54 protein-coding genes and 1 other RNA gene (2 of these 55 cut by a window edge) are annotated in these 57,671 nt (G+C 32.5%); 35 read left to right on the top strand and 20 right to left on the bottom strand.

Features of this window, described 5'->3' with window-relative positions; all coding sequences use genetic code 11:
* The 10 genes from D1818_RS24335 to D1818_RS24290 all read left to right on the top strand — a co-directional run.
* Nucleotides 1-482: the end of a type VI secretion system Vgr family protein gene (locus D1818_RS24335; RefSeq protein WP_118462888.1), read on the top strand. 1,306 nt of this gene lie to the left of the window's left edge; the window shows 482 of its 1,788 coding nt (coding positions 1,307-1,788); the start codon falls outside the window, past its left edge; the stop codon is at nt 480-482.
* A gap of 6 nt (nt 483-488) precedes the next feature.
* Nucleotides 489-1,850, top strand: a complete 1,362-nt coding sequence (locus D1818_RS24330) for a hypothetical protein (protein WP_118462885.1) — start codon at nt 489-491, stop codon at nt 1,848-1,850.
* 2 nt (nt 1,851-1,852) lie between these two features.
* Complete coding sequence (locus D1818_RS24325; RefSeq protein ID WP_118462880.1) at nt 1,853-6,013, top strand: DUF6531 domain-containing protein; 4,161 nt, start codon at nt 1,853-1,855, stop codon at nt 6,011-6,013.
* Between the two features lie 5 nt (nt 6,014-6,018).
* Nucleotides 6,019-6,480: an Imm26 family immunity protein gene (locus tag D1818_RS24320; protein WP_118462877.1), complete on the top strand. Its 462-nt coding sequence runs from the start codon at nt 6,019-6,021 to the stop codon at nt 6,478-6,480.
* Nucleotides 6,481-6,700: 220 nt separating this feature from the next.
* On the top strand, nt 6,701-6,832 hold the full coding sequence (locus tag D1818_RS25835; RefSeq protein ID WP_255424794.1) for a hypothetical protein: 132 nt from the start codon (nt 6,701-6,703) through the stop codon (nt 6,830-6,832).
* Between the two features lie 414 nt (nt 6,833-7,246).
* Nucleotides 7,247-7,927: a hypothetical protein gene (locus tag D1818_RS24310; RefSeq protein WP_118462871.1), complete on the top strand. Its 681-nt coding sequence runs from the start codon at nt 7,247-7,249 to the stop codon at nt 7,925-7,927.
* Nucleotides 7,928-8,084: 157 nt separating this feature from the next.
* Nucleotides 8,085-8,504, top strand: coding sequence for an Imm12 family immunity protein (locus D1818_RS24305; RefSeq protein ID WP_118462868.1), 420 nt, complete (start codon nt 8,085-8,087; stop codon nt 8,502-8,504).
* A gap of 146 nt (nt 8,505-8,650) precedes the next feature.
* Nucleotides 8,651-9,049, top strand: coding sequence for a DUF3592 domain-containing protein (locus tag D1818_RS24300; RefSeq protein WP_118462865.1), 399 nt, complete (start codon nt 8,651-8,653; stop codon nt 9,047-9,049).
* Between the two features lie 134 nt (nt 9,050-9,183).
* Entirely contained in the window at nt 9,184-11,388 is a 2,205-nt protein-coding gene (locus tag D1818_RS24295; protein ID WP_118462862.1) for a PAS domain S-box protein, read from the top strand.
* Nucleotides 11,385-11,750: a response regulator gene (locus tag D1818_RS24290; RefSeq protein ID WP_118462859.1), complete on the top strand. Its 366-nt coding sequence runs from the start codon at nt 11,385-11,387 to the stop codon at nt 11,748-11,750. Before D1818_RS24295 ends, D1818_RS24290 begins: the two co-directional genes overlap by 4 nt.
* Nucleotides 11,751-11,820: 70 nt before the next feature.
* On the opposite strand, the gene D1818_RS24285 is transcribed toward D1818_RS24290, so the two are convergent.
* From D1818_RS24285 to D1818_RS24260, 6 genes are all read right to left on the bottom strand, one after another.
* Nucleotides 11,821-13,173 carry a DUF5458 family protein gene (locus D1818_RS24285; protein ID WP_118462856.1) on the bottom strand — a complete coding sequence of 451 codons (1,353 nt, stop codon included), beginning with the start codon at nt 13,171-13,173 and terminating at the stop codon, nt 11,821-11,823.
* 20 nt (nt 13,174-13,193) lie between these two features.
* Nucleotides 13,194-13,643: a hypothetical protein gene (locus tag D1818_RS24280; RefSeq protein ID WP_118462853.1), complete on the bottom strand. Its 450-nt coding sequence runs from the start codon at nt 13,641-13,643 to the stop codon at nt 13,194-13,196.
* 64 nt (nt 13,644-13,707) lie between these two features.
* Entirely contained in the window at nt 13,708-16,188 is a 2,481-nt protein-coding gene (locus D1818_RS24275) for an ATP-dependent Clp protease ATP-binding subunit (protein ID WP_162897306.1), read from the bottom strand.
* A gap of 313 nt (nt 16,189-16,501) precedes the next feature.
* A complete protein-coding gene (locus D1818_RS24270) occupies nt 16,502-17,611 on the bottom strand; it encodes a DEAD/DEAH box helicase (RefSeq protein WP_118462850.1) in 1,110 nt (369 codons plus the stop codon).
* 87 nt (nt 17,612-17,698) lie between these two features.
* Nucleotides 17,699-18,112 (bottom strand): hypothetical protein, encoded by a 414-nt coding sequence (locus tag D1818_RS24265; protein WP_118462847.1) that lies wholly within the window; start codon nt 18,110-18,112, stop codon nt 17,699-17,701.
* Nucleotides 18,113-18,318: 206 nt separating this feature from the next.
* Nucleotides 18,319-19,209 (bottom strand): DUF72 domain-containing protein, encoded by an 891-nt coding sequence (locus tag D1818_RS24260; RefSeq protein WP_118462843.1) that lies wholly within the window; start codon nt 19,207-19,209, stop codon nt 18,319-18,321.
* A gap of 91 nt (nt 19,210-19,300) precedes the next feature.
* On the opposite strand from D1818_RS24260, the gene D1818_RS24255 reads away from it, so the two are divergent.
* From D1818_RS24255 to D1818_RS24245, 3 genes are all read left to right on the top strand, one after another.
* Nucleotides 19,301-20,038 (top strand): outer membrane lipoprotein-sorting protein, encoded by a 738-nt coding sequence (locus D1818_RS24255; RefSeq protein WP_118464096.1) that lies wholly within the window; start codon nt 19,301-19,303, stop codon nt 20,036-20,038.
* 77 nt (nt 20,039-20,115) lie between these two features.
* On the top strand, nt 20,116-23,184 hold the full coding sequence (locus D1818_RS24250; RefSeq protein WP_118462840.1) for a sialidase family protein: 3,069 nt from the start codon (nt 20,116-20,118) through the stop codon (nt 23,182-23,184).
* A gap of 207 nt (nt 23,185-23,391) precedes the next feature.
* The gene (locus D1818_RS24245) at nt 23,392-23,802 is read left to right on the top strand and encodes a glyoxalase (RefSeq protein ID WP_118462837.1); all 411 of its coding nucleotides are present in this window, start codon (nt 23,392-23,394) and stop codon (nt 23,800-23,802) included.
* An 83-nt stretch (nt 23,803-23,885) separates the two neighbouring features.
* Here D1818_RS24245 and D1818_RS24240 read toward each other — a convergent pair whose 3' ends face one another.
* A complete protein-coding gene (locus D1818_RS24240; RefSeq protein WP_118462834.1) occupies nt 23,886-25,160 on the bottom strand; it encodes a tetratricopeptide repeat protein in 1,275 nt (424 codons plus the stop codon).
* Nucleotides 25,161-25,187: 27 nt separating this feature from the next.
* Nucleotides 25,188-27,731 (bottom strand): DNA gyrase subunit A, encoded by a 2,544-nt coding sequence (gene gyrA / locus D1818_RS24235; RefSeq protein ID WP_118462831.1) that lies wholly within the window; start codon nt 27,729-27,731, stop codon nt 25,188-25,190.
* Nucleotides 27,732-28,111: 380 nt separating this feature from the next.
* Here gyrA and D1818_RS24230 point away from each other — a divergent pair, with 380 nt between their 5' ends.
* The 4 genes from D1818_RS24230 to D1818_RS24215 all read left to right on the top strand — a co-directional run bounded on the left by D1818_RS24230 (nt 28,112) and on the right by D1818_RS24215 (nt 32,522).
* Complete coding sequence (locus D1818_RS24230; RefSeq protein WP_118462828.1) at nt 28,112-30,667, top strand: ATP-dependent Clp protease ATP-binding subunit; 2,556 nt, start codon at nt 28,112-28,114, stop codon at nt 30,665-30,667.
* A gap of 478 nt (nt 30,668-31,145) precedes the next feature.
* Nucleotides 31,146-31,523: a hypothetical protein gene (locus tag D1818_RS24225; RefSeq protein WP_118462825.1), complete on the top strand. Its 378-nt coding sequence runs from the start codon at nt 31,146-31,148 to the stop codon at nt 31,521-31,523.
* Nucleotides 31,524-31,641: 118 nt separating this feature from the next.
* Nucleotides 31,642-32,022, top strand: coding sequence for an STAS/SEC14 domain-containing protein (locus D1818_RS24220; protein WP_118462822.1), 381 nt, complete (start codon nt 31,642-31,644; stop codon nt 32,020-32,022).
* An 83-nt stretch (nt 32,023-32,105) separates the two neighbouring features.
* On the top strand, nt 32,106-32,522 hold the full coding sequence (locus D1818_RS24215; protein ID WP_118462819.1) for a hypothetical protein: 417 nt from the start codon (nt 32,106-32,108) through the stop codon (nt 32,520-32,522).
* 39 nt (nt 32,523-32,561) lie between these two features.
* On the opposite strand, the gene rny is transcribed toward D1818_RS24215, so the two are convergent.
* The 4 genes from rny to D1818_RS24195 form a co-directional block, all read right to left on the bottom strand.
* The gene (rny, locus tag D1818_RS24210) at nt 32,562-34,127 is read right to left on the bottom strand and encodes a ribonuclease Y (RefSeq protein ID WP_118462816.1); all 1,566 of its coding nucleotides are present in this window, start codon (nt 34,125-34,127) and stop codon (nt 32,562-32,564) included.
* A 55-nt stretch (nt 34,128-34,182) separates the two neighbouring features.
* Nucleotides 34,183-34,303: non-coding RNA, 6S RNA (gene ssrS / locus D1818_RS24205), on the bottom strand.
* Between the two features lie 55 nt (nt 34,304-34,358).
* Nucleotides 34,359-34,649: a cell division protein ZapA gene (locus D1818_RS24200; RefSeq protein ID WP_118462813.1), complete on the bottom strand. Its 291-nt coding sequence runs from the start codon at nt 34,647-34,649 to the stop codon at nt 34,359-34,361.
* An 8-nt stretch (nt 34,650-34,657) separates the two neighbouring features.
* Nucleotides 34,658-34,948 carry a hypothetical protein gene (locus D1818_RS24195; RefSeq protein WP_118464093.1) on the bottom strand — a complete coding sequence of 97 codons (291 nt, stop codon included), beginning with the start codon at nt 34,946-34,948 and terminating at the stop codon, nt 34,658-34,660.
* A gap of 180 nt (nt 34,949-35,128) precedes the next feature.
* On the opposite strand from D1818_RS24195, the gene D1818_RS24190 reads away from it, so the two are divergent.
* Together D1818_RS24190 and D1818_RS24185 are read left to right on the top strand one after the other, a co-directional pair.
* Complete coding sequence (locus D1818_RS24190) at nt 35,129-36,817, top strand: M23 family metallopeptidase (RefSeq protein ID WP_118462808.1); 1,689 nt, start codon at nt 35,129-35,131, stop codon at nt 36,815-36,817.
* Nucleotides 36,818-36,830: 13 nt separating this feature from the next.
* Nucleotides 36,831-39,293: a TonB-dependent receptor gene (locus D1818_RS24185; protein WP_118462805.1), complete on the top strand. Its 2,463-nt coding sequence runs from the start codon at nt 36,831-36,833 to the stop codon at nt 39,291-39,293.
* Here the strand turns inward: D1818_RS24185 and D1818_RS24180 are convergent.
* Nucleotides 39,290-40,438: a cysteine desulfurase family protein gene (locus tag D1818_RS24180; RefSeq protein WP_118462802.1), complete on the bottom strand. Its 1,149-nt coding sequence runs from the start codon at nt 40,436-40,438 to the stop codon at nt 39,290-39,292. The two genes, D1818_RS24185 and D1818_RS24180, sit on opposite strands and share 4 nt — an antisense overlap.
* 308 nt (nt 40,439-40,746) lie before the next feature.
* Here D1818_RS24180 and D1818_RS24175 point away from each other — a divergent pair, with 308 nt between their 5' ends.
* Together D1818_RS24175 and D1818_RS24170 are read left to right on the top strand one after the other, a co-directional pair.
* Nucleotides 40,747-41,880, top strand: coding sequence for a hypothetical protein (locus D1818_RS24175; RefSeq protein ID WP_118462799.1), 1,134 nt, complete (start codon nt 40,747-40,749; stop codon nt 41,878-41,880).
* Entirely contained in the window at nt 41,870-42,436 is a 567-nt protein-coding gene (locus D1818_RS24170; protein ID WP_118462796.1) for a hypothetical protein, read from the top strand. The genes D1818_RS24175 and D1818_RS24170 overlap by 11 nt, the downstream gene beginning before the upstream one ends.
* On the opposite strand, the gene D1818_RS24165 is transcribed toward D1818_RS24170, so the two are convergent.
* Together D1818_RS24165 and D1818_RS24160 are read right to left on the bottom strand one after the other, a co-directional pair.
* Entirely contained in the window at nt 42,437-42,991 is a 555-nt protein-coding gene (locus D1818_RS24165; protein WP_118462793.1) for a DNA mismatch repair protein MutS, read from the bottom strand.
* 5 nt (nt 42,992-42,996) lie between these two features.
* A complete protein-coding gene (locus D1818_RS24160; RefSeq protein WP_147406158.1) occupies nt 42,997-43,203 on the bottom strand; it encodes a hypothetical protein in 207 nt (68 codons plus the stop codon).
* Nucleotides 43,204-43,308: 105 nt separating this feature from the next.
* Here D1818_RS24160 and D1818_RS24155 point away from each other — a divergent pair, with 105 nt between their 5' ends.
* From D1818_RS24155 to D1818_RS24130, 6 genes are all read left to right on the top strand, one after another.
* The gene (locus D1818_RS24155; protein ID WP_371682591.1) at nt 43,309-43,599 is read left to right on the top strand and encodes a DUF2752 domain-containing protein; all 291 of its coding nucleotides are present in this window, start codon (nt 43,309-43,311) and stop codon (nt 43,597-43,599) included.
* A gap of 10 nt (nt 43,600-43,609) precedes the next feature.
* The gene (locus D1818_RS24150; protein WP_118462785.1) at nt 43,610-43,888 is read left to right on the top strand and encodes a CD225/dispanin family protein; all 279 of its coding nucleotides are present in this window, start codon (nt 43,610-43,612) and stop codon (nt 43,886-43,888) included.
* A complete protein-coding gene (locus tag D1818_RS24145; protein ID WP_118462782.1) occupies nt 43,889-44,284 on the top strand; it encodes a DUF2752 domain-containing protein in 396 nt (131 codons plus the stop codon). It abuts the gene before it with no gap.
* A gap of 377 nt (nt 44,285-44,661) precedes the next feature.
* Complete coding sequence (locus tag D1818_RS24140; protein ID WP_118462779.1) at nt 44,662-44,979, top strand: CCC motif membrane protein; 318 nt, start codon at nt 44,662-44,664, stop codon at nt 44,977-44,979.
* A gap of 77 nt (nt 44,980-45,056) precedes the next feature.
* On the top strand, nt 45,057-45,359 hold the full coding sequence (locus D1818_RS25975) for a DUF2752 domain-containing protein (protein ID WP_118462775.1): 303 nt from the start codon (nt 45,057-45,059) through the stop codon (nt 45,357-45,359).
* Nucleotides 45,360-45,668 carry a CCC motif membrane protein gene (locus tag D1818_RS24130; RefSeq protein WP_118462771.1) on the top strand — a complete coding sequence of 103 codons (309 nt, stop codon included), beginning with the start codon at nt 45,360-45,362 and terminating at the stop codon, nt 45,666-45,668.
* 155 nt (nt 45,669-45,823) lie between these two features.
* Here the strand turns inward: D1818_RS24130 and rocD are convergent, their stop codons facing one another.
* The 3 genes from rocD to D1818_RS24115 form a co-directional block, all read right to left on the bottom strand.
* Nucleotides 45,824-47,101, bottom strand: a complete 1,278-nt coding sequence (gene rocD / locus D1818_RS24125; protein WP_118462768.1) for an ornithine--oxo-acid transaminase — start codon at nt 47,099-47,101, stop codon at nt 45,824-45,826.
* Nucleotides 47,102-47,330: 229 nt separating this feature from the next.
* Nucleotides 47,331-47,717, bottom strand: a complete 387-nt coding sequence (locus D1818_RS24120) for a DUF6768 family protein (protein ID WP_118462765.1) — start codon at nt 47,715-47,717, stop codon at nt 47,331-47,333.
* Entirely contained in the window at nt 47,707-48,264 is a 558-nt protein-coding gene (locus D1818_RS24115) for an RNA polymerase sigma factor (protein ID WP_118462762.1), read from the bottom strand. The genes D1818_RS24120 and D1818_RS24115 overlap by 11 nt, the downstream gene beginning before the upstream one ends.
* Nucleotides 48,265-48,379: 115 nt before the next feature.
* Between D1818_RS24115 and rlmD the strand changes: the two genes are divergently transcribed.
* From rlmD to D1818_RS24100, 3 genes are read left to right on the top strand one after another with little or no spacing between them, the layout of a single operon-like run.
* Entirely contained in the window at nt 48,380-49,789 is a 1,410-nt protein-coding gene (rlmD, locus tag D1818_RS24110; protein ID WP_118462759.1) for a 23S rRNA (uracil(1939)-C(5))-methyltransferase RlmD, read from the top strand.
* A gap of 3 nt (nt 49,790-49,792) precedes the next feature.
* On the top strand, nt 49,793-50,317 hold the full coding sequence (locus D1818_RS24105) for a DUF6452 family protein (RefSeq protein ID WP_118462756.1): 525 nt from the start codon (nt 49,793-49,795) through the stop codon (nt 50,315-50,317).
* Entirely contained in the window at nt 50,283-51,017 is a 735-nt protein-coding gene (locus D1818_RS24100) for a DUF6048 family protein (RefSeq protein WP_118462753.1), read from the top strand. Before D1818_RS24105 ends, D1818_RS24100 begins: the two co-directional genes overlap by 35 nt.
* Before the next feature lie 26 nt (nt 51,018-51,043).
* On the opposite strand, the gene D1818_RS24095 is transcribed toward D1818_RS24100, so the two are convergent.
* Nucleotides 51,044-52,189 carry a class I SAM-dependent RNA methyltransferase gene (locus D1818_RS24095; RefSeq protein ID WP_118462750.1) on the bottom strand — a complete coding sequence of 382 codons (1,146 nt, stop codon included), beginning with the start codon at nt 52,187-52,189 and terminating at the stop codon, nt 51,044-51,046.
* Nucleotides 52,190-52,354: 165 nt separating this feature from the next.
* Between D1818_RS24095 and D1818_RS24090 the strand changes: the two genes are divergently transcribed.
* The 4 genes from D1818_RS24090 to D1818_RS24075 all read left to right on the top strand — a co-directional run bounded on the left by D1818_RS24090 (nt 52,355) and on the right by D1818_RS24075 (nt 55,087).
* Nucleotides 52,355-53,086 (top strand): cyclopropane-fatty-acyl-phospholipid synthase family protein, encoded by a 732-nt coding sequence (locus D1818_RS24090; RefSeq protein ID WP_118462747.1) that lies wholly within the window; start codon nt 52,355-52,357, stop codon nt 53,084-53,086.
* Complete coding sequence (locus D1818_RS24085) at nt 53,086-53,763, top strand: ZIP family metal transporter (protein WP_367183278.1); 678 nt, start codon at nt 53,086-53,088, stop codon at nt 53,761-53,763. The genes D1818_RS24090 and D1818_RS24085 overlap by 1 nt, the downstream gene beginning before the upstream one ends.
* A 1-nt stretch (nt 53,764) precedes the next feature.
* Complete coding sequence (locus tag D1818_RS24080; RefSeq protein WP_118464087.1) at nt 53,765-54,193, top strand: DUF4268 domain-containing protein; 429 nt, start codon at nt 53,765-53,767, stop codon at nt 54,191-54,193.
* A 93-nt stretch (nt 54,194-54,286) separates the two neighbouring features.
* Complete coding sequence (locus tag D1818_RS24075; RefSeq protein ID WP_118462741.1) at nt 54,287-55,087, top strand: hypothetical protein; 801 nt, start codon at nt 54,287-54,289, stop codon at nt 55,085-55,087.
* A gap of 60 nt (nt 55,088-55,147) precedes the next feature.
* Here the strand turns inward: D1818_RS24075 and D1818_RS24070 are convergent, their stop codons facing one another.
* The gene (locus D1818_RS24070; protein ID WP_118462737.1) at nt 55,148-55,774 is read right to left on the bottom strand and encodes a hemolysin III family protein; all 627 of its coding nucleotides are present in this window, start codon (nt 55,772-55,774) and stop codon (nt 55,148-55,150) included.
* A 341-nt stretch (nt 55,775-56,115) separates the two neighbouring features.
* On the opposite strand from D1818_RS24070, the gene D1818_RS24065 reads away from it, so the two are divergent.
* Nucleotides 56,116-57,671 carry the 5' portion of an ATP-binding protein gene (locus D1818_RS24065; RefSeq protein ID WP_162897305.1) on the top strand. 568 nt of this gene lie beyond the right edge of the window, so only the first 1,556 of its 2,124 coding nucleotides appear in the window; the start codon lies at nt 56,116-56,118; its stop codon lies off the right edge, out of view.

Here is a 57,671-nt window from a genome sequence, read left to right as displayed (position 1 = left end):
TAATGGGTGCTCTCTTTACAGGTGGTAGTAATGCAGGTGACTGGAAAACCGAGAAGAATGATATCAAAGCAATTAAAACCAGAGGTGGTCATACACTATCATTCTCAGATGAAGATGGAAAAGAGACCATAACTATAACTGATAAAAACGGTAACTCAATTATTTTGGATACTTCAAAAAAGGAAATAAATATAAGTGCGCCGGAGAAAATTAATTTTTCATCCAAAGAAATTAATATCAACGCCACAGAAACTGTAAACATAGATGGTACCAATAATGTAAATGTTACTTCTAAAGAAATCCTAAACGACGGAAGTGCAAAGGTCACTGTAAACAGCAAGGCTAAAGTAGAAATTGGTGCGCCAAGTACATTGGTAGAAGGGAAAGCTGAATTAAAGCTTACTAGTAAAGGTATGACTGATATTGATGGTACGGCAATGACAAATGTAAAAGGAGGATTACTAAACCTTAATTGCGGTTAATACACAATGAATAACGAGCATAATCCCATAGCACAACTAATTACTACAATTCAGCAAAAATGGATTGATGAAGTAAGTCCACATAATCATATACAATTGGTTCGATGGTTAATAAAACCTGATCAAGCGAGATTGTATGAAGGCTTCTTACGTTTAGAATCTACTCCTAATGGGGGATTGCCAGATGTTCCGATCGTACTGCTTACTGCATTTGAAAATAAAGAAACACATAGCAAAAAATTAGTTCAAGATTGGATTGATACATTTAAAAAAGATGAAAAACTACAACAAAATTTAGAAGCTAGAAATCTGAAATTTGATTGGGATGTTTTAGAATTTGAAACAAAATTCGAAAATGAAAACACCGATTGTGATGTATTATTATTAGAAATGCTAAGTACGTTTCAGAAAGCGATGCCAAACTCGCAACTTCCATTAGCATTATCGCTGTATCCATATTCCGTTGCAGAAACTAAAGAATACGGAAAGTGGATTGACGCTATTTTACAATTAGGATTACCTGATAAAGTACGGATCATGTTTTTTGACTATGTAGAGGAACGATATTTTGATCAACTTGTAAAAAAACATAGTGATGTATCAACCTCACTTGCTGTTCCTTTAGATTTACAAGGAGCTATTAATAAAATAGCCTCTGCCGGAGATCCGAATGATCCAGAAGTACAATTCAGACAATGTATGATCGAAATGTCTAAAAGCGTAACCAAAAAGAATGTACAAAGACTTCATACTTGGGGAAAAAAAGGATTGTCGGTTACTCAGAAATCTGGCAGCAAATCTGCTTTTGCTACAGCACACGTAATTTATGCTGGAATGCTTTTTAATTTTAAAGAACATAAAACTATAGAAGAACTACTGCAAAAAGGGTTAGCTATTGCCAAGCAAGGATTATCTGGAGGAGATGAAACCTGTAAACCTATTATTGTACAGAATTATGGATATCAAGCCAGTTGTAAACAATTACAAAAACAAAAAGATACAGCAGCAGATCTATTTTGCAAACAAGCAGATATTTCTATTGAATACGGTTTTGGACCACAAGCATTAACTGCGTGGTGGTTAGGATATAATGTAATAAAGAAAAGAGATAAAAAAAGATATATAGATATTGTTACAAAAGGGTATCAATATGGTGTTTCATTAACACCAGAAATGATAAAATCCACCTGTATGGCGTATATCGCTGCGGATTATTACAATATCGCTGAAAATAATAGAGATACAAACGAATGTGAAGCTATAGACATCTTTATGAAAGAAATTGAAGGAGACGAATGGCGATCAACTGTAGAAGCACATCGTAAAGAAATGGAAAAAAAGAGTCTTTCAATTTTAAACTGGTTCTAGATATGTTATTAGCAAGTAAACATTTTACCCCTGTTATCGGAATTGATATTCATATCGTGATCATTCCACCTGGAATTCCTGTTCCAATTCCGCATCCATATATTGGTATGGTAGTGGATCCTATGGACTATGTCCCAATAATAGGTTCTACAGTGAATGTAAACTGTGTCCCCAAAGGGAATAGTGGTACCGCCGGTATGATAGGTACTGTGATTCATATTCCTATGGGTGGACCTTTTGCAATGGCACCAATGATAGGGCATGATTCTATGAACTTTTTTGGAAGTACAAAAGTAAGTGCGGAAGACGCCTACTTTACTCCTGCCGGATATATGACGATGACATGTAACGATATCGGTATGCCATTATCATTAACTCCTGGCAAAAAAATGAAACCCATACCAAGCTTATACCTACCCTCATCAATGAGTGTACCTCTACCCATGGGAAAACCGGTAAATGTAGGAGGACCATATGCACCCGATTTAATGGGTATGTTAATGGCTTTGGTTATGTCCTACGGTTTTGGGGCATTGATGAAAGGCGCTGGAAAAGGATTAACAAAGTTAAATCATAAAGTATTAAAAAAATTCCCAGCTACAGAAGGCCTGAGTAAAAAAATGTGTAAAATGGGATTTGAACCTGTAGACCTGATTACAGGCCGTATGGTTTATGAAGGAGAAGACTTTAGTATTGCCGGACAAATACCTATACGTTGGGAACGTAATTGGTATTCAGATTCTGCATATGAAGGAATGATGGGTCACGGAATGCATTGTAACTACGATCTTGCATTACATATAGATTATGATGAAGACGCAATAGTTATGAGATTACCTGACGGAAGAATAACTTCTTTTCCTCTATTAGTTGCAGAAAATAAATCGTCCTATAATAGAACAGAAAAACTTACGCTTACGTGTATCGACGGCACTACTTATGAAGTCATAGATCACCAATCTCGAGAAACCTATACGTATACTAAATATACAGATACACTATACAAACCAACAAGCCTAAGAAACTCTGAAGGTTTCAAAATACAATTCATATACAATGCCGTATATAAATTAGAACAAATCATTGATACTGCAGGAAGAAAAATTGATTTAGAGTTAGATGAGGAAAATAGGGTTACCAAAGTTACAGCCACACATCAGGGAGAAACTAGAACGCTAGTTCGGTATGCATATAATGAAGATGGAGATCTCATAAAAATAATAGATGCACTGGATCAGGCAACGGTTATGGAATATGAAAACCACCTGATGATCAAAAAAACGGATCGTAACGGACAGGCTTTCTACTGGAAATATGATGGGAAAGCTACAGGTGCTAAGTGTATTGAGACTTGGGGAGATGAAGGAATTCTTTCCGGAACCATAGAATATAACAAAGGATATAACATAATCACCAATTCACTTGACCAAGAGAGTATTTATTATTTTAATAATCTAAATCTATGTACTCAGGTCACAGACCCTATGGGTGACAGTATATTCCATGAATATACTCCTTATATGGAACCTTATCGAGATATTGATGAAGAAGGTAATATCACTGGATATAGTTATGACGAACGCGGAAATTTGACAGGTTTACACCAACCGGATGGTTCTGTTATTGGATTTGTTTATGATGAAAAAGATAGGTTAGTTCTTACTAAAGATCCATCAGGAGGTTCCGTAGTAAAAACCTTTGATCATGATCGTCTACATGCAGTAATTGGATTAGACGGAGGCGTTACTTCTTTCGAGTATAATGAATCGGGACTAATTAATGAAGTCAGAGATAATGCGGGAAACAGAACAAAACTCGAGTATGACGAAGATCATAACCTACATAAACTTACTCTACCTAATGGAGCAGCATCTAGCTGGAAATACGACCCATGGGGAAGATGTTTACATACTAGAAACTCCGAAGACCATCAACAACAATTCTTCTATGATGAGTTAGATCGTATTTATCAAATAAGACAAGCAGACACCAATATCATTAAGCTAAAGTACAATGCATATGATGAGGTCATCCAAACGGTGGATCAAAAGAAACGTGAAGTTAATTTTGATTACACTCCAATGGGAAGCCTTAAAATGAGAGAAGAAAATAGTAGAAAAGTCTACTTTAAATACGATACGGAAGAACAACTAAACACCATTACCAACGAGCATAATGAATCTTACCGTTTCTCCAGGAATGAAAAAGGAGAAATTGTAAGAGAAATTGGTTTTGATGGATTGACCAGAAAATATGATCGTGATCGCGCAGGAAAAGTTTTAAAAGTAAATCGTCCTGACGATAAATTCACAGAATATGAATACGATCTAAACGGAAGAATTACTCGTACAGAACATAGTGATGGCACTTGGGAAACCTATAGTTACGATCTTAATGGCAATCTGATTGAAGCCATTAATGAAAACAGTCGTGTACAACTCATAAGAGATACAGCAGGACGCATTATTGCAGAAAATCAGGATGGACATCTTGTAGAAAGTGAGTATGATAATCTAAGTAACAGAACTAATATCACCAGTAGCTTAGGTGCTAACATTGCCCTTACGAGAAACAAACTTGGTCTTATCCAGGAGGTTACAGCAAATAGCGTTCCCACTTCCGAAGGGGAGATATCAGACAAGGTCGGATCGAGGGGTTGGAACGCTCAATTCTCACATAACAGTCTTGGTATGGAAGTAGAAAGAATACTTCCTGGTGGGATCACTAATCATATCGAATATGATCATGCAGGTAGGCCCACACAACATAAAGTAACGGCGGGCAGCAGAGAAATGCGCCATCGTACATACACCTGGAATGTAAATGATCGATTGACCAAAATGGTAGATCGATTAACGAATGGTACCGTTGCATATAACTATGACGAGTTTAATAATTTAGCAGGAGCGCGTTATGAGAATAAGCAGTTTGACTATAAGCTGCCTGATGAAGTAGGTAATTTATACAGAACCGAAGGCAAGGGAGATCGAAAATATGGAACAGGAGGACAATTATTAGAAGCCGATGGTAATAAGTTTAAATACGATGCCGAAGGAAATCTAATCACAAAAATCAGTGCCACTGGCACATTTGAATATTCTTGGTACGGCAACGGAATGCTACGATCAGTTACTGATCCAAAAAATTGCACTACTGAATTTGAATACGACGCACTTGGTCGTCGTACCGCTAAGATCACAGATGTCAGCCTGAGCCTGTCGAAGGCCAATAAGCAAATAACAAGATTTGTGTGGGACGGCAATGTACCTCTCCATGAATGGAAATACGATCTCAAACAACGACCAGAATTGGTAGTAGATGAGTTTGGTATATTAAAAGAAAGTAAACCTGAACCAGTAGAAAATCTAATTACTTGGGTGTTTGATGAAGGTACTTTTAAACCGGCTGCCAAGATTACAGAAGACGACTCCTACTCTATCATCACAGACTATCTCGGTACTCCTGTAGAAATGTATAATAGCCAAGGAGAAAAAACCTGGCAGGTAGAATATGATATTTACGGAAAAGTACGTAAGTTAGCTAAAGGTTCTTTGGGAGATTGTCCGTTTAGATATCAGGGACAGTATGAAGATGTAGAAACTGGATTGTATTACAATAGGTTTCGATATTACTCACCGAATGAAGGGGTGTATATAACTAAAGATCCTTTAGGTCTTAAATCAGGTCAACATAACCTTTATTCTTATGTCTCGGATACTAATAGGCTATTAGATGTATTAGGTCTATTTCATCATAATGATACAGGTCATAACGTTTATGGTTTATATGATGTTGTTGGAGTTGATGATATGGGGGAAGATATCCTAGCAGACAAACCTTATTATGTTGGAATCACTAACGACTTAGACACAAGAAGGGCTGGACATACAACTTCTGGAAGATTAACAGATGACGGAAATACTGTTTTAAAACCTTTACATGAAGATATAACATACGGAGAAGCCCGAGGTTACGAACAAGCATATATTGAACACTATGAGACGAAAACCGGGACCGTTGGAGACGATATATCGCAAAAAAATAGAGGTAATAAAATTAATTCTTTTGATGTAGACAACACAACAAGAGACAGAGCAAGACAAAAAAGCTTCTCTGACAATAGAAAGAAAAAATTAAAACAACTTAAAGGTGCTTGTAAATAATAAACATGGCTAAACAAAAAAAAATCAAATTAGAAAAAGGTGATATTTTAAGTATTGACCTGGATAATAATGAATACGCATTCGCTAGAGTTCTATCTAAACTAAGTATTGGACACTGTATTGAAATTTTTGATCATATTGGTAGTAAACCTGATGATTATAAAAACATTAATTTTGGTTCACGACTACTACAACCCCAAATAATAGATTCTCATTCTCTGTTTTGGCTTGGTAAAGAGGGGAATTGGAACGTACTTGAAAAGCATGAAGACTACACTCCTCCTTCTAATGAAAATACTAAATTTGAATATGGAGATGAAAGTAATCCTACTCTAATCGATATTTTTGGTAATAAAGAAGAAAAAAGTAATAGTGACGAAAATAGATACCCTCCCTATATTCCGAAAGGTGATATTCAAATCAAAAAAATTATCAAATTTTGGAGAGCTAAGACTGCTCCTTCATAATAAAACTTTTCAGTAAGTTATTGAGTTCTTATAATTATTGATTAATACATTCTTAGTTTTGTAGAAAGGCATATAAAAAATTCTTACTAATAAAGAGTATACTTATTCTGATAAAATTATCTATGAGATTAATGAAGAATAGTAGATTTACAACTAGACCTAAATCATGAAAAATCTAAACGTTATGCAATTTATATGAGAATATTCCCGAATAAAAACAATGAATAAATCAGCCAATGAGCATAGTGGAGAAATATTCGCTATCCCCTTATTCTTTTCAACTGAAAAAGACACTAAGAGTTTTTCCAGAAATAAATTTGAAGACAAGGGTAAAGAGTTCGTTTTTTTGTAGTGTGATTGAAGATATTAAAGGTGGTCGTATATTAATAGAAGTCTTCGACCGTGTTGAAACACTCGATGAAATTTTGTTTGATATTTTGAAATCTAATCAATTGTTTTCTTCAATATAGACTTCTGGTTTAGGAATTGCTAAAAAACGATGGAAGAAAATTACAATAAGGAAAAAATTCAAATATTCAGAAATAACATTGGTAGCTAGAACATATGATGATTTGAGTTTATGAAAAGGAGGAGTAACCGTAGAAAATATTTCGGAAATTGAAGCGGAAAAGTATGGAAAATGGATAGTTTGGAGAGCTTCTCATTAAGAAAAACGTATTACAAAAGAACTATTTGGAGAAGTAGTTAACTAAACACAATTAATTTCCAATTTTCAAGTCTTTAGAATAAAGGTCTATTTCGATTTATGGTAAAAAGAACAACACCTTGGAAAGAAGGTAAAGTAATTAGTGTAGAAACACGTAAAGGCATATTTGTTTTAGCACAAATGCTAAAAAGCCCATACTTAAGATTTTATAATGCTTTTAGAGAAGATGATAATTGGGGAAAAGTTGATGTTAGCATTTTTGATACATTATTTGTAAATGGGGTTACAAGAGCATTCTTAAAAGCAAGCAACATAACAACTGTAAAAGAAGCAATTGCAGATAAAAAAAGGGAAGATTCTAAAGTTTGGATTAAAGGTAGCTCAGGAAATAGGAAAGTCAAAGCTTGGGAAGGTTCAGAAGATGAAAAAGAATTTTATATTCTTGGATCAGAACCTGGAAGAAGTTTAGTAGAAAGAGATATTTACAAAACAGGGAAATATGAACATCCAAGCGGACTCTTTGACAAAATTATTATTGAGAATATTCCATTAAACGCAAATGATATAATAGACAACCATGAAACAATGGGCTTAGCTGTATTTCCATTAACAAATGAACGTTTATATTTATGTTATAAAGTAGGTAAAAATGTAGACCCAACTAAAGACTTAAAGTTTAATAGAGAATTACCAAAAGATTATAAAATTGCAGTTGAGATAATGTCTGGCGGTGGAGGGAAAGAGAACAAAGAAAAAATACTAGATGAGTATTTTAGATAAAAAATTCAATTAGATGAAATATAAAATTGAATGAATCTCCGTTTTGTGAAGTCTTCTAGCTAAGAATTGTTAAAAACGCATATTTTATAATATAATAGGTATTGTTCTATGTTCTTAATGTAATCACATAATCTTGATATTGAAAATACAATATTGAATGGAAATAACATTAACCTCACAGATTGGTGGGTCGGATGCGGGAAGTAAATTTAGAAAGCCAATAGTAAAACTTCGAAAATCTTTAAAGTTACTTGAAGAAATAGAATACTCTGAGTCTATTCAGAAAATAAAAGTATTTCTTAGAATTAGTGGTGAAATAGAAAATTACAAAGAGTCGACAGGTGTTTATAATTATAGATTGGACAAAAAAAATAAAACTGCTTCCGCTGAAATAATTATATCAAATGAGTCTTGGAAACAAAGTGTCGATATTGGATTTCTTTTATCCGATTTAACCAAAATTTTCTTTAATGCTTTATCCGAATATTTAATTGAAAAAAACATAGAACTTAATAGAGAATCTTTGTTACGAGATGTTGAAAATATTGTAATAGCTAACAATAATTCCGGGAATTAAAATAACTTGAATAGCAGAATCTTAAATTAAGGAAATGCTTCAGATTCCGAAAAAAATTAAGTTCAAAATTCTAGAAAAAATGTAGATAAATTTCATTTCTTAATCCAACATTGATGTAGTATATTTAGAATTCTAATTAACCAACGATGAAAAATTTTAAAATCTATTACATCAATATACTTTTTCTCTGCTTTGCTTTTTCTCTTTTCGCACAGGATACTAGCTTGGAATATATAGAAACGGAAGCAGTTATTAAAGAAGTTAACTTTAAAGTTAGATCACGTAGATCCTCTGCAACTGCCAAAGTCGCTTATAAAACTATAGAAGGTGACAGTCTTACTAGTATAGTAAAACTAATGCATATCCCTTTTATAGGAGCTCTAGACAAGGAAGGCGATAGAATCAAGATACTATATAACAAAGAAACTCCACTCCTACTTACGACTAAAAGCACTTCTTTTTGGCAATCATATGGTTTATATTTTCTTGTTGGACTAGGTATTATTATCTTGTTATATAGATTCTTAAACAGATCCAAAAAGTAAGACATTAGAAATGATTTCATAAAGCAACAGCTTAAACTACATAAAAGTAGGACCTAATTTTTATGCTAAAAAATTAACATTTCGTTATATAAATCATTTTCGTAACTTTAAGAAGCTAATCACCTACATTATTTATGGCATTTACAGCAGACGAATTTGAATTTCTTAAAGAGAATACTTCGCTATTTCTTATCATATTGGATGACAAAGGAAACATCTGTAGAGTCAATAAACGATGTGAAATACTTTTCTCTTTACCAACAGACAAGATCATTGGAGAATCGATATATACATTTTTACTCGATAAAGATGAATCAGATTTCAAAGAAACCATTGCTCAACTTTCTGAAAATAAAAAACAGCTAAAAAGAACCTTTGGGTTCGCTACTGTAGTTTCTGAAGCTATCCTATATATAAAATTTGATCTTGTTTATAACGATAACAAAATCTACGCCTCGGGAATAGATGTTACTGAGGAAAACGAGGAACATAATTTCTTAAAGACCTTGTCTAGATTAACCAAAACTGGAGCTTGGCATTATGATCCAATCCACGATCAAGTATACTTTTCTGATGAATGTTATCGTTTACACGATCTAGAACCTGGTACTTCTTTAAGTATGACAGAAGCCTTATTCTATTATCCTGAAGCATCTAGAGAACGTATTAAAAACTATTGGGATAATCTTATTCATCAAGGAATCGCTTACGATTATACAGATCAAATAATCACTAAAAAAGGTGAACAAAAATGGATTCGTGTGATTGCAGAAGCCGTAAAGCACAAGGACAAAGTAGTTTTCGTTAATGGTAGTTTCGCAGATATTACAGAAAGACATAACTATTTAGAAAAACTAAAATACAATGAAGAAACCAAACGTTTAGCTTTAAAAGGTATTCGATCTGGTTTGTTTGATCATCATTTTGATAGAAATGCTACTTACTATAGTAGTGATTTAAAAAAAATGCTTGGTTTACCCCTCGACAAGGATTTTATATCTCCGGATTTATTACAAGAATTGATTCATCCAGATGATCTACAAGATTCTATTAAACGTCATATAAAGGGTCTAAAAAAAGAAGGTAATTATTACTTAAATCATTATAGAATAAAAGATAAAGACGGTGAGTATAAATATTACGAAGTTCATGGATATCGTAAAAAAGATAAAAACAATAGAACTACCAGAATGATTGGTAATCTCATTGATATACATCAGAAAAAAATAAACGAACGAACCATAGCGGAAAATCAAAGCCGATTGTTAGCAATGGTAAATAATGGTTTTGCCTATACCGTGCTCCTAAATACAGTCGGAGAAATCTTAATGGCAGATGAGAACTCCATAAACATCATAAAAAGAGATTTTAACGTAGACCCTACTCTTACAGTATCTCGCTTTATAGACGTAATGCCCCTTAATTTTAAAAATACCTTTGCCCATGAATTCAATGAAGCGTTAAAAGGTGAAACAGTTAAAAAAGAAATTGAAAGAATTACACATAAAGGTTCTATACAATGGTTAGAATCAAAATATACCCCTATTAAAGATTTAGAAAATAATATTAACTCCATTTTAGTTAGTTTTCATGATATTACAGAACAAAAATCAGCGGAACTTGCCATAAAACAGGCTCATATAAAAGAACAAGAATTAAGCAGTTTAAAATCTAATATATTATCCAATTTTAGTCACGAAATAAGAACTCCTTTAAATGGTATTATTACGATTAGCAATCTATTATTACTCGGAGAAGAGAATCCAAATGACCGCAAAAAACTAGCTACGTATCTAGATGAGAGTAAAGAAAGGCTTCTTGCTACTATTAATAACCTTTCTCATTATAGTGAAATAGAAACTATCCAAAAAAATCTTAATTATATAGAAGCAGATATTAATTACACAGTAGAGACTTCTTATAGAGAATATCGCCATTTTGCAAATTCTAAAAATTTGGATTATATCTTGGAACTAGATGAAAGCTGCCCTTCTGCTGTTATTGATGTAGACATATTTCATACAGCAATAAACAATATTATTCACAATGCCATTAAGTATACCAAGAAAGGTAAAGTGATTGTGAATGTAAAAGCTAAAAAAAGAAGCATTCGTATTTCTATAAAAGATTCAGGAATTGGAATTGGAAAAGACAGTCTAAGAAAGATATTTGATCCTTTTGTACAGGAAAGTATTGGATTGAGTCGTAAATATGAAGGTACCGGAATCGGTTTAAGCTTATCCAAAAGATATATTGAAATACTTGGAGGAAAAATTAAGGTTATTAGTAAATTGGAAAAAGGAACTAAGTTTATCATTACAATCCCAAAAAAAATATGAATATACTTTACGTAGAAGATAATAAGATAAACGCTATGGTTATGAATAAGATGCTATCTAAAAATGTATCCAATGTCATAATTGCAGAGAATGGTCCAACTGCTCTAAAAATAGTTAAAGAATCGTCCCCTGATTTAATTTTGGTAGATATCAATCTTGGGTTAAACCAAATGGATGGATGTGAATTATTAAAGCGTCTTAAGAAATTAGACATATTAAAAAACATTCCTATATATGCCGTGACGGCTTACGCAATGCCTGGTGACGCTCAGAAATTCATTAAAATTGGATTTGATAAATACTTTTCGAAGCCTGTCAATTTCGAAAAACTTTTATCTGCTATCTCTAACGTATCTTCGTAAATAAATTAAAAAAGGTGAGCGTTAAAAACAAACACTCACCTTTTTATAAATACTATTTATTTGTATTTTTTTATTGTTGTTCATAATCAGAATCCCAGTCAGTTCCATCATCTCCTTTTTGACCATCCATCTTAATCATAAAGTTTTTTGCCGGAAAATAAGGTTTCATATGTATATCAAGATATACTCTATCCTTTTGATTTGGATCTTGCTCAAAACGTTTAATAGAAAAATCTTCGATTAATTGATCTGGACCGGTAATTTCATCTAGGAACTTAACAATTTGTCCCATCAGTTCTTTACGAGTTCTGGCATTAAAGTTTTCGAATGCTCTTCTATTCAAGAAGTCCATAAGTACCTTGGTAACATAATCAAATACCCTAACTACAGAATACGTTTGTAATCCTAGGTTATCCCCATTAAACAAGGTTTTTGCAGAAAAGGCCATCACCTTTCCATACTCATTAACCATAGGTACTAATCCGAGTTTTTCTAACTGAGCGATTTCACTTTTCTTTAGATCAAATCGAACTCCATCCACTTCATTAATTCCACCATGTTTCTTACCTGCAGCAACCTGAGACATCAACGTTCTATATACCTGCCCGGCTAATGCACTTGATGGCGGTACAAAAAGATCATCTTCTTCTCCAACTTCATCATGCTTTCCTCTTCCTACTAACCAGTTACAAGCCATCATCACATTGGATCTATACTTATCACCACCTGTAAGGTTAGCAGCTTCAAACATTTCCATAACATCATCTGGTTCATCAAGATGTTCAAAATCGGTAATCATCATTACCTTATTTTCGTGAGCTATTTTAGCCCATTTTTCTACTACTTTGTTAGAACCAAGATATCCAGGTATTACTAAAATACCGTAGTTATCTCTTAAATCTAAACGGTCATATCCTTGTACTAGCTCTTCTTGAATAGCATCAATAAATCTAGTATTATCAAGATCCTTTAACTGCTCAAGTTCAGCATTCATGATATTAATATTTTTAACTTTTTGAGACTCTGTATTCTTGAAGAATAATGCAACTGATCTATAAGATTGCTCCAATTCTCTTGTTTGCTCCAGTGCTGCTCCTAAGTTTTTTTCTAAAGATTTACCAGCGATTTCCGAACGCTTTTCAGATTCTTCAACCATTTCCGAAATATCATCAGATGATGATAAAACATCTCTCCAAATCTCTAATGTCTTTTCGAGTTTAGCTCTCTCTAATTTTTTAGTTGATTCCGTAAGAAAAATCTTTTTACGTGCTTTACGATCAGGATTCATGTTCTGAACGTCATCTATACACGCTTCTAAAAGATCAAAACCACCATATTTGGCTAATTTCTCTTCATTTATTTTTAGCTCCTTTGCTGGATTTTCTATTTTAACACTCTCTTGAGCTTGTTTTCCTGCTGCCATGTACTTTATGTCTTTATCTTTTAACCTTGTTGTAATTCTGCCAATAATGATTCTATAGATCTAATCAATGCCTGTTTAGCATCTGGATCTGCCAAAGCAGTTTTTAAGATCTTATTTGATTTAAGTTGTTTTACAACTTTAAGATACTGATCTTTTTCTGTATCTAAATCATTTAAGAACTTACTTTGATTTATAATCCCTTTTTTTCCAAAATTACCTAAATGGCTAAACTTTAACGTTTCTTTACTTTCTACTCCATCCGCATCTTCGAATTCTACATCTACTTCAGGCTTATAATTTTCAAATACGTGATCAATAGATGTCAAACCATTTACTATCTGTGGCTTAATTGGCTGATCCTGTGTTAATTTCTGAACAAGAAGTGTTTTATTTTGTCCGATTTCCAATATAGCTTCACTAGCATCGGTTTTAACCTCTGTTCCTCCTAATCCATATGTGTTGTTGCTCATACTTTCTTATCTTAATAATGATTGTGAATTATAAATATACTAATTTTATCGCAGGATACGGTCTTTATTCGTATGACCACTGCATTTTTTCATCTTTTACATCAAGACTCACCTTACTCCCTTTACCTATCTTACCTGTAATCAACATCTTAGACAAAGGACCTCTCAAATCAGTTCTAATGACTCCACGTAAAGGTCTTGCCCCATACTTGGGGGTAAATCCCTTATATGCAAGATATTCCTGAGCCGCTTCAGTCAACTCTAGAGTTACTTCTTGCTTATTTAATGCTTTGAGTAAATCTTTTAGTTGAATATTAAAGATCTTAATTACGTTATCCTTTGTTATCGGAGCAAACGGAACAATTTCGGTAAGTCGTCCTAAAAACTCCGGTCTAAAATGTCTCCCCATAAGTTCCAAAAGATCAGAGGATTTAGGAATTTCCCCATCTGTAAACGATTTTACAACATGTTCACTACCAATATTAGAAGTAAATAAAATTACAGCGTTAGAGAAATCTCCAGTTTTCCCAAGTCTATCGTTTAGTTTTCCTTCATCTAAAATCTGAAGGAAAATATCAAACACTGAAGGGTGTGCTTTCTCTATTTCATCAAAAAGCACTATTGAATATGGTTTTTGTCTTATTTTATTAACTAATAAACCTCCTTCTTCATAACCGACATACCCTGGAGGCGCCCCATATAGTAACGCCGCAGAATGTTCTTCTTTAAACTCTGACATATCGAATCTAATGATAGCATCTTCGGTCTGAAACAAAAACTCCGCTAGAGATTTTGCTAACTCCGTTTTACCTGTACCAGTTGGGCCCGTAAAAAAGAAAGATCCTGTAGGTAAACCAGGTTTGCTCAAACCTGATCTGGATTCTAATACCGCTTCAGAAATTGTCTTAATCGCATGATCTTGTCCAATCACTCTTTTCTTAAGATGATCTTCCATATTCAACAATCTTTCTTTTTCATCTGCCTGAAGTTTTCCTACCGGAATCCCTGTTTTATTCGCTATAGTTGCAGAAACATCATTTTTATTAATAAACGTTTTCTCTTCTGAAGCTTTCTTAAAAAACTGGTCTAAAATAGCAACAATTTTTGTTTTATAATTATCAAAAGTTTCCTCTCCAAGAACCATTTCATCTTCCCCCAATTCATTAAATAACAAATAACTAAACTTGCTTTTGAGATTATTATATATCCAACTTACTGAACTAACTTTTTCTGTTTCTTCTAACTCCTTTTCTCCTATTTCTTTTACTTCTTTTAATAATGTTTCAACATTATTAGCCGTCGTTTCTATCATATATCGAGAAGCAGACATTGTTCTATCTAATAAGTCAATAGCTGCATCAGGAAGACTTCTATCTTTATTAAAACGTTTAGAAAGCCGTATCGCCTCTGCAATTGTTTCATCAATAACATCTAGGCTATGATGATTTTTATATTTATCTATAGTATTAGAAATCATTGTAAGTGTATCTTCTTCCGAAGGTTCGTCAAGAGCAACAATCTCGAATCTTCTTGTAAGTCCTTCGTCAGTTTCTACATGTTTACGATATGCGTCATTGGTAGCTGTGGCTATAAAAGTTACTTCACCTTTAGCCAACTCCGATTTTAAAATATTTACTAATCCCTGATTACCACTATTCTTATCGGTAAGATTATTTATTTCATCAATTAGTAAAACAGGCTTATCAAATTCTTTTAGCGCTACTAAAATCTTTTTAAACCGATCCTCTACTTCACTTTTATAACTTGCTCCTGAAACAAGGTTTATAAAATCCAACTCATAGATCTGAGCATCTTTTAATGACTCTGGCACATTACCATTAACCACAGCTTCAGAAAAACCATCTAACAGAACTGTTTTTCCGACACCTGGTTCACCAGTAATAAGAACATTAGGTTTAGAATGTCTTCCTAATATCTCAGTAATCATCTTTATTTCTCCATCTCTACCAAAAACATCATCTAACTGCTTGTTTTTAGCAGCAAAAGTTTTATCAAAACAATACTCGTCCAGAATTCCAGCATCACTTTTCTGCCCAGTAGAACTTGTTACTCCACTTTTAGTAGCACTAGTTTTTCCGGCCACCGTTTTACCTTGTGTTGCTGCAATTAAAACCTCATCAGCTTTAAGAGGTAATGTTTTAAGCTGTTCGTAAGAGAATCCAACTCCAGGTGTACATAGCGCTATTAGTACAGCTTTTGGTGTAATCTCATCTTCTCCTAATTTAAGCTTCAATGTATCCGCTTCATTAAATACAGCTTCAACAGATTTATCTCCGGGAATTGCATCAGAAATATTAACTACCCTAGGTAAGGCCTCTATTCTAACTTCGGACCATTCTTCATAATAATAGATATCTCCGTCAATTTGGTTAAAAAAGTCCTTTAATCCTACATCTTTATGCAAAAGAGCTTTTAATAAATGAGCAGCATTATACTGATCATTATGATACTCTTTAGCAATAGATTGTGCTATATGAATAGCATTATTCACTTTTGGTGATAATGTATAGTCTAAAATTTGCATGAAGTTGGTTTTTCGTAAAGTAAATAAATAACCTAATAATTAGCAAAAAAATATAGGTTAGCTCGAAATAAAACTTGATTTTTTTCGATATCCCTTAGCTTTTCATCTAATTGTTGTATAAAATATACTTTCCGAAATCAAAAGTATACTATTTTCCCTAATCTTTTTACCTAGTTTTTAGGTAAAACATACCCCCTGTTTTCAGGTAGTTTTGAATATGAAATATACATCCTATTTTAATTTCTGATGGAATCTGAAATCCGACAATATAAATTGTCATCTTACAACATCAAAAACAATTAATTCGTTTAGCTTATCGAATCTGAGAAAATCTAATTCCGAGTTGTTTTTCCAGATCTCTAATCACTCTTAATTCTTGCTTAACTATTAATGCTAATGAGACCCCTGTTTTTCCAGCTCTTGCCGTTCTACCACTTCGATGTGTATAATACTCTATTTGATCTGGTAATTGAAAATGAACTACAAACGCTAAATCGGCTACGTCAATTCCTCTAGCAGCAACATCTGTTGAAACCAATAAACCAAGAGAACCTTTTTTGAAGGCACGCATTACCTTATCTCTATCTTTCTGAATCATATCACCTTCTAGCAAACCTACCTCGTGATTTTTTGCAATAAGTTGCTTCGACAATTTGCGTGCTGCCGCTTTAGTTTTTGTAAAAATGATACCTCTTTGATTTTTTTGAGATTTAAGAAAATAGGTTAATGTATCTAATTTATTTACTTCTTCTCCAACAACAAATTGATGTTCAATCCCTTTATTAACAGCATCGTTTTTGTCTACGGATACTCGTACCGCATTTTTATCTACATAAGAATTAATAATTTCATTGAGGGCAGATGGTATAGTAGCCGAGAACAGCCAAACATTTCGTCGACCTTTAGTTTTGCTTAAAATTGTTGTGAGATCTTTTTTAAATCCCATACTCAACATCTCATCAGCTTCATCCATAACAATGGTCTTGATTTTAGAGATATCAACTGCTTTTCTTTCTATTAGATCTATAAGCCTACCTGGAGTCGCTACAATTATATGCGTAGGTCTTTTTAATCTTGAGAGTTGTATTTCGATCTTTTCTCCTCCGTAAACGGATTCCGTAAAAATTTTATCTGTATACTTAGTGAACTTAAATAGTTGTTTCGCAATTTGTTGTCCTAATTCTCTGGTGGGAGCCAATACTAAGGCCTGAACTTCTTTCTTTTTAGGATCAATAGCTGTTAATAAAGGAATACCAAAAGCAGCTGTCTTTCCTGTACCTGTCTGAGCTTTACCTATAAAATCTATTTGATTATTGATAAGAACAGGTAATGTTTGTTCTTGAATTTTGGTAGGGATAGTAATTCCCATTTCTTTTAGACCTTTATTTAGATCTTTAGGAACACCTAATTCTGAAAATTTCATCCTTATTTTGTTTTAGAGTACAAAAATAGATGAATATATTCATTGCCCAACTAAATATATCAATACATCATATAAAACATCAAGGTATTAACACGAAATTTTCATGAAATAATCAAATAATTGTTTTTTTAAGGTTAATCCTCTTTTATGAAAATGAGACTTATCCATACAGAAACCTCCTGAACAATTAAAGTCAGATCCTTCGTCAGACGAAATGATATCAATAAGTGAAATACTCTCAGAATGCATATGACAGATTTGTTCCAGAGTATGTTCGGAATGGTTATGGGAATCGTGAGAGTCCAATTCAAAATTTGAAATGTAAGAAAAAACGTTCTTTCTATTAAAACCGTCCATTTCAAAATTTGTTGATATCTCTAAAATTGTTACTTGATTATCAAACAGGACTTTAGCTTCCTTAACATCTTCTTTCTGAGCTATTAATAAAGGGGATACTAATAAAAAAACTAATAATAAAGTGGGGTGTAGTTGTTTAGTCATACGTATTTTTTTGGCTTGTTAATACAAATTCAAAGTAAGCCTGTTTTTAAATAAATCTTCGGAAATTTAGGCCGTATTATTTAAAATCATCGGCAAAATACACATAAATAGGTTTAAGTGCAATATATTTTAAAACTTTAACACTATTCGCGACTGATTATAGCTACAAAATCAAAGTTTAATGAATCCTTTAAGTAAAAACTGAACTAAAATAAGGTTGCTCCATCAGATGAATGATTGGGTAAATTAAGACTTGTCCCTAATTCCTTATTAAGTAATTCAATAAAATATTTGGACAATAGTGGAGATTCTTGCTCGATATTCTGATGTACAAAAAAATGAATATCTTCTATACCTTGTGCTTTCCAGAATTTTAATCGACTCACCCAGTCGTCCAATCTTGTATAATCCGTTTCGTGATTAGCACCTACATATCTTATAAAAGCTTCCTTATTAGTAAGCCTCATATGTAATAAATCTCTTCTACCTGCAGAATCCGTAATGATATTTGCTATATTATTATTTTCTAATAAATTATAAAGTTCATTAGCAACTATTGCATCGTTAAACCAATCTGTATGTCTAAATTCTATTGATAAACGTAATTCCTTAGGCCACTTTTCTACAAAATTCACAACTCTATCAAAATACTTAGGAGTAAAATTACTATGCATTTGTAAAAAAATAGTCCCCAATTTCTCCTTTAAATGGATAGCACTAGACAGATATTGATCAACATAAGGTTGCACATCTTCGTTTAACCTTTTAAGGTGTGATATATTCTGAACTAGTTTAGGAAAAAACTTAAACCCTTCTGGAGTTTTATCGTACCATTTCTTAAATTGATCTTCAGAAAAGATTCTATAGAAAGTAGCATTTAACTCTATAGAATTAAACTGTCTTGAATAATAATGTAATTCATCTTTTGTACCTCTTGGATAAAAACCTTTTAAATCTTGTTTATTCCATTTAGCACATCCTACATATACAGACAAATTCTTTTTTCTTTCTTTTTGTAAAACTCTTAAAGTATCCTCATGATCTTTCGGTAATACAAAATTTATGCTTTCAGGGTGTTCTACTTTGCCAAATTTCATAACTTTTATTTAAAAAGATTACCATAAATAGTGTAACAAAAATAAGATTCGAATGACTAACTTTACAGTAACAACAATAAAAAATTTAACAATGAATACTTTAAAATCATTAATAGTAGGTTTAATTATCGCAATTATTGCTCCAGCAAGTGCCCAAACGGCTGATGAAATTGTAGCAAATTATCTAGAAAACACTGGAGGAAAAGAAAACTGGGAAAAACTAGAAAGTGTAGAAATGGTTGGGGTTATGAAAATGCAAGGAATGGAAATTCCTTTTGAACAAGTATCTACAAAAGATGGAAAACAATTGGTTACTATAGAATTACAAGGAAATCGTATGGTATGGTCTGCGTTTGATGGAGAAACCTCTTGGCAGAGAAACCAAATGACCATGGAAGCTGAGAAAAGTGATAGTGAAGCTACAGAAAATATGAAAAAGCAAACTAAAGATTTCCCGGATCCATTTTTAAATTATAAGGAAAAAGGATACAGCATCGAATTAGTTGGAAAAGAAACTGTTGATGGAACCGAAACTTTTAAAATAAAAATGACCAAAGATCCAATTATAGTAGATGGTCAATCTCTACCTAACATTGTTCACTATTATTTTGATACAGAAAATTTTGTACCTATCATCATTGAGACGCAAATGAACCAAGGTCCTATGAAAGGACAAACCATAAAGTCTTCTATTAGCGACTATCAAGAAGTAAATGGAGTTTATTTTCCGTTTACAGTAGGAAGTGAGTTTCAAACTATGAACTTCAAAGAAATCAAACTAAACCCAGAAGTTGATAGTGCAAAATTTGCTTTCCCAGAAAAGAAATAAACCATACATATATACTCAAAATCCCCAATTCGTTGGGGATTTTTTTTCACATAAATTACTAATCAATCAAATGAATTATGAATAAAAAAATTATAATAGCCGGGCTTAGTCTTGTATTTTCATTAGGAATACAAGCTCAGGATATTGTACTAAAAGGCAAGGAACTTTTCGGAAAGCTAGAAGCGAGACACATAGGACCAGCACTGATGAGTGGTCGTGTCATTGATTTAGAAAATCATCCAACAAATAGTAGAATTATATACGTAGGTACTGCTGGTGGTGGCGTATGGAAATCTTCTAATGGAGGAGCTAGTTTTGCTCCCATATTTGATGATTATGCACAGTCTATAGGTGCTGTTTCTATTGATCCAAATGATCCTGATAATACTGTTTGGGTAGGAACTGGAGAAATCTGGACAAGAAACAGTGTTTCTGTTGGAGACGGCTTATACAAAACTACTGATGGTGGAGCAAATTGGAAAAAAATGGGATTCGAGAATTCTGAACGAATTAGTAGTATTCAGATAAACCCAAAGAATTCTAATGAAATTTATGTAGGTGTCATAGGTGCTTTATGGGGTGACAGTGAAGATCGAGGAGTCTACAAAACAACCGATGGAGGAAAAACTTGGGAAAAAATCTTATATATTAATCAAAGAACTGGTGCTAATGAAGTAATTATGGATCCTAATGATCCTAATACACTATATGCCGCCATGTGGGAATTTAGAAGAACAGCTTGGAGTTTCAATTCTGGTGGACCTAATAGCGCACTTTATAAATCCACTGATGCAGGAAAAACCTGGAATAAAATTCATAATGGTTTCCCTAAAGGAGATTTAGGGAGATTTGCAGTAGCAGTAGCACCATCCAATCCAAAAATAGTATACGCAGTTGTAGAAAGCAAAGAAGATAAAGGTTTATATCGTTCTGATGATGCTGGTGCTAACTGGAAACTACTTAATGGAGATTTTGGACTTGTTGTACGCCCTTTTTACTTTGCAAGAATAGTAGTAGATCCTAAAAACCCAGATATTGTGGCTAAGGGAGGTTTATTTGGGTCCATCTCGAGAGATGGTGGAAAAACTTTCAAAAACCTTGGAAACATGCACGCAGACATCCACGATATTACATTTGACATCAACAATTCTGATAGAATGTATGTGGGTACCGATGGAGGTGTTTATAGAAGTTGGGATGGTGGATCCACTATGGATATGGTAGATAATCTACCATTATCACAATTCTATCAAATAAGCGTTGATAATGAGGAACCATATAATATTTATGGAGGATTACAAGATAACGGTTCCTGGTATGGTCCATCTTCTTCTCCAGGAGGTGTAGAGGCTCGCGATTGGAAACGGATAGGTGTTGGAGATGGTTTTAGAGTACTTAGGCACCCAACAAAAAAAATTATTTACTCCGAAATGCAAGGAGCCCAAAATGTTTGGAGATACGATATTGATAAAAACAATACCAAAAACGTAAAACCTCTACAAGTAAAAGGGAAAGCAGACCTTCGTTTTAACTGGAACGCACCCATGGCAATAAGCGAACATCAACCAGATAGATTTTATATGGGTAGTCAATTTCTTCATGTAAGTGGAGATATGGGTGACAACTGGAAAATTATTTCTCCAGATCTTACTACCAATGATCCATTAAAACAAGATAAAGAATCTGGAGGTATTTCTACTGATAAGTCGGGAGCAGAAACACATACTACAATTTTTACAATTGCAGAATCACCCTTGGATGAAAAAGTAATTTGGGTAGGAACGGATGACGGAAATGTTCAAATAACACAAGACGGAGGAAAAACATGGTCTAATACAACACCTAATATACAAGGAGTTCCTAAAAACACATGGGTATATCATATAGAAGCAAGTAATCACTCTAAAGGAGCAGCATATGCAGTTTTCGATGGTCACGCGCAGAACGATATGAAACCATATGTATACAAAACTTCTGATTTTGGAAAAACTTGGAAATCCATTGTTACAGATGATATTATTGGGTTTGCTAGAAATATTCAAGAAGATTATGAGAATGAGAACTTATTATATTTAGGTACAGAGTTCGGATTATTTATAACTATAGATGGAGGAAAAAATTGGTCTCGTTTTACCAATAATATGCCAGCAACCGCCGTTCATTTCATCGACTTACAGAAAAAGACAAATGATCTTGTATTAGGTACACATGGTAGAGGAATTATCATTATTGATGATATTTCTCCGTTACGACAAATTAATCAGGAAATGTTAAAAAAAGATGTGCATTTCTTTGCATCCAAACCAGCTATAATAAAAGAAGAAGGTGGTTTTGGAGGAGGAAGCACTGAGCTTCAATTCGTAGGAAATAACCCTTCCTCTTCTGGTCAAATTATCTATTATTTGAAAAAGAGACACACTTTTGGAAAAATGACTTTGTCTATTCAGGATACAAATGGAAATGAAATTGCTTCTCTTGTACCTGGAAAATCCAAAGGCATCAACATTGCCACTTGGGATTTTAGAACAAAAGCGCCTAAAGTAGCAGCTGGTAAGTCATATACAGCTGGTGGTTTCACTTCTCCAAGAGCCGCTGCAGGAACATATAAAGTTGTTCTCAAAAAAGGAAAAAACTCTTATGAAAGTTCTATTATACTTCAAAACGATCCAAATTCGGTAGTAACGAATACCGAAAGGGAATCTCATTTTAAAACTACTCAAGAACTTTATAATGATATGGAAGATTTAGCATACTTAGTATACAAGATCGACCAAACAATTGATAATGCGGAAAAGCTACAAAAAGGAGATCCAAAAGCAACAAAAGTTGCTTCTGCTCTAATTACAGAAATGAATTCACTAAAAGAATCACTAGTTGTAACCACTGGTGATAATTATGTAGCGGAAGCAGAACCACAACTAAGAGAGAAATTAGCTTCATTATATAGTGATGTAGCTAACTTATTCGAAAAACCTTCTTTATCACAACTAGAGAATAAAGAGGTATTAGAAAATAGATTAAACGAAGCAAAAACTAAGTATCAAAAAATAGAATCAAAGCAATTAGCTAAGTATAAAAAGTATTTAGAAAAGAATAATGCGGGAACTATTAAAACGAAATCAAAAGAAGAATACCTTAGTAAATAAACGTAAACTGTTTTATATATATAAAGAGCTCTTTTTTTAAGGGCTCTTTTTTATTACACGACTATACAATATTTATTTTTTTTAGAAAAAGATAAAAAGACAACCAATTCCATAATAAAAACCTTGTTCATAACTGGTTTAAAACTCTAAACACTATAGTCTATTTTGGACGAAACAATTCTGTATTTTTAGTAAACATTCTTTACTATGGAAAACAGGGAATCCAATTTACTGGCAATACGTCCAAAAATTTTAAACGCAAGAGTTTCTGAAAACATGTCGGACGACGAGCAATTTCAGAACAAAACAATCAGGCCCATAATCAAATTACAGGGCGAATTATTAATTGAAGTCTTCAGAAATTATATAAAAAAAAGAAAAAACACTTTTTATGAATTAACTTTAGAAAAACGCTTACTTTATATTGATAACGCTATTCAAAAGGACATGAAATTAAGGAATAGTCTGAAAGGAATGATTATAGGTCAGTTTACTGTAGATGAATACTTGACATATATAAAAAATTCTTCTGCTCTAAACAAAAGGATGATGAGCATTGTTAGAGAACGTCTACATAGTAACATTCAATTATTAGAACAGAGTCTAACTTCCTATTAGAATTTTCTATCATATTATGATTAAAAAAAGTGCGAATCAAAATTGATCCGCACTTTTTAGTATTATTAAAGTTTAGTTTTGGATTAATTACCTCCTTCTAAAGCTTTAAGTTTGTTTTTCATGTCCTCTGCTTTTGGATCATCTAATTGATAAAAAATCTGCATTAAAGTACGAACTGCATCAACATTATCTGGCTTAGATTCTAAAGCACCTTCTAAATATGGAATCGCATCTCTATATAAATCTTGTTTTTGCTTTTTAAGAATATCAAATCTCTTATAATCAGCATTAGATGTACCTAAGCTATTCATTTCTTCATTAAGAGCAGTCTCACCACTTAAAATAATCGCTGCTATATTTATTTGTGCAGAAGCATAATCAGGTTTTACCTCTAAAGCTTTTTTATAGTATTCTATCGCTTTTTCATTATCTCCAAGGCGTGATGCACTTACTCCTAGATTATAAAGTAGATTAGGATTTTCAGGATCATTTGCAACTATCTTCTCCATTAATTCCTGATATTTAGCAATATTACCTAATTTGTAAAACATATTAGCTTCTTCTTGCATTAAAGCAGGATCGTTAGGATTCTCTTTCTTAGCTGCTTCCATCGCCTTAATCGCTTCTTCATCTTTACCTTGATTGATGTAGATTAGCGCTAAGTTTTTTGTAATCTCTGACCTTCTAGATTCTGTTTTAGACGCTTCTGGCTTTATATGCGTACCCGCCTTAACAGAGAAATCTCTTAATTGTTTAGAATCGAAATTATCTATTTCTCCAGTTTCTTTATTAGTAGCTGTAAAACGATCTTCAACTCCTTTATATCCAAGATCCACTAACTCATTATAATATTTTAAAGCAGCATCATAATCTTTTCCATTTACCGCATTGGATGCAGCAAAATATAGATACGAAGTATCTGTTTTCTTTGTTTTATATCCTAAATAAAGTTTATCTGCGGCTTCCTTATTTTTACCAGCTTTCTGATCTGCTACTGCTTCTTCAATTAAAGCTTGACGAAGTGTCTGGATTCCTGTATCTGCTTGTGCAGAATATTTTTTACTACCAGATGCTTCTTCTATTTCTATAACTTTAGCATAAGCCATTGCAGCATCTTCAATTTTTTCTAATGACTTATCTTTAGATGCCGCTCCAAGTTGTCCTTTTAGCAAATAGAATTGCGCTTTCATTTTTTCATCTGCAATATCTAACTGTCCTTCTACAGCTTTTAATGCATCATTTGCTACTTCTAGATTACCAGACTTTAATGCTTTTGTTGCTGCCCTAAGTCCTTTTTTTTGTGAAAATCCAATAGCACTTATAGTTAGAAAAAATGCTATAATAAATTTAGTTCTCATTACTTGTTTTTTTTGTGGGATTCTGTTTTATTCATTTGTTTCATCAATAGTCGTGCCATCAGAAGCATCACCATCATTTTGCAAAGATATATTATTTTCTTCAATATTATCATCTACATCTTCTACATCATCATCATCATGCATTACTTTAGCTACTGCCGCAATAGAGTCTTTACCTTTTAAATTAATTAAACGAACTCCTTGAGTAGCACGTCCCATTACTCTTAAGTCTTCTACAGACAATCTAATAGCAATACCTGATTTATTGATAATCATAAGATCATCATCATCGGTAACATTTTTGATAGCTACCAATTGTCCTGTTTTATCAGTAACGGAAATAGTCTTCACTCCTTTCCCTCCTCTGTTGGTAATCCTGTAATCATCTAGTTTAGAGCGCTTTCCATAACCATTTTCTGAAACCACTAGAATATTACTTTCCATATCATTAACAGCAACCATTCCAATTACCTCATCTTTATCATCTGCAAGTCGAATACCTCTCACACCTGATGCTCCACGTCCCATTGGCCTGGTTTTCTCCTCTTCAAAACGAATTGCTTTACCAGACTTAACTGCAAGCATTACCTGGCTTTTTCCATCAGTAAGCTTTGCCTCTAACAATTCATCATTATCCTTAATTGTAATAGCGTTTATACCATTAGTTCTCGGTCTAGAATATTGTTCTAGAGAAGTTTTCTTCACCTGACCTTTTTTAGTTGCCATTATGACATAATGAGAATTAATGTATTCTTCATCTTTCAGATCTTGTGTGCATATAAATGCTTTTACCTTATCATCACTCTCAATGTTGATCAAGTTTTGTATTGCTCTACCTTTTGATGTCTTACTTCCTTCAGGGATTTCATAAACTCGCATCCAGAAACATTTCCCTTTTTGGGTAAAAAACAACATATATTGATGATTGGTACCTACAAAAAGATGTTCTAGGAAATCTTCATTACGCGTAGTACTTCCTTTCTGACCAACTCCTCCTCTATTCTGTTTCTTATATTCTGTAAGAGAAGTCCTTTTAATATAACCTGCATGAGAAATAGTAATCACTACTTTCTCATTTGGTATCATATCTTCAATACTTAGATCTCCTCCTGCATATTCTATTTGAGAACGACGATCATCTCCATATTTATCTTTTACTTCGATAAGTTCTTCCTTAATGATATCCATTCGACGTTCTTTTTTCTCAAGAATGTCTTTAAGATCTTCAATAGTTTTCATTAACTCATCATACTCAGCACGTAATTTATCCTGCTCCAGACCTGTCAACTGACGTAGACGCATTTCCACAATTGCCTTCGCCTGTATTTCGGAGAGTTTAAATCGATCAATAAGTTTTTGCCTTGCTTCATCTGCATTAGAAGACGCTCTAATCAATTTGATAACTTCGTCTATATTATCAGAAGCAATGATCAGACCTTCTAGTATATGCGCTCTTTCTTCCGCTTTTCTTAACTCATATCTTGTTCTTCGCACAACAACTTCATGTCTATGCTCGACAAAATGATGAATCATTTCTTTTACATTCAATAACTGTGGTCTTCCATTTACCAGTGCAATATTATTAACACTAAATGAAGACTGCAAAGCAGTATATTTATATAAAAGATTAAGAACTATATTAGGTATTGCATCTCTTTTTAAGATATAAACAATACGCATTCCTTTTCTATCGGATTCATCTCTAATAGTAGAAATACCATCAATCTTCTTATCATTTACAAGATCGGCAGTCTTCTTTATCATATCTGCCTTATTCACTTGATAAGGTATTTCAGACACAATAATACATTCTCTACCATTAACCTCTTCAAAACTAGCTTTGGCACGCATTACGATCCTACCTCTACCAGTTTTAAAAGCTTCTCTTACCCCATCATAACCATATATGATACCTCCGGTAGGAAAATCTGGTGCTTTAATATGCTGAATAAGCTCATCTATCTCGATATCATTATTCTCAATGTAAGCAATAGTTCCATCTACGACTTCAGTTAAATTATGAGGAGGCATATTTGTAGCCATACCTACCGCAATACCTGAAGCACCATTAATCAGTAATCCCGGCACCCTACTAGGTAAAACCGTAGGTTCCTTTAATGTATCATCAAAATTAAATGTATGATCAACAGTATCTTTGTCAATATCCGCGAGCATATCTTCTGATATTTTTCGCATTCTTGCTTCTGTATAACGCATTGCTGCTGGACTATCTCCATCTACAGATCCAAAGTTACCTTGACCATCTACCAACATATATCGTAAACTCCATTCTTGAGCCATACGAACCATTGTGTCATAAACCGATGTATCACCGTGAGGGTGGTATTTACCAAGAACCTCACCAACAATTCTTGCTGATTTCTTATGAGCACTACCGGCTTTAACACCTAACTCATACATACCATATAAAACTCTTCTGTGTACTGGTTTAAGACCATCTCTAACATCCGGAAGTGCTCGTGATACAATCACTGACATCGAATAATCGATGTATGCAGACTTCATCTCATCCTCTATATTGATAGGTATTAGCTTTTCTCCTTCTGCCATAAAAATTATTTTATTCTAAAATTGATTTTATTTAACGGGCTAATTTAAGTAAATTAAGACGGTTTTAACTGTCTATACCCTTCATAATATACGTAATTTATTAACAACTTTAACGACCTATATAGTTAATAAGTCTACAAATATAGATTTTGATTATTAATGCTTTTTTTGTCTATTTACTCAGAAAACTTAATAATCCTTTAAATTTGTTTTTTGAATTATTCAAAAAACATTATTTAGATATAAAGAAATATGACACAAAAGGTATTTATGTCAGCTTATCTGTTAATGATGGTTAAAAGGAATAGTTTTTGCCAATGTAATTTTAAAAATTACTATATTTAGTAGTAAAAACACAGAAAAAGAAAGAAACTAATTATATGGATGACAATTTTTCACCAAGAGTCAAAGATGTGATTGCATACAGTAAAGAGGAAGCGCTAAGATTAGGGCACGATTTTATTGGCACAGAACATCTGATGTTAGGACTATTACGTGATGGAAGTGGGAAAGCAATTAGTATATTGGATGCGTTAGATATAGATTTAACAAATTTGAGAAGAAAAGTTGAAATTCTAAGCCCCGCAAACCCTAACGTAGCAGTAGCTACAAATGAAAAAAAGAATTTACATTTAACAAGACAAGCAGAAAGAGCACTTAAAACTACTTTTTTAGAAGCAAAGTTATTTCAAAGCTCTTCTATTAATACTGCACATTTGTTATTATGTATATTAAGAAATGAAAACGACCCCACGACTAAGCTTTTAAATAAGCTAAAAGTGGATTATGATAATGTTAAAGATCAATTTAAATTTATGATTGCTAACGAAGAAGAATATATAGAAAACCCAAAGGCAGAGTCATTTTCTGAGGACGATGATATGACTGGGGATGCATCAAAAGAGAATCCTTTTAACTCTCCAACTGGCGGAACTAAAGCCAATAAGAAATCTAAAACTCCGGTATTAGATAATTTCGGTAGAGATTTAACTGCTATGGCAGAAGAAGGAAAACTAGATCCAGTAGTAGGGCGAACAAAGGAAATAGAACGTGTTTCCCAAATTCTTAGTAGAAGAAAGAAAAACAATCCACTATTAATTGGTGAACCAGGTGTTGGAAAGTCTGCTATTGCTGAAGGTTTAGCGCTGAGGATTATTAAACGAAAAGTATCTCGAATACTGTTTGACAAACGCGTGGTAACGCTAGATTTAGCTAGCCTAGTGGCTGGTACAAAATATAGAGGTCAGTTCGAAGAGCGAATGAAAGCAGTAATGAATGAATTAGAAAAAAATGATGATATCATTCTTTTTATAGATGAAATTCATACAATTGTAGGAGCTGGTGGCGCTACAGGAAGTCTAGACGCTTCTAATATGTTTAAGCCCGCATTAGCTAGAGGAGAAATACAATGTATTGGAGCCACTACTTTAGATGAATATAGACAATATATTGAAAAAGATGGTGCTCTAGAAAGACGTTTCCAAAAAGTTATAGTAGAGCCTACAAATATTGAAGAAACTATAGAGATTCTTGAAAATATAAAGGAAAAATATGAAGAACATCATAATGTAAGCTATACTGATGCAGCGATTCAAGCATGTGTTAAGCTTACTAACAGATACATGACAGACCGCTTTTTACCGGATAAAGCTATAGATGCTTTAGACGAAGCAGGATCAAGAGTGCATATCACAAACATCGATGTTCCTAAAAAGATTCTTGACTTAGAGAAAAAGCTCGAAGAAGTTAGAGAACTTAAGAATAGTGTTGTAAAAAAACAGAAGTACGAAGAAGCTGCTAAGCTTAGAGATGATGAAAAAAATCTTGAAAAAGAATTAGCTCAAGCACAAGAACAATGGGAGAAAGATTCTAAACTTCATAAAGAAATTGTTGATGAGGAAAGCGTAGCTGATGTAGTATCGATGATGACCGGTATACCCGTTAATCGTATCGCTCAAACTGAAAGCAACAAACTTGCTGAATTACCAAATCTCATAAAAGGAAAGGTTATTGGTCAAGATGATGCGGTTTCTAAAGTTGTTAAAGCAATTCAACGTAATCGTGCAGGTCTAAAAGACCCTAACAAACCGATTGGATCCTTTATATTTCTAGGACAGACCGGTGTTGGTAAAACTCAACTCGCCAAGGTGCTTGCAAGAGAACTTTTTGATAGCGAAGACACACTTATTCGTATAGATATGAGTGAGTATATGGAAAAATTTGCTGTTTCCAGACTTATTGGAGCTCCTCCAGGATATGTTGGCTACGAAGAAGGCGGACAACTTACTGAAAAAGTAAGAAGAAAACCATATGCCGTGATTTTATTGGATGAAATAGAAAAAGCGCACCCTGATGTATTCAACATGATGCTACAAGTATTAGATGATGGATATTTAACAGATAGCCTTGGTCGAAAAATTGATTTCAGGAATGCAATCATTATTATGACATCTAACATTGGAGCTCGTAAACTTAAAGATTTCGGACAAGGCGTTGGTTTTGGAACTAGCGCAAAAAAGACTCAATCAGACAGTTATGCAAAAGGTGTTATTGAAAATGCTTTGAAGAAGGCATTCGCTCCAGAATTTTTAAATCGAGTTGATGATGTAATTGTATTTAACGCATTAGAGCGTGAAGATATCCATAAAATTATTGATATCGAGTTAGAAAAACTATACGGACGAATTAGCGATCTTGGATATGATTTAAGCCTAAGCGAAAAAGCAAAGGACTACATCACTGAAAAAGGATTTGATAAACAGTATGGAGCAAGACCTCTTAAAAGAGCGATTCAAAAGTATATCGAAGATGCATTGGCAGAAGAAATTATTAGCGCTCAATTGCAAGAAGGCGACAGTATTTTCATGGATCTAGATGAAGATTCCAATGAATTAACAATTAAAATTAAGAAAGCCGAAAAGCCGGCAGAATCTTAACACACCATAATAAATTAGACAGAAAAGCTCCTTTTTTTTTGAAAAAGGAGCTTTTTTTTATGTTTAAATCAAAATCTTTTGTTTCATATCTAAAACCTTTATACAAAAATTAAGCTTATTTTGAATTTTGCTTTAAAAAAGATAAATAAGCAATCTAAAAACTTGAAAGCATAGTCTGTAATAATTAGAACCATTTGTGAAGCAAAACCTTTTCATTAATTTAATCCATATCCTATCTACCAAAAGCCTACAAATAGATTAAAACTGTCGGAAATCATAATATAATAGAGCTTATCAGAATCTCAAACAATCTATTAAACTAACCAAAAAAGAATCACTTAAAACACTTTCGCCAAGGTTTTTAAATACCCAAAGCATTATCAGTAATGAACAAGGGAAAAATCCCAAATAAAATCAAAGACTTCCAATTTTTATATTACTAAATATATATATTTGCACAACTTAAAGAATACCCCAAATGATTACATCATATAAGTTAGATTTTGGTCTGATAGAAATCTATGACGACTATATAAAAGTTACCATGAATGAAGGTATTACCGTTTCGCCCGAGCACAACGATGTTTTATTAGAAATGGTTCGTAAACATTATAAAAATAAAGCTTTCTTATACATAACACATCGTGTAAACTCATATGCTGTTAACCCAACGATTTATTTAGAGACAGCAAAAATCCAAAACTTAGTTGGATTCGCAGTGGTATCAAATGATCCTAGACAAAAAATCCAAACTAAATTAGAAAAAGCTTTTTTTAAGAAAGAATTCAGACAATTTGACACCATGACATCTGCTCTGCAATGGAAAGATGAAATCCTAAAACACGTAATGGATTAACCTCCTAATATTTCCCCTGAAACCTTACTTTTATCTATTCATAATTTTCATAAGTAATAGTTTTATTGTAACTTATTAAAATATTAACCATACTTGAATAATAGTTTTGTAATCATAAATGACAGAATACTATGATTTAGGTTTTGCTAAGGTAGAAATCAAAGACGATTTTTTAAAAAACACTATTGCTGAAGGCTTTTTAGTTAAGCCAGAGCACAACAAATTGTTGCTAGAATTTGTCAAGAAATATTTTAACAACAAACCCTTTGTGTACATCTCTAACAGAATCAATTCATATTCAGTAGATCCAACAGTATATCACGAAACCACAAAAATTGATAATCTTATCGGTATAGCGGTTGTTTCAAAAAATCATAGACAACGAAAGTTGACAGAATTAGAAAGTAAATTTTTTCAAAAAAGAATAAAATATTTCACAGATATAAGCAGAGCATTAGAATGGAAAAATGAGCTATTAGAAAAAAATATCGATTTTTAAACTAAAATTTTTATTTCTATATCATAAAAAACTATATTACATTCCTAATCTTTTTTTTCAATTTACTATCTAAAAATCCCCCAATGATTAGATCTTACAATTTAGATTTTTGCAAATTAGAAATACATAGTAATCATATGATTGCAACTATGTATGAAGGTATTGTCGTTTCTATAAACAACAACTCTATTCTAATTAAAATCGCAGAAGAACATTTTAAAAACACTCCTTTTGTATACATTACACATCGAATTCATTCGTATTCCGTCGACCCAATTGTATATATTAGGACAGCAAAAATACCTAATCTTGTTGGATTCGCTGTGGTATCTAACGACCCTATACAAAAAACGTTAACGAAATACGAAAAAACTTTTTTTGAAAAGGAATTTAGAAGATTTGATGACATGAAATCTGCATTAACTTGGAAAAATGAAATGATAAAAAAATACCCTCACAAAGACACTTCTTCACATAAACAAAAAAAGAGAATCAATTGATTCTCTTTTTTTTGTATAAAGCAGTTAATGTTCTATATTTTATTTAGCAATATTTACTGCCCTTGTTTCTCTAATAACTGTAATCTTAACTTGACCAGGATACGTCATATCAGTTTGAATTTTCTGAGAAATTTCAAAAGATAAACTAGCTGCTCTTTCGTCATTTACTTTTTCACTCTCTACAATAACACGTAACTCTCTACCCGCCTGAATTGCATAAGCCTTCTTAACACCGTTAAATCCGAATGCAATATCCTCAAGATCCTTCAACCTTTGTATATAAGAATCCAACACCTGTCGACGAGCTCCAGGTCTTGCTCCACTAATCGCATCACAAACCTGAACTATAGGCGAAATAAGCGCCGTCATTTCTATTTCATCGTGGTGAGCACCAATAGCATTACAAACATCCGGTTTTTCACCATACTTTTCGGCCCATTGCATTCCTAGAATAGCATGTGGAACTTCAGTTTCCGTATCTGGCACCTTACCTATATCATGTAACAACCCCGCTCTTTTAGCAAGTTTTGGGTTAAGCCCAAGTTCTGAAGCCATAACTCCACAAAGTTTTGCCACTTCTCTAGAATGCTGTAATAAGTTTTGACCATAAGAAGAACGATATTTCATTCTACCAACAGTTTTGATTAACTCTGGGTGTAATCCATGAATTCCAAGATCAATAACAGTTCTTTTACCTACTTCTATAATCTCTTCATCAATTTGTTTTCTAGTTTTCTTAACTATTTCCTCAATACGTGCAGGATGTATTCTTCCATCGGTTACTAATTTATGTAAAGATAGACGAGCAACCTCTCGTCTTACAGAATCAAAACAAGATAATATAATTGCTTCAGGAGTATCATCAACAATAATTTCTACACCAGTAGCCGCTTCTATAGCCCTAATATTTCTACCTTCACGACCTATAATACGCCCTTTTACATCATCACTTTCGATATTAAATACGGATACACAATTCTCTACAGCTTCTTCGGTACCTATTCGTTGTATCGTATTTATAATAACTTTCTTTGCCTCTTGCTGAGCAGTTAATTTTGCTTCTTCTATGGTATCCTGTATTAGCGCCATAGAATCTGTCTTTGCCTGTTCTTTTAGAGACTCTACAAGCTGCTCTTTTGCTTCCTCTGCAGACAATCCAGATATCACTTCTAATTGTTGTACTTGACTTTTATGAAGCTTCTTTAATTCACTTTGTTTTTTCTCAAGATATTCATTACGATGATTGTAATCCTTAATCTTTTGCTCTAGTTCAGAGTTTAATTTCTTGCCTTTAGAAAGCTCGTTAGAGATTTGAGATTCTTTATCTCTAGTTCTCTTTTCCGCTTCAGCCATTTTTTTATCACGAGACAAAATCACTTTTTCATGCTCCGATTTCAATTCTATAAATTTTTCTTTAGCCTGAAGTATTTTATCCTTCTTAATCGTCTCGCCTTCACTTTTAGCTTCCCTAATAATACTTTGAGATGTTTTTTTAGCGCTTTTGATAATTTCTGAAGCTCTACTGCGCTCTAACACTTTAGCAATAATAAAACCTATCACTAAACCCGCCACTGCTGCAATAATCAAAAATATAATGTTATCCATAATCCTAGTTAGTGTTTATATATAAAAAAAGCCTGCACTAGCATGGGTTTTGTATAAACTCTGTAAAAACAGGTTTAGGGCTAACAAATTGCTCAAGGATCCGTGAGACTGATATACATCAGCACGGCTTGCTTTTACAACTTAAACTCACCCTTTTGAAATAATTCTTGTTGAGTTTATCAAAAAATAATAACTAGTGCAGGCAGTAACCTTATTTATTTTAATGAACGTTTACGATAGATGATCTTGCAACAAAGTGTTCAGGGCACTTAATCGACCCGTTACATTTATCTCATCACTATCTTTATCTATAACCTTTTGTTCTACTTGTGCAGCAAACTGTAAAGCACACATTGCTAATACATCTTGCTTATCTCTCACTGCATAACTTTGCTCAAATTGTTTAATCATGGCTTCAATCTTTTTAGCTGCTTTCCTTAATCCTTCTTCTTGATCAGGATTAATAGTAAGTGGATACACTCTATCCGCAACTGATAATTTGATTTTTAATTTATCTGCCATATTCTATATTACTCAGATAGCTGTGCTATACAGACATCTATCTCCCTTATCAGGGCATTTATTTTGAGCTTGGTTTCCCTTTTGTATTCGTCACTGCCTAGCATTGCATTTGCATTTTTGAGTGCACTGAATTTTTCTTCCCACTGTTTTAATTGATCAATCTGAAGTTCTGAATCAGCCTTCAAATCCTTTATTTTATCTCTAAGATCAGCATTTTGTTGTTTAAGCAAGTCATGCTTATGAATCAACTTACTTATCCTATTCTCAAGAGAATCAACAATTTCAATTAAATCACTCATTATAATTTCACGCAATACTTCGTTACACAAAGTTAACATACCAATTGAAAAAACCCAATAGTTTTTAAACTAATTTTGCAGCTCCAATATCTCATCAATCAAGTGGTTAGTTTATAGCCTTTTAGTTTTTAATTAAACATCACTTTAATTTTAATTCCTAAATATTTACATTTACTCCCTATGCGCATAATAACATTATTTTTAGTACTCAATATTGGAATCGGGTACTGTCAAAAAGACATTCCGAAAGACTATTTCATAAATCCTCTAGATATTCCTCTTGCGGTTTCCGGAACTTATGGAGAATTAAGATCTAATCATTTTCATTCTGGTATAGATTTAAAAACGGAGGGGCAAGAAGGATTAAAAGTATATGCAGCTGCAGACGGCACTATTACCAGAATAAAAATTTCTCATTTTGGATATGGAAAAGCAATGTACATATCGCACCCTAACGGCTACACCTCTGTGTATGCACACCTTCAAAAATTTTCTCCTGAAATAGAAGCATATATTAAAAAAAGGCAATACGCAAAGGAATCGTATGAAATCGAGCTTTTTCCGAAGGCCGGAGCTCTATCTGTTAAAAAAGGAGAAGTAGTTGCTTATAGCGGTAACACAGGAGGTAGTGGTGGTCCACATTTACATTTTGAAATAAGAGATGCAAAGGCAAGACCAATGAACCCTATGAGTTTTGGTATTGATATCAAGGACACTAAAAAACCAACAATTAATAGTGTTTGGATCTACAGTCTTGATGAAAACTCTCATGTTAACGGAGACCAGCAACCGACAAAATTAAGATTAATACCATTAGATGATGGTAATTTTAAGGCAGAAGGTGTTAACGCAATAGGAAAAATAGGAATTGGTGTTTCTACAATAGATCAGCAAAACTTGGCAGCCAATAAAAATGGGGTCTATAAGATTTCGACAGAGCTAAATGGTCAAGAAAATTTTGCTTTGGAAATGAAACGGTTTTCGTTTTCGGAGACTCGTTATATTAATAGATTAATTGATTATCCATACTATAAAAAGAATCGTAGCAGGATTACCAAGCTATTTATTGAAAAAAACAATCCACTTACTATCTATAAAAACACTATTGATAAAGGCATTTTTAACGTAGAAGATAGTTTATCGTATACGGCTAAAGTTTTAGTCAAGGATTTTAAGGACAATACTGCCGAAATTAGCATCCCAATACAGGGAAAGCAACTTGCTGAAATTTCAAAAAAAGAGATTATCAAAACACCATATTTAGTCAAGCCAACCGAAAACTTCACATTTAATTCTGGAATTTTTGATTTATACATCCCTAAAGGTAGTTTATACGAACATGCATATTTGGATATTCAAGCTAATGGTGATACTATCAAAATTCATCAAGACGAAATTCCATTACATAAAAACATGACGATTGTATTTGATGTTTCTAATTATAGTGAGTCGGATAAGAAAAAGCTATATATTGGAAGATTAGGATATAATAACCAACATTATCACGTAAAAACAAATAAAAAAAACAATCGTTTTTCTACAAGAACCAGAACTTTAGGTAGTTACTCCTTATTCACTGATCTTAATAAACCAACCATAGTTCCAATCAATGTGTCTGACAAAAAATGGATGTCTAAAGCTGATTTTTTAAAGATTAAGATAGATGACGCTGATTCTGGTGTAAAAAGTTACAGAGCTACTATCAACGGGAAATTCATTTTGATGGAATATGATTACAAAACCGGAATGCTGGTTTATGATTTTAATGACAAAATAATTACTGAAACAGAAAATAAATTTAAACTTATTGTGTTAGATAAAGTAGGAAATAATGCTACATTTGAAACAACATTCTTTAGAAAACCGTAAATAGATATACTCTTTGAAAAATCTCCACTTCCTTTTTGTTTTTTTTCTAGCCCTCACAAGTCATAACATAATAGCTCAAAACGCAGTCGTAAAAGGTGTTGTTCTTGATGAATCCAACAAACCAATTGTTGGGGCTAATGTATCCTATGAAAATTCTGGAACACTAACGGATGAAAATGGTGTATATGTACTTAGTATTCCTGCTAATGAGGACATAAAAATTAAAATAAGCCATGTAGGACTAAAGGATTTTACTTTTACTATTAATTTAAAGGAAAACCAAGAATACGAATTAAACCCTATATTAAAAACAGATATTGAGCAGATCAGTGAAGTAATTATCACTGGTAGAGAACGAAAAGTTGTAGAAGGAATTACTACGTTAGACCCAGAAACAATTCGTATTACTCCCTCCGCTAATGCAGGTGTAGAAGGCTTACTAAAAACATTACCGGGAGTAAGTTCTAACAACGAACTAAGTACTCAATATTCGGTAAGAGGAGGTAATTTTGATGAAAACTTAGTATATGTAAATGAAATAGAAGTATATCGCCCTTTTCTTATTCGTTCTGGACAACAAGAAGGACTTAGTTTTGTAAATACAGACTTGGTAAGAAATGTAGATTTCTCTGCGGGTGGTTTTCAGGCTAAATATGGAGATAAACTTTCTTCTGTTCTAGATATTACGTATCGCAGACCTACACGATTTGATTTAACAGCCGACCTGAGTTTGTTAGGAGGAAGCATAGCGGCTGGAGGAATAACTAAGAACAAGAAACTTGCAGGAGTAGTAGGTGTTCGATATAGAGATAATAGTCTTTTAGTAGATGCCAGACAAACTCAAACTAATTTTAGACCTAGATTCGCGGATTTACAAACATATCTTTCTTATAATTTCTCAGATAAGTTTGAATTAGGTTTTCTAGGTAATATTGCAATCAACAAATACGATTATGAACCTTTAACTCGTCAAACCAATTTTGGTACAATTACGAATCCAATTGCATTAACAATTTTCTATGATGGTCAGGAAAAAGATCAGTATGAAACTTATTTTGGCGCATTAAAAGGCACATATCAAGCTAATGAAAATTTAACTTTAAAATTAATTGGTTCTGCATATCATACACAAGAACAAGAGTACTTTGATATTTTTGCAGCTTACTTTTTAGGCACCGTAAATACAGATATTGGTAGTGAAGATCTTGGTGAAGTTGAGTTCAATGAAGGTATTGGCTCTCAGCTAACTCATGCGAGAAATGACTTGGATGCTTTGATATTTAATCTGGAGCACAAGGGAACCTATATTGCGGATGAGCATCAAATAGATTGGGGTATAAAATATACTTCTGAAGATATTAGAGATCGAATCCAGGAATATGAAGTTATTGACTCTGCCGGATTTTCGATTCGTCCTCCAGGTACTTTTATTAATGATCAACCTTATAACCCCAATGCAAGTCCCATTGTTCCTTTTACCAGTGTAAGAGCTACTAATATGGTTACTATTGATCGATTTTCGGGATACGCTCAGTATAGTTTTCGAACCAATATCAAAGAACATGAAATTTGGATGAATGCAGGAATAAGAGCTCATAATTGGAATGTTTCGGGGGATGGAATTAGTAGTACTTCTCAGACGGTTTTTAGCCCTAGAGCACAAATAGCTGTTAAACCTAACTGGAAAGCAGATATGATCTTCAGACTTTCTGGAGGATGGTATCATCAACCGCCTTTTTATAGAGAACTAAGAGATATTCAAGGAACTGTTCAACCAGATGTAAAAGCTCAGCAATCCATCCACTTAGTTGCGGGTAATGATTACAGTTTTAATATGTGGGACAGACCTTTTAAACTTACCACAGAATTATATTATAAAAAACTTACAGATGTTAATTCATATACTGTAGAAAATGTAAGAATTCGATACCGAGCCAATAATAATGCTGAAGCATATGCCGCTGGGTTTGATTTAAGGCTAAATGGTGAATTTGTTCCCGGAACTGAAAGCTGGGTAAGTCTTGGTTTGCTAAAAACTGAAGAAAACCTTGATAACAGAGGATATATCTCAAGACCTACAGATCAAAGAGTAAAAGTCGGAGCACTTTTTCAGGACTATGTGCCTACAATCCCTAATTTAAAAATGTACCTTAATCTTGTATACCAAACAGGTGTTCCTGGTGGTTCACCAAGCAATGCTGACCCTTATAACTTTCAGACAAGATTAAGAGATTATCGAAGAGCAGATTTGGGGATTTCTTATATCGTAGTAGATCAAAAAATAAGACGTAAAGAAGGGAGTTTCTTTAATAAATTTAGAGAATTGAATGTAGGTTTTGAAATTTTCAACGTTTTTGACAATCTTAATTCTATCACGAACACCTTTGTTAGAGATGCTGCCTCTCAGCAGCAGTTTTCTATTCCAAATTTCTTAACCCAAAGAGTTTTTAATGTACGGTTAGGTATGAAGTTTTAATCCTCTATAAACTCCTTTAAAACACCAATCACATAATCTACTTCTTCTTTGGTATTATATTTAGAAAAAGAAAACCTAATAGAAGGTTTTAGCATATCTTCTTCAGAAAGTATTTCTGTTAATACGTGAGAGCCTTTGCCGCTTCCACTTTGGCAAGCACTTCCTTTAGAACAAGCTATCCCTTTGATATCTAACTGAAACAAAAGAATACCAGATTTTTCCTGGGATATCGGAAGACACACATTGATTAAAGTATAGGTACTATGATCTAAATCACAACAGTTTGCATTGAACTTGACTCCATCAATTCGTTCCTTTAACTGATCTATAAAATATTGCTTTATATTGGAAATATATGCTTTTTCCTCAACCATATGTTCATACGCCAGACGCAATGCCTCATCCATACCTGCAATATTATGTACTCCTTCAGTTCCACCACGATATCCTCTCTCCTGCTCTCCTCCGTAAATCAATGGTTTTAATCCAGAATTCTTTTTTATATAAGCAAACCCAACTCCTTTTGGACCGTGAAACTTATGAGCACTAACAGCAGTAAAATCAACCTGTAATTCACTAAGATTTACATCTAGATGGCCTATCGATTGTACCATATCACTATGAAAAAGAGCTTCTTGTTCCATACATAAATTACCCACTCTATCGATATCTAGGATAGTTCCAACCTCATTATTCACGTGCATTAAACTTACTAATGTTTTATCGGAACTAGCAACCAATAACTTTTCTAAGTGGTTATAATCAACAGAACCATCTAGATTAATATTCACATAACTTATAGATATATTAGTTTGTGATTGTATTTCCTGAACTGTATGTAAAACCGCATGATGTTCGATTTTTGAAGTAATAATATGTTTTACACCTAAATCTCTAACAGCACTATTTAATGCCAGATTATCAGCTTCAGTTCCTCCTGATGTAAAAATAATTTCTGAAGCTTTTACACCTAGATGTTTTGCAATATTTTTTCGTGCTTGCTCAATATGATTTTTAGCAGATCTCCCAAATCCGTGAGTAGAAGAAGGATTTCCATAATCTTCTCTTAGCACCAAAGTCATCTTATCTATCACTTCGGGGCGTACCTGTGTAGTTGCAGCACTATCGAAATAAACCTTTTGCATTAAATCCAAAAAATTAGTTGTTAACCAATAAAAAAATACAATTTATGCAGTAATAAACAACGCATTTTATCATATCCTTATTTTCTAACCGCAAATCTAATTCAAATAAAATTATTTTCCTTGCTACACGTTATAATCTTTCAATTCCATTATTTTTGTCAAAACATTCAGAAAAACATACCAAAAATAAACATGTGTAAATTTCATTCGTCTTTATCATATGTAAACTATTTTGATGTGTTATAAAATTACAAGATAGTTTCTTATTACGAAACTTCGAATTGTTACTAATTTTCAAAACATAGAAAGTGAAAAAGCTTTTATATATTTTTATTTTTTTGGGTTTAACATCATGTGATGATGGTGATATTATTGTTACTAGTTTTGAGTTTGAAGACGTAGACCTTCAGTTATGTCAGGGAGCTAAACCTAATGAATTTGTTTTCTTCAAAATAAACACATCCGTTAACGAAGCCATATCTTATAATTTTATTGATGCAACCTATTCAGCAACTACTGTAACAGAAAATCCAATTATTATCGATCTAGAAAACCTAGATAATGGTTTAATTTACAGAAAATTTAATACCGCTATTACCTCAGATTATTACTGCAATAATATCCCTGATAGTAATATTACTGTTACTGAAGAACTTTTAAGTGTAAGCGGGATAGCTACAATAAACAACCAAATAATAAGTGAAGATGATAATGATGGTGTGGAATCAACATTAGAAGCACCGAACGAAATTGATCCAGAAGCGGATCCTGATGGCGATGGGGTTCCGAATTATCTGGACGATGCTATGAATGATAACTCCATTAGAAACACAAATCAAACTGCAGATAATCCTTTAGGAATTGAAGAAGGATATAATTCTGATGATGATCAAATTCCAGATTTTAGAGATCAAGATGATGATAATGACAACGTATTAACAAGTGTAGAGTTGCCTAATGACGATCCTAATGATGACACCTTTCTAGATACTGATGGAGATGACATTCCTAACTACAAGGATCCCGATGATGATGGTGATGGAATATTAACTAGAGATGAGGATATTGATGGTAATGGAAATCCAAGAGATGATGATTCTGATAATGATGGTATTGCAAACTTTTTAGATAATGATGATGATGATGATGGAATACCGACCAAGGAAGAAGATACTAATAATAATGGAAACCCTTTAGACGATGACGACGATATGGATGGAGTTCCTAATTATTTAGATTCGGACCTTTCTGACGGTATTGCAAATGCTAATGCTGACAACCCATCCATCCTAGATAATACAGTAATTACTATTTTTAGAACTACATTAGCAATTAGTGATCTCATTTTAAATGAAGTTAATGACCAATTTACAAATGATGATTTTTCCTTTGGTTTTAGAGATCAAACTATCTCCATAACCACTCCCAAAAATGAAGACTAGTACAATGATGAATAAACTATATTTTTTATTTTTTGCACTCCTAATAATAAGTTGTAGTGAAGGTGATATTATAGAATTTTCTGTTGACGACTTGAACGGAGATCTAGAAAATTGCTCTAATGAGAATGACAATACTTTTGTATTTTTCGTAATTGATCAAGGCATAAATAGATCTTTATCTTTAAATTTCACGGATACGAGTTTTGAAATTAATCCAGAAAACGTTTCTGACATATCTATAGACGAACCTACTCTAATTACTTTAAATGCTACTAATAATCAATTTATCTATAGAGAATTTGATACCGCCATTAATGGAGATGAATATTTTTGTAATAGCATTCCAGTTAGTGGTGTTAATGTAACCTTAGAATTAATAAGTACTAATGGAACTGCGGATATTAGTTATGAAGCTGCCGAGGATCAACCGGATCCTACTCAAACCAGTTATTCCAGAACTGTTATCTTAAGAGATGTAACATTAGAAGGAGGTGGTATTGCAATAAGAAAGGAAATATTAGAACTAGGATCTGATAATATATCAATCCCGAACTAGCTATCTGTTTTTAGGGTTTTGCAATATATATATTTCCATAGCGCCAAGCCCATATTTTTTATAATCTGCATCTGATATACTAATATTATCATATCGGCCAAACAAATACTTTAACTCCTCCTTTAGAACTCCTTGCCCAACACCATGTATAAAAACTACCCTCGGAATACGTTTACTGATTGCAAAATCTAATTGTCTTTTTGCGGTATCTAGTTGCAAAGTAACCATTTCGTGATTAGCCATTCCTTTTGTAGATTTGACTAACTTATGTATATGAAGGTCTACTTCCATCGGAGGTATATTCCTTTCTTTGGGTTTTATTAGCGGTCTTTTAGGTTTCTTTTTAAAAACCTCTTTTTCTTGTAGGTTTTTCTCTATTTCTTCATAAGAAGGAACAATTAAATTGTCAGATTGCTCTTTCACTAATTCATTAGCCATAAAAACCATATCAAAACCATCATCGGATGTAATGGTTATCTCGTTACCATTTAACGAAATTACTTTACCGGTAATGGGCTCGTCTAATACCGAAACTATATCTCCTATCTTAATCATACTTTCTACTCCTCTTCTTCGTTATTTTTAAGATACTCTACATTATTATTTGTTGATCTCGATGATACACTTGTATTTATTATAAATATTCCGGACATCAGGCATACGATTCCAGCACTCTGCAGATAATAGTTCTTTTTGGATGATGCTATCTCAATAATTAAAAGAATAGCACCTACGGTTATCAAAAGGAGACTACAGATCTTTTTCAATTTAATTTTATCCATTGTGCAAAAGTATCAAATATTAGATTTTTTCTACACATTAATTTCTTGAATACTCAAATTGTGTATATTGTGCCACATAATTAAGAAAAAATGTCTTTGGAAAAGTATATGTTTCCTTGTCTAAACAAAAAACTTTTTGGTGTGGATTGTTTAGGATGTGGCTTACAACGGTCGTTAGCTCTGTTATTTAGAGGAGAATTTGTTGCTGCTTTCCAAATGTATCCGGCAATATATCCTTTACTAACTCTTCTTTTTTTCTTAGGATTTAATTTTTTTATTAAATTTAAACACGATTCACTTATTAAAGTGATTTTAACTATTATATCTGTGCTTACAATGGTTGTGAGCTATCTAATCAAAATGAAATTCATTTTTAACTAATCAATTTTTTATGGAAACTAATCAACCGAGACCTAAAAACTATCTTGTTGAATCTATTTTAGTAACAATATTCTGTTGTTTACCTTTAGGGATTGTTGGCATTATCAACGCCTCTAAAGTAAATTCTGCTTATGATCAGGGCAATTTTGAAGAAGCAAATAAAGCTTCTGCTGATGCCAAAAAATGGACAAAAATTGGATTTATCATAGGAATAGTAGCAACTGTCCTTTATTTAATATTTGTGTTTGCTATGGGAGGCCTAGCTATTTTAGGAGGTGGTTCATATTAAATGAAAGTAAAACATCTAATTATAGGGATATTTTGTATATCATTAATATCCCTATATTATTTTTATAATCCAGAAGGAAAACTTTTTCCTTTTCCTAAATGTCCTTTTTTTAGCCTTACTGGGCTACATTGTCCAGGATGTGGAAGTCAAAGAGCATTACACCAGTTACTACATTTCAATATAATTCAAACACTTAATCATAATGCTTTATATATACTAGGGATATTGACTATTGTATATAACCTTGTTATCAAAGGAATAAATCATTATTCTAAAAAAAATTACTTTAATTATCTTTATCATACCAAAACTCCTATTATCATAGGAATAATCGTTGTTGCATTTTGGATTTTAAGGAATATTCCTCACGAGCCATTTTCTTGTCTAGCGCCATAGATAACGTAATACTTGTTTTTGCAAAGAAATAGTCAATAGCAAACGCTAGTGTAATCTATTTATAGTTTGCATATTCTTTTCTGTTATCACTTATAATGGTCTTTAAAAGTTTCTCATCTTTCTGGTAATTCGATAGTGTCATATTCTATGACTTTAGCTTATTTATAGGTAACGACAATCACAAGATCTATTTCCAGCTCACCAATGCGTTCCTTTTTATCCCTTACTTACTCCTCTTTTTTCTTAGGATTTATTTTTTTTTATTAAATTTAAACACGAATCACTCATTATAGTGATCTTAGCTATTATATCTACGCTTACAATAGTTGTAAGCTATCTAATCAAAATGAAATTCATTTTAACTAATCAACTTTTTTATGGAAAAACAAACCTTACCTAACGCTACTCTTATTTTAGTATTTGGTATTTTATCAATTGTAGGATGCTGCTGTTATGGAATTCTTGGTGTTATTTTTGGGGTCGTAGCATTGGTTCTTGCCAAAAAAGCTACTGCAATGTATACAGAAAACCCAGAACTATATGAAGGATATAATAATGTAAAAACTGGAAAAATATTAGCTATTATTGGATTGATTATAAGTGCTCTTTATGTGATATCTCTAATAATTATTTTCACAACCATAGGTTATGATGGTTATATGGAAATGGTTAGAGAACAAATGGGACAATATTAATAAAACCAAAATTATTAATATACTTAAAACTGCCTTGATATAATCAAGGCAGTTTTAATTTTTAGGATACAGTGATAATGAATGAAATAATAACTTTTCTTGAGGACAATCTCCTGTTCTGCCCTTCTAAAGAGTTCATAGGAATTGAATGTTTAGGTTGCGGGCTTCAAAGAAGCTTTATTCTTTTGATAAAAGGAGAATTCCTGCATTCTATTATGATGTATCCTGCCTTAATCCCTATGCTAATTATGATTTGTTATTTAATTAGCCACATTTACTTTAGTTTTAAAAATGGTGCAAGTATCCTTAAATACTTTTATTTCTTGAATATAATCCTTATTGTTGTCAATTATTTTATCAAACAATTATCATATACATAAATGGAAAACAAACAACAATTACCTAACGCTACTCTTGTTCTGATCTTTGGAATTGTTTCAATAGTTACTTGCTTTTGTTACGGAATTATTGGATTAATATTTGGAATAGTAGCCTTAGTAATTTCGAAACAATCAATCAAACTTTACAATGAAAATCCGGAACTCTATTATGGATATGAAAACCTAAAAGCTGGAAGAATTTGTGCAATAGTTGGTCTCTCTCTTAGTTCGTTATATTTATTATTCATCATTGGATACCTAGTTTTTGTTGGCGCAATGATGCCGTGGGGTGAGATATTAAATCAATAGAATTTTGAAACTCATATTTATTGACAATTGTCTTTTATATTGCTAATAATTGGGAGTTATTATAATATCTGTATTAATTCTTATAACCGAAATAATAACAAAAGCACCCTTTATTGGGTGCTTTTAATATAAAACATAGTTTTAAATCGTCTTATTTATTCAAATGCTCTAAGTGTCTTAACAATAATTTCAACACATTCTAGCAACTGTTCTTTAGTCATTACTAATGGTGGAGCAAAACGTATGATGTTCCCATGAGTTGGTTTTGCTAATAATCCATTTTCTTTTAAAGCAACACAAATATTCCATGCGGTTTCACTTTCTTCATCATCATTTATCACAATAGCATTTAGCAATCCTTTACCACGAACAAGATTGACAATATTGGATGTTTTGATATATTCATTCAATTCTGACCTAAATAACTCTCCTAACTGATATGCATTTTCTGCAAGTTTTTCATCTCTTACAACTTCTAGTGCTGCAACTGCGACTGCTGCCGCTACAGGATTCCCTCCAAAAGTACTTCCGTGGTTACCAGGCTTAATCACTTCCATAATATCATCATTCGCTAATACTCCAGAAACAGGATAAGCTCCACCACTCAATGCTTTACCAAGAATCAATACATCAGGCTTTACATTAGGTGTTCCAGAACAGTTTTTATCACTACAAGAACAATTACCACAAGTAGCTAACAATCTACCTGTCCTTGCTATTCCTGTCTGAACTTCGTCTGCTATAAACAACACATTGTGTTTCTCGCATAATGCTTTTGCTTTAGACAAATAATCTTCGGAAGGAACATAGACACCAGCTTCTCCTTGTATAGGCTCAACTAAAAATCCAGCTACATTTTTATTATTTTCTAACGCTTCTTCTAATGCCTTAAGATTATCATACTCGATTTTTATAAATCCTGCTGTATATGGCCCAAAATTCTTACGAGCTACAGGGTCATTAGAAAAAGAAATTATTGTAGTAGTTCTTCCGTGAAAGTTATTCTCACATACTATAATCTGTGCTTCATTCTCAGCAATACCTTTCTTTTCATAGGCCCATTTTCTACATATCTTTAATGCTGTCTCTACAGCCTCCGCACCAGTATTCATTGGTAACAACTTATCGAAACCAAAATACTCTGAAGCAAATTTCTCGTATTCCCCTAATTTATCATTGTAAAATGCACGAGAAGTTAGTGTCAATGTCTGTGCCTGCTCCATCATTGCTCCTACTATTTTTGGGTGGCAGTGCCCTTGATTAACAGCAGAATATGCACTTAAGAAATCATAATACTTTTTTCCTTCTACATCCCAAACATATACACCTTCTCCTTTATTTAAAACTACCGGTAAAGGGTGATAGTTATGAGCTCCATACTTGTTTTCTAAATCGATTGCTTGTTGAGACGTTAATTTTTCTAAAACAGCCATTTTTAATAATTTAAATTGATAAAATAACCATTCCTTCTGTACCTTTATCCTTTCGAAAAGACTCGAAAATTCAGCGTGGGAGAGAAATCATCCCTAAGAGAATTGCAAAATTACTAAATCTTTATTGATTTTTTAATTTTAGAGTCTGTAATGCATCCTATTTTTAATTATTCAAAATAATAGGTTTATTTTATTACGATTTAAGAATCCAAACAGCCAGAGTTCTTATTTATTCCTGATATTTCGAAGCAATAGATGAAATCTGTAACTCCAGTCTTTTAATTTCTCTTAGTAGTGCATTTTTATCCATTTGCATCCAAGAATACAACTTAAGCATTGCCGTTATCATAACGCAGAAAAATCCTGCTACACTCCACCTTATAAGTTCATTCGTATTATCTGTATTTAAAAACTGAATTAAACAATAGATAAAAAGCCCAAATACCACAAAGTTTACAATAAACATTATAATAATAACCCAACTATTCCTCGTTTTAAAAAGCCCTCCAACCATCTCTAGTAGATTTTGCTCATCTAGTTCGTCATAAAACTTTGCCTCTTCATTAGTTAAAGTTTCTTTTATCAATTGATCGATATCTTCCATTTTATTTTTCATAATTTTTACTTTTTAGAATTTGTTTTAATTTTTCTCTGGCGGTAAACAAGCGAGATTTTACAGTACCTACAGAAATGTTAGCTATTTCAGCTATTTGTTTCACACTATAGCTTTCGAGATAAAAAAGATGAAGCACCATTTGTTGATCACTTGGCAAGGTTTTTATAGCATTTTTTAATAATATCATTATATTATCATCTTTATCATATACATCATATTTTATTGATACTTCATTTTTATGATAAAAGTCTATATTCTCTAATTCCTTTTTATTTTTTCGGAGCCAATCATAAGACTTTCTTGTAACTATAGTCAATGCCCAACTTCCGAAACTATTAGGATCTTTTAGATTATGAATTTTTAATAATATTGTGCTCCAACTATCTTGAGCGATATCTTTAGAGGCTTCTATATCCTTACTATACCAATATGCCTGTTTACATAATTTCTCATGCCATCGTTTCACAAGAATTGCTGCAGCTTTCTTATTTCCGGATTGGCACTGTAATACCAACAAAGAGTCAAATGTTTTATTAGTGTTGGTCATAGTAACCTTTATAATATAGACGTAGAAATATAAATTAGGTTCATTTTTTTTATTCTTTTTATAAGATATATGGAATATTTAATAAGTATATAGTTTCTATTCTTATTTTTGCGCTATGGCGAGAAAAAACAGAAAACAGGTTTTTGAAAACATAGAAGTGATTGATGCGGGCGCAAAAGGAAAAAGTATTGCCAAAGCTCCTGATGGAAAAATCATTTTTATAAACAATGCGGTTCCAGGTGATGTAGTAGATATACAAACCACAAAAAAACGAAAAGCTTTTTATGAAGGGTCTGCAACTACTTTTCATAAAAAATCCGATAAGCGAGTAGATCCAGCTTGTAAACACTTTGGCACCTGCGGTGGATGCAAATGGCAATTTATGGGATATGAGCATCAACTATCATATAAACAACAAGAAATAGTTAATAACCTGACACGCTTAGGCAAAATAGAATTACCTACTGTAACTCCGATTCTAGGTTCCGAAGATCAGTTTTTCTACAGAAATAAAATGGAGTTCTCTTTTAGCGATAGTAGATGGTTAACATTAGAAGAAATCCAAAGCGACACAGAAATCGAAAACCGTAACGCGTTAGGATTCCACATTCCAGGAATGTGGGATAAAATTTTGGATATAGATACATGTCATTTACAAGAGGATCCTAGTAATGCGATTAGAAATAAGGTAAAAGTATTTGCTACTGAGAATAATTTACCATTTTATAACGCTAGAAACCAAAGTGGTTTTCTACGTACTTTAATGATGAGAATTGTATCTACTGGAGAAATTATGGTATTAGTTCAGTTTTTTTATGAAGATGTAGAAAAAAGAACATTATTACTAGATTATATAATTTCTGAGTTTCCTGAAATTACTTCTTTACAATATGTTGTAAATACAAAAGGAAATGACACTATATATGATCAGGAAGTAATCTGTTATCACGGAAAAGATCATATCGAAGAAGAAATGGAAGGTTTACGTTTTAAAATTAATGCTAAATCTTTTTACCAAACCAATTCTAAACAAGCATACGAACTATATAAGATAACTAGGGATTTTGCAGGTCTTACAGGAAATGAATTAGTATATGACTTATATACCGGTACAGGTACTATTGCTCAATTCGTAGCTAAAAAAGCAAAAAAAGTGATTGGTGTTGAAGCAGTGCCTGAAGCTATTGAAGATGCCAAGACAAATGCAAAACATAACAATATTGACAATGTAGAATTCTATGTTGGGGATATGAAAAAAGTGTTTACGACAGAATTTATAACAACTCACGGGCAACCAGAAGTCGTTATAACTGATCCGCCAAGAGATGGAATGCATAAAGATGTCGTGGGCCAATTATTAAACATCTCACCGGATAAGATTGTATATGTAAGTTGCAATAGTGCAACACAAGCAAGAGATTTATCGTTATTAGATAGTATGTATAAGGTTACCAAAGTACAACCGGTAGATATGTTTCCACAAACGCACCACGTAGAAAATGTGGTTTTATTAGAAAAAAGATAATTCATGAAGTTATACAAAACTTTAGTCCTTATGATTTGCTGTCTTATTGCGGTCTATCTAAGTTCCAGTTGTGAACGAGATGACTTGTGCGCAGAAGATACGCCAACTACACCATTTCTGATTATTAAATTTATTGAGGATGGTACGGTATCTGATATTAAACAACCAAATGAGTTACAGGTAAAAGCTGTCGGATTCGAAGGAATTATTGACTTTACAACAAATCAAGATTCTATCATGATCCCTTTAAGAATAGATGCTCTTCTAACGGATTTTGAGTTTACAATAGATTCTGATGTTGATGAAGATGATAATACTGACGAAACTCCTAATACGGATACATTAAGTTTTCAGTATACACCTGTAGAAGAATATGTAAGTAGTGCATGTGGTTTTAGAGTCACTTATAATGGACTAACTGAGAGCTTCATTCAAGAAGAAGATAATCAAAACTGGATTAAAGAAATAACGATACAAGAAGGAGACGTAACCAATGAGACAGCTGCACACGTATTTATTTTTCATTAGCCTGTTCATTTCAGGTACGATATTGAGTCAAGAAGCGGAGACTAACATTTCTGCAAGAGACACCTTACCTCCTGCCGAAAAATATGGTTTAAGAGTTGGTGTAGATATTGCCCGATTAATTAGAACTGCCTTAAATGATGACTATTCGGGTTTTGAGATTAATGGTGACTACAGAATCTACAAAAATTATTATCTAGCTGCAGAATTAGGAAACGAATCTTTTTTAAGAGATGAAGAGAATATTGAAGTAGAAGGATCCGGAAGCTATATCAGATTAGGTGTAGATTACAATGTCTATAAAAACTGGTATGGAATGCAAAATAGTATTTATGTCGGTCTTAGATATGGTTTCTCCACTTTTGACCAAACATTAAATAGTTATAGGATTTTTACGGGTACGGATTTTTTCCCTAATGAACCTATTACTGAAAAAAGAGAAGCTAAAGATCTAACCGCTGGCTGGGTAGAATTTACTTTAGGAATTAAAGTAGAAGTACTAAATAACCTCTATCTAGGAGCGAGTGTATCTTTAAGAGGACTTGTTAGTGAAAAAGATCCTGATGGATTTGATGATGAATTTGATGGGTTTGAAAATTTATTCATTCCTGGATACGGAAGAACAAACGATTTTAGTCAGTTTGGCGTTGGATACACGTATACAATTAGCTACTTGATTCCTTTTGTAAAAAAGAAAAGGTAATAATTCATTGTTATATATGTCTTATGCTAAGACCTATCCTGAAATTTAGCTTTTTTGCTTCCAGCATACATTTCATACTTCACTAAACGACATTCTAGTTTACCATTAAATACTTTTATTTTTCGAGAAGGTCTTAATCCTACATATTTTAAAGCTTCAAGGTTAGAAGTTATAAACCAAGCATTAGTATCTGGATAACTCTGTTTAAGCGTATCTCCTATTTGTGCATAAAATTTTTCTTCGTCCAATTCTAAACGTTCTCCATATGGAGGATTAAAGACCATATGAAGTTTCTTATCTTCATTTTTAGAACTTTCAAAAAAATTATCATCTTTAATCTTAATAAAATCGGTGAGATTCGCATTTTCTACATTTTGTTTTGCCTTTCTAACAGCAGATGGAGCTTTGTCAAAACCAATAATTGAATGATGAAAATCACGCGTTTTTTTCAAACTGGCTTCTTCAATTTTTTCAAATAAATCCATATCCCAATCTAACCATTTTTCGAAAGCAAACTCTTTTCGGTTCAAATTAGCAGGAATGTTACAAGCAATCATAGCTGCTTCTATAGCAAAAGTTCCACTACCACACATTGGATCTAGAAAATCACATTGTCCATCCCATCCAGATAATAATAACAGACCAGCCGCTAAGACTTCATTTATCGGAGCAATATTTGTCGCACTGCGATATCCCCTATGATGTAACGATCCACCAGAGCTATCTAAAGATACTGTGCATAGATCTTGCTGGATATGAATATTAATGGTCAAATCCGGATAATCAGTATCTACATTAGGTCTTTTTCCAGTTTCTTTTCTGAATTTATCTACAATAGCATCTTTGGATTTTAAAGAAATAAACTGGGAATGCTTAAATATTGTTGAATTTACTGTTGCATATATCGCAAAAGTATCATCAGTGTTTAGATATTCATCCCAACGAATGGATTGAATAAAACTATATAAATCTTTTTCATTACGTATTTTTTTAGAAGAAATAGGCTTTAATATTTTTAAAGCCGTTCTAAGACAAAGATTTGCTTTATACATAAAACCTGTATCTCCATAAAAACTAACCATTCGATTACCTACTTGGACTTTTTGGGCACCAAGATTACTAAGCTCCTTTGCTAATATTTCTTCAAAACCAAAAAAGGTTTTGGCTACCATTTTAAATGAATGATTCACTTCTTTAATAATTCTAAGTTATTCAACTTTCAAAAAAACATTAAAAATATTATTTCAAGAAAGTTTTTTTGCTTTTTGAGACTAAACCCACATAATTCGTTTCACCTTGCGGTAATAAACCGCAAAAATACATTAATTTTGCGCCCTATGCTAAAAGATTCTACAATGTGGTATGCATCTTGGTTCGATACACCATATTATCATATATTATATAAAGATAGAGGCCACGAAGAGGCGCAAGAATTCATGGATAACCTAACTAGTTATCTAAGCTTAGAACCGGAAGAAAAAATCCTGGATCTTGCTTGTGGTAAAGGAAGACACAGTGTTTATCTAAATAAATTAGGATATAATGTTACTGGAGTTGACCTTTCTAAAAACAGTATTGAATATGCATCTCAATTCGAAAATGAATCACTGAAGTTTAAGGTGCACGATATGTCTAAACCTTACTCTAAAAAGTTTTCTGCTGTTTTCAATCTTTTTACAAGCTTTGGTTATTTTGAAAAAGAAGAATGTAATCTAAGTACCATAAAAGCTATAAAGTCTGATTTAAATGAAAGAGGCTTTGGTGTTATTGACTTTATGAACGTCGATTACGTAATTAACAACCTTGTTCCTGAAGAAACAAAAGAAGTTTCTGGAATAAATTTTCATATAAAAAGATATGTTGAAGATGGTTATATCTACAAGGAAATAAAATTTAATGACAATAATGAGGACTTTTTATTTACCGAAAGAGTAAAAGCCTTGACTCTACAAGATTTTCAAAAATATTTTGAAGAAGCTGAAGTCAATTTGCTTGATATTTTTGGCGATTACCATCTTAAAAAATATGATAAAACTACTTCTCCTCGACTTATTCTTATTTTTAAATAGTGTATAATCACATACTATCCATATCAGCAGTTTTTATAGGTTCATTAATAGTATATATATTCAAACCTAATAATCAAAAAAACTTAAAATTACTTTTAGCTTTTAGTGGTGCTTTTCTATTAGCCATTACTATCTTTAATCTGTTACCAGAAGTGTTTGAAGAGCACCAATATGCCAAGCAAACAGGTGTTTGGATTATGATTGGAATTTTACTCCAAAAAGTATTAGAATATTTCTCAAAAGGAGCAGAACACGGACATATACATATTCATAAAGAAACTACTCAGATTCCTAAATTACTTTTTATAAGTTTAGGAATTCATGCCATTCTGGAAGGTTTTCCTATTCATCACACAGAAGGTATCCTTATAGGGATCATTATTCATAAAATTCCGGTAGCAATGATACTAACAACTTTTTTATTTAAAACAGAAATAAAAAGGCCTATCATCATATTGTTTCTTATTCTTTTTGCTCTAATGACTCCTCTGGGAACATTTATCTCTGAACATTTTGAAGGAGTTCAGGCGTACTACAAAGAAATTACAGCGCTTGTAATTGGTATATTTCTACATGTTTCTACCACTATTTTATTTGAAAGTAATGAAGGGCATAAATTTAATATCACCAAACTAATGGTTATTCTAGCCGCAACAGCCTGTGCTTATTTTATTTAACATGTTTAGCAAAGAAGATTCAAAAAAAATAAGACAAGAATTCTGGACTACATTTGGTAAAGCTTACCCGCATAAATGGCTATTATACAACACAAAAATTAAAGATGTAACACTTAAGTTCACCTTTACAACAAAGATTGCTCAAGTTTCTATTGATGTAGAACCTTATGACGAAACAATAAGAGCCTATTATTATGACAAATTCTTAAGTTTAAAAAATATTATCGTAGAGGAATATTTAGATAATATCATTTTTGATCAATTCTATCAATTAGAAAATGGAAAAATTATTTCTCGCATTTATACAGAGCTAGTAGATGTAAGTGTACATAATAAAAAAACTTGGGAAATAACGATGGAGTTCCTAAACGAAAAAATGCTCGTGCTCGAAACATTCTTTTTAGAATATAAAGATTTTATTGAATCATAATTAGCAAAACATAGGTAATATTATTAATTATTTACGAAATTCGTAAATCTGGAAGATTTTTCATACATTAGTTTCTAACACAAACTCAATCTTATGAAAAATTATTTTAAAGCGATAGCTATATTGCTATTCTCAATTGTATTCTTACAATGTACAGATGAAAACATTTCCACAAAAGCATCTGAAATAGGTTTAGAACTTCAGAATGAAAACAATTTCACTGGAAAACTAATAGTAAACAATCACAACATATCATATGTTGTCAACTCTTCTTCAGAGCTTAATTTTAATATGTCCTTAGAAATTGATAAAAAATTAATCGATGCGTCCATCAATTATGAAAACGAAAGTATCGATATAAATGGTCATAATATTGTTTTATCAGAAAATGAAAAAAGAGCATTACTAAAAACGGGGCAACTAATATCAGAATATATTTTAAGCACTAAAGATGGTGACATATCTATGACGGAATATACACTCTTAAGTATGACCGAATACCTTGGGAAATCACCTAATAACTACATCTATTCTAAAAGAAAGATATTGTCTTCTGGTAATACAAATACTCTAAAAAGCAGAAATGAAGGTATCACTTGTATTAGAAAGAACACTTATGTAAACGCAGAATATGATGATTCCAGAGGTAATCATAGCGATAGAGTAAGGGTTGGTAGTAAACCAAGAAATAATTATGGATGTATGGGACGATGCGGAGGAGACTGCGGTAGATGGTGGATACCAAGTGCTTGGACTAAAGATTGTATGGATCACGACCAATGCAGTAATATAAATAATGCAAGTGGTGGCGGTAGTGACAGAAACTGTGGCGACGAGTTTAATGAAGCAGCTGATGATTATGTTTTTGGCGTAATCAGAGGATGTAGAGGATAGTGTAAAATAAGATAAACCATATTATCAACTCTCGAAATTTTTAATATGGTTTATCTTATATTATATAATAAACTTTAGCACAAAAATATAATGAAACACGCCACCTGCTAACACAAATACATGCCAAATTACATGATTGAAATTTAGCTTATTAAAAGCGTAAAAAATTATTCCGAAAGTATAGGCCAATCCACCTAACATAAGATACATAATCCCTTCAGAACCTACTACATCCGTTAATGTAGTAATATCTAACATAATTAACCAACCCATTACTAGATATAAAGTCACTGAAAGAATCTCGAATTTTCCAGTAAAAAAAAGCTTTAGAATTGATCCAAAACCAGCCAAAGACCATACAAGTATAAAAAGAAGCCACCCTTTACTATCCAACAAACCAATTAAAGTAACGGGTGTATACGTCCCAGCTATTAGTAAATAAATACTAATATGATCCATAACCCTAAATCGATTCTTAAGAGAAACATTATTTGTATAATGGTACGCTGAAGATGCAAAATATAGTACCATTAATGAAACAGAATATAATAATATTGAAAATGTGCTGTAAGAAGTTTTATGTGTATCATTAAATAGTAAGAAAAATAAACCTAAAGCGGAAAGTAAGAAACCAAATCCATGAGTTAACCAATTCCATCTTTCTTCAATCGGTGTTTGTACGTTCATAGATCACAAAAATAATAAAGTACATATATTTTGAAGCTTTATTTCTGGGCAATTACAAACAACGAACACAAAACATACATCCTTCTATCATGATATAAGTAACCTAAATAAAAACAAAAAACGTAAGATAAATATTACTTTTTTAGTGTTAAAAACAGAATAAATACGCTTTAACCATATTATTTAGTATTTAAACCCGTAATTATATATTTTTTATATATATTTAGGTGCCCCAAAACCTACAGTAACAAATGAAAAATATTAAAATCTCCACGTATTTTATATGTTTCCTATGCGCTAACTTATTTTATTCTACTCTTTATGCCGACCAATATGAAGAAATGTCATTCGCCGAATTGGAGTGTAGAATTATTCACACGGAAGAACACCTAAACTCCATAGGAAGAGCCAATAGTGTCATGCTTATTGAAAACATTATAGATATCTCTACTAAATTCAATACCCAACAAGAATACTATTTAAAAGGATACTCTTATAATTTATTAGGAAAAATACATTTCCTGAATAAAGAATATAAAAAAGCTCTTAAAGAATATAAAATCGCAGAACTATTCATAAAAGAATTAGAAGGAGATTCTGAACTAATTATAGATGTTAACAATAATATTGCTTTAGTATATTTAGAGGGTTTTAACAAACCGGCAAGAGCATTAAAAAGAATCAAGCATATTCACGAAAACTATAAAAACCTAAATAACGACTATAAACATAGCTTAGAACTAAATTTAGCTAACATTTATCTTAAAACCAGAAATTACAGAAAAGCATATAGACTATTAAAAAAATGTCAAAAATATTTTAGTCAAGACACTGAACATATTACTGAATTACTTTTAACCTACTTAAGTTTCGGTGAATATTATAAGATTCATAATAACTACAACAGTGCTATAAGACATTTCGAAAAAGCTGCTTCTATTGCAGAAAAAAATAAAATGTCTAGAGAAGCAATGAACATTTATAAAAAGTATGAAGAGTTACTTGTGAAATTAGGAAGACAAGATAGAGCTTATGCGATTCTTAAAAAATATACTAAACATCACGAAACTGCCTTAGAAACTGAGAAATTAGAAACAAATCAATTTAAGGAAAAATTAGTAGTAAGCAATAAAAACAATAGTATACAAACTCAAAAAGCAAAACAATCACAAACAGTTTCTATATTTACATTATCACTACTTATATTATGTCTAATATTGTTTTGTTTTTTCATCTATAACCATAGAAAAACAAAAGTACTCGGAGAATCTTTGGCAATTAGAAACAAAGAATTAAAGATTTCGAAAGAAAAATCAGATCGTCTTGCTGCCGTAAAAACTAAGTTTATATCCACAGTAAGTCATGAACTTAGAACTCCGCTATATGGAGTGGTTGGTTTATCGTCTATTCTTATGGAGCGGATAAAAGATGAAGAAAATCATAAATTTATAAAACTAATGAAATTTTCTGCGGATCATTTACTAAATCTTATTAATGATGTTCTTCAGGTTACTAAAATGGAATCTTATGAAATAAGCTTAGATAAATCCATATATAATATCAAAAGCTTAGCTGATGATATCAGAAATTCATTTGAATATCAAGCAGATAAAAATGGGAATACGTTACACCTTAATTTTGATCCAAACATTCCTCATTCTCTTATTGGAGACTCTGTAAGATTATCCCAGATTTTTATTAATCTTATCAGTAATGCAAATAAATTCACCAGAAACGGAAATATCTGGCTAAATTTTGTCAACCCAATCGTTACCGATAACCAAGTTGAGATTACCTTTGAAATTAAAGATGACGGAAGAGGAATTCCTTTGGATAAGCAAGGAATAATCTTTGATAAATTTTCTCAAGCTAATTCAAAAGACCATACGACTGGTAC

Source organism: Aquimarina sp. BL5 (assembly GCF_003443675.1).
In the GTDB taxonomy this organism is placed as follows: domain Bacteria; phylum Bacteroidota; class Bacteroidia; order Flavobacteriales; family Flavobacteriaceae; genus Aquimarina.
The sequence above is the reverse complement of the archived record's forward strand: the minus strand, read 5'-3'. Positions and strand labels throughout refer to the sequence as shown.

Excerpts from the sequence above, each read along its gene's own strand:
- D1818_RS24150 (WP_118462785.1), top strand. The coding sequence starts at position 43,610 with ATGGAAACTAATCAACCGAGACCTAAAAACTATCTTGTTGAATCTATT.
- D1818_RS24200 (WP_118462813.1), bottom strand. The coding sequence starts at position 34,649 with ATGGCAGATAAATTAAAAATCAAATTATCAGTTGCGGATAGAGTGTAT.
- D1818_RS24090 (WP_118462747.1), top strand. The coding sequence starts at position 52,355 with ATGCTAAAAGATTCTACAATGTGGTATGCATCTTGGTTCGATACACCA.
- D1818_RS24165 (WP_118462793.1), bottom strand. The coding sequence starts at position 42,991 with ATGATTAAGATAGGAGATATAGTTTCGGTATTAGACGAGCCCATTACC.
- D1818_RS24225 (WP_118462825.1), top strand. The coding sequence starts at position 31,146 with ATGATTACATCATATAAGTTAGATTTTGGTCTGATAGAAATCTATGAC.
- D1818_RS24230 (WP_118462828.1), top strand. The coding sequence starts at position 28,112 with ATGGATGACAATTTTTCACCAAGAGTCAAAGATGTGATTGCATACAGT.
- D1818_RS24215 (WP_118462819.1), top strand. The coding sequence starts at position 32,106 with ATGATTAGATCTTACAATTTAGATTTTTGCAAATTAGAAATACATAGT.
- D1818_RS24145 (WP_118462782.1), top strand. The coding sequence starts at position 43,889 with ATGAAAGTAAAACATCTAATTATAGGGATATTTTGTATATCATTAATA.
- rny (WP_118462816.1), bottom strand. The coding sequence starts at position 34,127 with ATGGATAACATTATATTTTTGATTATTGCAGCAGTGGCGGGTTTAGTG.
- rocD (WP_118462768.1), bottom strand. The coding sequence starts at position 47,101 with ATGGCTGTTTTAGAAAAATTAACGTCTCAACAAGCAATCGATTTAGAA.
- D1818_RS24290 (WP_118462859.1), top strand. The coding sequence starts at position 11,385 with ATGAATATACTTTACGTAGAAGATAATAAGATAAACGCTATGGTTATG.
- D1818_RS24275 (WP_162897306.1), bottom strand. The coding sequence starts at position 16,188 with ATGCAAATTTTAGACTATACATTATCACCAAAAGTGAATAATGCTATT.
- D1818_RS25975 (WP_118462775.1), top strand. The coding sequence starts at position 45,057 with ATGAATGAAATAATAACTTTTCTTGAGGACAATCTCCTGTTCTGCCCT.
- D1818_RS24300 (WP_118462865.1), top strand. The coding sequence starts at position 8,651 with ATGAAAAATTTTAAAATCTATTACATCAATATACTTTTTCTCTGCTTT.
- D1818_RS24170 (WP_118462796.1), top strand. The coding sequence starts at position 41,870 with ATGAAGACTAGTACAATGATGAATAAACTATATTTTTTATTTTTTGCA.
- D1818_RS24280 (WP_118462853.1), bottom strand. The coding sequence starts at position 13,643 with ATGAGCAACAACACATATGGATTAGGAGGAACAGAGGTTAAAACCGAT.
- D1818_RS24285 (WP_118462856.1), bottom strand. The coding sequence starts at position 13,173 with ATGGCAGCAGGAAAACAAGCTCAAGAGAGTGTTAAAATAGAAAATCCA.
- D1818_RS24130 (WP_118462771.1), top strand. The coding sequence starts at position 45,360 with ATGGAAAACAAACAACAATTACCTAACGCTACTCTTGTTCTGATCTTT.
- D1818_RS24180 (WP_118462802.1), bottom strand. The coding sequence starts at position 40,438 with ATGCAAAAGGTTTATTTCGATAGTGCTGCAACTACACAGGTACGCCCC.
- D1818_RS24260 (WP_118462843.1), bottom strand. The coding sequence starts at position 19,209 with ATGAAATTTGGCAAAGTAGAACACCCTGAAAGCATAAATTTTGTATTA.
- gyrA (WP_118462831.1), bottom strand. The coding sequence starts at position 27,731 with ATGGCAGAAGGAGAAAAGCTAATACCTATCAATATAGAGGATGAGATG.
- D1818_RS24080 (WP_118464087.1), top strand. The coding sequence starts at position 53,765 with ATGTTTAGCAAAGAAGATTCAAAAAAAATAAGACAAGAATTCTGGACT.
- D1818_RS24250 (WP_118462840.1), top strand. The coding sequence starts at position 20,116 with ATGAATAAAAAAATTATAATAGCCGGGCTTAGTCTTGTATTTTCATTA.
- D1818_RS24270 (WP_118462850.1), bottom strand. The coding sequence starts at position 17,611 with ATGAAATTTTCAGAATTAGGTGTTCCTAAAGATCTAAATAAAGGTCTA.
- D1818_RS24220 (WP_118462822.1), top strand. The coding sequence starts at position 31,642 with ATGACAGAATACTATGATTTAGGTTTTGCTAAGGTAGAAATCAAAGAC.
- D1818_RS24105 (WP_118462756.1), top strand. The coding sequence starts at position 49,793 with ATGAAGTTATACAAAACTTTAGTCCTTATGATTTGCTGTCTTATTGCG.
- D1818_RS24115 (WP_118462762.1), bottom strand. The coding sequence starts at position 48,264 with ATGACCAACACTAATAAAACATTTGACTCTTTGTTGGTATTACAGTGC.
- D1818_RS24305 (WP_118462868.1), top strand. The coding sequence starts at position 8,085 with ATGGAAATAACATTAACCTCACAGATTGGTGGGTCGGATGCGGGAAGT.
- D1818_RS24255 (WP_118464096.1), top strand. The coding sequence starts at position 19,301 with ATGAATACTTTAAAATCATTAATAGTAGGTTTAATTATCGCAATTATT.
- D1818_RS24240 (WP_118462834.1), bottom strand. The coding sequence starts at position 25,160 with ATGAGAACTAAATTTATTATAGCATTTTTTCTAACTATAAGTGCTATT.
- D1818_RS24120 (WP_118462765.1), bottom strand. The coding sequence starts at position 47,717 with ATGAAAAATAAAATGGAAGATATCGATCAATTGATAAAAGAAACTTTA.
- rlmD (WP_118462759.1), top strand. The coding sequence starts at position 48,380 with ATGGCGAGAAAAAACAGAAAACAGGTTTTTGAAAACATAGAAGTGATT.
- D1818_RS24310 (WP_118462871.1), top strand. The coding sequence starts at position 7,247 with ATGGTAAAAAGAACAACACCTTGGAAAGAAGGTAAAGTAATTAGTGTA.
- D1818_RS24075 (WP_118462741.1), top strand. The coding sequence starts at position 54,287 with ATGAAAAATTATTTTAAAGCGATAGCTATATTGCTATTCTCAATTGTA.
- D1818_RS24140 (WP_118462779.1), top strand. The coding sequence starts at position 44,662 with ATGGAAAAACAAACCTTACCTAACGCTACTCTTATTTTAGTATTTGGT.
- D1818_RS24100 (WP_118462753.1), top strand. The coding sequence starts at position 50,283 with ATGAGACAGCTGCACACGTATTTATTTTTCATTAGCCTGTTCATTTCA.
- D1818_RS24295 (WP_118462862.1), top strand. The coding sequence starts at position 9,184 with ATGGCATTTACAGCAGACGAATTTGAATTTCTTAAAGAGAATACTTCG.
- D1818_RS24330 (WP_118462885.1), top strand. The coding sequence starts at position 489 with ATGAATAACGAGCATAATCCCATAGCACAACTAATTACTACAATTCAG.
- D1818_RS24265 (WP_118462847.1), bottom strand. The coding sequence starts at position 18,112 with ATGACTAAACAACTACACCCCACTTTATTATTAGTTTTTTTATTAGTA.
- D1818_RS24070 (WP_118462737.1), bottom strand. The coding sequence starts at position 55,774 with ATGAACGTACAAACACCGATTGAAGAAAGATGGAATTGGTTAACTCAT.
- D1818_RS25835 (WP_255424794.1), top strand. The coding sequence starts at position 6,701 with ATGAATAAATCAGCCAATGAGCATAGTGGAGAAATATTCGCTATCCCC.
- D1818_RS24195 (WP_118464093.1), bottom strand. The coding sequence starts at position 34,948 with ATGAGTGATTTAATTGAAATTGTTGATTCTCTTGAGAATAGGATAAGT.
- D1818_RS24245 (WP_118462837.1), top strand. The coding sequence starts at position 23,392 with ATGGAAAACAGGGAATCCAATTTACTGGCAATACGTCCAAAAATTTTA.
- D1818_RS24155 (WP_371682591.1), top strand. The coding sequence starts at position 43,309 with ATGTCTTTGGAAAAGTATATGTTTCCTTGTCTAAACAAAAAACTTTTT.
- D1818_RS24325 (WP_118462880.1), top strand. The coding sequence starts at position 1,853 with ATGTTATTAGCAAGTAAACATTTTACCCCTGTTATCGGAATTGATATT.
- D1818_RS24320 (WP_118462877.1), top strand. The coding sequence starts at position 6,019 with ATGGCTAAACAAAAAAAAATCAAATTAGAAAAAGGTGATATTTTAAGT.
- D1818_RS24190 (WP_118462808.1), top strand. The coding sequence starts at position 35,129 with ATGCGCATAATAACATTATTTTTAGTACTCAATATTGGAATCGGGTAC.
- D1818_RS24095 (WP_118462750.1), bottom strand. The coding sequence starts at position 52,189 with ATGGTAGCCAAAACCTTTTTTGGTTTTGAAGAAATATTAGCAAAGGAG.